We start from the raw sequence: 57671 nt of genomic DNA, 5'->3' as shown, positions 1-57671 counted from the left end.
TAGCCGGGCGTGCCGATCTCCGAGCCGGGCGGGCCCAGCAGGATCTGGGTGGTCGCCGCCTGCACCTCGTCGTTCAGATCGCCCAGGACCATCACGTCCCGGGTACGGCCCTCGTCGGCCAGCAGGTCGTCGGCGAGGGCCCGCAGCGCGGTCGCCTCAGCGGTGCGCCGGTACAGGGCGTACGCGCCGAAGCGGGCCCGCTCGCCCTCGTCATGGGGCTGGAAGCGGCCGTTCGGATACGACAGCAGCTTCGACTTCAGATGGGCGACGGCCGCCCGCAACGGCATGCCCCCGATGTCGGCCTCCACCGCCAGGAAACCGCGGCCCGCCACGGAGATCTCCAGGCCCGAGTCGTCCACCTGCACCGGAGCCAGCTTCGGCGGGAACGCGTTCGTGTCGGCGAGCACCTCGAACGGCACGCGGCCGAGGAAACCGACCCGGATACCCCGGCTGTCCGGGAGCCGCGAGGTCGCGACGCTCCAGCCGCTGCCCAGCAGATCGACCAGATCGCGCAGCGCCTCGGTGTCCCCGACCTCCTGGACGGCGAGCAACGTCGGATCGAGTTCCGTGATCACGGCGGCGAGGGCGGCGAGTTTCGCCTCGTACGCCGCCTCGTCCTTCGGGCCGGACGGGCCGCCCGGGCGGTAGAGGTTCTCCAGGTTCCAGGTGGCGACGAGCATGCCGGCTCCCCCTCAAGTCCCAGCAGGTTCCGCGAGTTGCAGCGGTGATGTGTCCAGCGTGCCCGCGCCGCCGCCCCCGGCGACAGGGCTGCGCCGGGATGCGCGGTTCACGTCGCCCACCGGCACGACCGCGCCGTACGGTGGCCGCATGACGCCTTCTCCCGCTGCTCCCGCGGATCTCGTCATCACCGGCTGCACCGCTCTCCTCCACACCGACGCGGACACCGGCGCCGGTGAACGGATCGAGTTCGCCGAGAACGCCTCGATCGCCGTACGGGGAGGGATCATCGAGGCGATCGGCGTCGGCGTCGATCTCCCGGACGCCCGCGAACGCATCGACGCGCGCGGGCAGTTGGCCATGCCGGGGCTCATCAACTGCCATACGCACGCCCCGATGGTCGCGCTGCGCGGGATCGCCGAGGACCTTCCCACCGAGGAGTGGTTCAACGACGTCGTGTGGCCGATCGAGTCCAACCTCACCGACATCGACGTGGAGCTGGGCGCGCGGCTCGCCTGTGCCGAGATGATCCGCGGTGGTGTCACCTGCTTCGCCGACCACTACTTCTCGATGGACACCGTCGCCGCGGTGGTCGAGGAGTGCGGGATCCGGGCGCACCTCGGGGAGGCGTACTTCTCCTCGCAGGGGCCCCAAGGGCGCGAGAAGTCGCTGGAGTTCGCGCTACGGCATCGGGGCGGCGCCGGTGGCCGCATCACCACCGCTCTCGCCCCGCACGCCCCGTACACAGTCGACGACGCAGACCTCGCCGCCACCGCCGACCTCGCCCGTGAACACGGCCTGCCCGTGCACATCCACGCCGCCGAGAACCGCGACCAGACCGAAACCAGCCTCGCCCGGCACGGTCTCACCCCGATCGAGGTCCTGGCCCGCACCGGCATCCTGGCCGGCGACCTCGACGTCCTCATCGCGCACGGCACCGGCATCATCGAGCGCGACCTGCCCGTACTGGAGCGCACGAACGGACGTACGGCCGTGGCGACCGCGCCCCGCGGATACCTAAGGTTCGCCTGGCCCACCACCACTCCGGTGCGCGCCCTGCGCGAGATCGGCGTCCCCGTCGGACTCGCCACCGACGGCGCCGCCTCCAACAGCTCGCTCGACGTGTGGGAGTCCATGGCGCTGACCTCGCTGGTCCAGAAGTCGGCCGAGGGCGATCCCCGCTGGCTGACCTCCCGGCAGGCACTGCACCACGCCACGCTGCAGAGCGCGCGGGCGGTGGGCCTCGGCGAGCGGATCGGCAGCCTGGCGCCGGGCAGGAAGGCCGACATCATCCTCGTGGACCTCACCGGGCCGCACACCCAGCCCGTGCACGACCTCGCCGCCACCCTCGTCCACAGTGCCCGCTCCTCGGACGTCCGTACGACGATCGTCGACGGCCGCGTCCTCATGCGCGACCGCGAGCTGCTGACCCTCGATGTGCCGGGAGTCGTCCGGGAGCTGACGGAGCGGCTGCCCGCGCTCGTCGACCGGAGCCACGGCAGGCGGATCCAGGAGTACGACGTCTGAATACCTTCCGCCGACGCCGATGAGTTTCGCGTGCCCCGCCGGTCCACCCCTGAGAACGGACCGTTCCACGACAGGGCATGGAGGGGCGATGACACTTCCGCGGATCGTTTCGCGCGACGAGTGGCGGGCGGCACGCGAGGCGTTGCTGGTCAAGGAGGAGGTCGTCACGCGCGCGCGTGACGCGCTGGGCGCCGAGCGGCGCGAGCTGCCCATGGTCGAGGTCGACGCGGAATACGTGTTCGAGGGCGGCGACGGCAAGGCGACCCTGCGCGACCTCTTCGAGGGCCGCCGTCGGCTCCTCGTCCACCACTTCATGTTCGCCCCCGAGTCGACCGAGGGCTGCCCCGGCTGCTCGGAGTTCCTCGACAACGTCGGTCACCTCGCGCACCTGTGGGCACGCGACGCCTCGTTCGCGGTCGTGTCCCGGGCGCCGTACACGCGGATCCTGCCGTTCAAGGCGCGCATGGGGTGGACGGTGCCGTGGTATTCGTCGTACGGCAACGACTTCGACCATGACTTCCCGGTGACGCCCGACAGCGCGGGGGAGACCGTCGAGCGGTCCGGCGTGAGCTGTTTCCTGCGGGACCGTGACCAGGTCTTCCACACGTACTCGGCGTACGGACGCGGCCTCGACGGTCTAGGCTCGGCGACCAGCTTCCTGGACCTCATGCCCCCGGGAGCGCCCTTGGCAACGCCCTTGGGCGGCGAAGGCGTGCGCCATCACGACGCGTACGAGTACTGATACGGAAAGTGACAAAAGGGGCGTAGGGGATGTAACAGGATGAGCTCATCCTCACATCCAGCGGTGAATGAGTGTCAACTACGTCTCAGTACGGTCACTGGGCGAGGCCCTTTCCCCATGATGAGCGTTTAACTCTATGAGATCAGCGCTACATGGAGGTGCAGGGTGAACGGGCGAAAGGTGCTCGAACGCTTTCCCGCCGGGGGGCCGCGTGGCTCCTGGCCCGCGGAGGAGTTCGCGCAGGCGCGGCGCCTGGAGGGTCTGGCCGCGGAGGTCGTCATGGACCTCGCGACGGACACGTTCCTCGTTGTGGTCCCGGGCGGAGCGGTGGGGGAGTGACGCCGTCGCCGGGCCCCTCCTGGGAGGGGTTCAGGCGCTGATCGGCCTCGACCACGCCGGAATCGTCCCCGTCACCTGACACAGGGCGAGATAGAGGGGTATCGGCGGGGTGTACGGGAGGGTGTCGTGCGGGCGGTGCAGGAGGGGTGGGATGCGCGGGGCGCCGAGGATCACCGCTCCCGTGGAGTAGTGCGCCGGGGTGGGCCACTCCAGGGCGTAGTCGGAGTCGGCGGGGACGAGCCACCACCAGTGGCCCGTGTCCGCGTACACACAGCCCACGCGTGGTAGCCGGGGGAGTATCTGGGGGCCGAAGCGGGCGGGCACCGCTACCGCGTCACAGCCCAGGGGGGCGGTCATGCCGTCCGGTATCGGAAGGTGCAGGGAGTTTCCCGGGTGGGGTGGACTGTGCAGGCCGCGCTTCACGCGCACCAGTGTGTCCATGGTGACGACCCGGCCCCCCGTGGACGTACCCCTTACACCCATTCGGCCTCTGTCCCCGTCCCCGTTGTCGCGTGCCCCTGAAACCGGTGGCGCCCGTGGTGTCCGTGGTGCGCCTGAGTGTCGTCGGCGGGTTCCGGTTCCGGCTCGCCGGCCGTGCCGGGGCGGGGCGGTGGCGCGCCCCAGCCGAGGTCGCCGCGGACCGCTGTGCCGTCGTGGGCGTCGGCGCCCACGACGGTCGTCCGGGCGAGTTCCGCCCAGACCAGCAGGCCGGGGCCGTGTTCCTGGGCCCCCCAGGCCCTGCACATGGCCTCGACGAGGAGCAGCCCCCTCCCCTGCTCGTCATCGGGGCGCTGCGGCGACTGATGGGGCACACCGGGCGCACAGCCCTCGTCACGCACCGCTATGCGCACCAGGTCGTCTCCGTCGTGCAGCTCGCAGACTATGTGGCTGCTCGCGGTGTGCACGATGGCGTTGGTGACCAGCTCGGTGACGACCAGGGCCGCTGTGTCGCAGGTGTCCTCGCAGACCGACCAGCCCGTGAGCCGGGCCCGCGTCAGGCGGCGGGCCTGTGCGGGCGAGCCCGGGTGGGCGGCCAGCTCGAAGCGGAACCGGCGCTCGTCCGCCGTGCCGGGGCGCAGCGAGGCTGCGGACCCGGGACCGGAGCGGTCCGCGGCGGCGTCTGTTCCTAAGGGCGGGGACGGAATCACGCTTGCCACTATCTCCCCGCCGTGAACACTTGGCAAGTGTCACTCTGAAAAATGCAGAGTGCGGTGTGACGGAGTGGAACGGCGTGGCACACTGCTCGCAACAGCACGCGGAGCGGCGCCAGTTGGGACTTTCGGCAGGTTTTCGAATAAACCTTCGAATGAATTCCCGGTGGCGCCGCCGGGCTGTCAGGAGTCTTCACCGGCGTCCGCCGGTGCTCGATGGAGGTGGAGCGTGAGCGAACCGCGGTCCGCGCCGACGGTCGGACAGGTCGTCCTCGGCCGGCGCCTGCTGGACCTGCGGGAGCGCGCGGGCCTGCGGCGCGAGGAGGCCGCGCGCATCCTCCGGGTCGCCCCCGCCACCGTCCGCCGTATGGAGATGGCCGAGGTCACGCTCAAGATCCCGTATCTCCAGCTCCTCCTGAAGTCGTACGGCGTCTCGGACGAGGAGTCCGAGGCGTTCGTCCAGCTGGCCGAGGACGCCAACCTGCCCGGGTGGTGGCAGCGGTTCCACGACGTGCTGCCCGGCTGGTTCTCCATGCACGTCAGCCTGGAGGGCGCGGCGAGCCTCATCCGCCAGTACGAGCCCCACTTCGTCCCCGGACTGCTGCAGACCGAGGAGTACGCCCTCGGCGTCCTGAAATCGGGCGCCATCGGCCAGACCAGACCCGAGGACATCGAACGCCATGTCGCGCTGCGCATGGAACGTCAGGGGCTGCTCACCCGTGACGGCGCGCCCCGGCTGTGGGTCGTGATGGACGAGACCGTTCTGCGCCGCCCGGTGGGTGGCCCGGAGGTGATGCGTGCGCAGATCGACAGACTGCTCGACGCCACGGACCTGCCCAATGTGACGCTCCAGGTCGCCCCCTTCTCCTCGGGGCCGCACCCGGGCACGTACGGGCCGTTCGTGCTGTTCCGTTTCGCCGTGCCGGAACTCCCGGACATGGTCTACAGCGAGTACCTGACCGGCGCGATCTATCTGGATTCGCGCACCGAGGTGGCCACCCACCTGGAGGTCATGGACCGCATGGCGGCTCAGTCCGCTACAGCACATCGCACGAAGGAGATCCTCCGGGATCTCCGCAAGGAGCTCTGAATCTCTGCATGGATCGCATGACGTCCAAGGCCCGCATACGCCACGAGCGAATCAATGAGCTGACCACTGAACGGGTCACCGACCGGGCGAGCGCCCGCATCTACAACGGCATGCCCGCCGGTGAACTGGGCAGCGAGGGCTGGCACAAGCCGTGGAGCGGCGGCAACGGCGGCAACTGCCTGGAGGCGATGAAGCTCGCCGACGGCCGGATCGCCGTGCGTCAGTCCACCGACCCGGACGGTCCGGCGCTGATCTACACCACGGCCGAGATGCTCGCCTTCATCGAGGGCGCCAAGGCCGGTGAGGCCGACTTCCTGCTCTCCTGAGGTCCGGTTCCGGCCGTTTGTATGGCGTCGGTTCCGTTGTGTTCAGTCGATTCCCCTAATTTGGTTAATTTGGTGCTCAGTTGATCACTTGCCACGCCAGACACCGAGAAGAATTACGGAGTTCGTCATGACCGGGCAGCACCCCATCGAGATGGACACCGGCAAGCCGCATCCCGCGCGGATGTACGACTGGTATCTGGGTGGCAAGGACAACTACCCGGTCGACGAGGCGATGGGGCGGCAGATGCTCGCCCTCGACCCGCGTGTCCCGGTGATGGCGAAGGTCAACCGCGCCTTCATGCAGCGCGCCACACGTTGGCTGACCGGGCACGGCATCCGCCAGTTCCTGGACGTCGGCACCGGCATCCCGACCGAGCCGAACCTCCACCAGATCGCCCAGGAGAGCGCGCCCGACGCCCGGGTCGTCTACTGCGACAACGACCCCATCGTGCTCGCCCACGCGGCGGCTCTGCTGCGCGGTACGGAGGAGGGTGTCACCGAGTACCTCCAGGCCGATGTGTGCGACCCGGACGCCATCATCGAGGGCGCGAAGAAGATCCTGGACTTCGACCGGCCCGTGGCGCTCTCCCTCGTCGCCCTGCTGCACTTCGTCTCCGACGAGGACGGCGCGCACGAGCTGGTCGGCCGTCTGCTCGCTGCCCTGCCCGCCGGCAGCTACCTGATGATGACCCACGCGACCGCCGACTTCTCCCCGGAGGAGTCGGCTGCCGCGACGGCGAAGCTCAGGGCCGCGGGCGTCACCCTCGCCCTGCGCTCCCGCGCCGAGTTCGCCCACTTCTTCGACGGCCTCGACCTGGTCGAGCCCGGCGTCGAGGTGGTCGACAAGTGGCATCCGGAGCTGGGCGAGCCGATCCCGGGCCAGGAGGACGGCGTGATTCCGGGGTACGGGGCGCTGGGCCGCACGTCCTGACCCGGACGCACGGGTCGGCGGTCACGGCCCAGGGATGTCCGGCTCGGCGAGCTGGGCCGCGCTCAGGGCCCCGGTGCGCGGATCGACGCCGGTGGTGATGCCGGCGACCGCCGACGCCGGGAGCCGGCGGGGAGGGCACCACCCCGCGCCACAACCGCCCCTGGGAGCCCGAGGGCTGGGAGTGGTGGACACCCTGCGACCGTGCGGGTCTCCGCCGGCGGTCGGCGCCGGTGTCTCCTCGTCTCCCGCGGGACACGGCCAGGGTGCCGAGCGCGTCGGCCGTTCGCGTCGCACGCGCTCCCTCATCCCGGGGGAAGTGCCTGGCAGAGCGCCTCCAGAGCCGCACCGTAGGCATGCTCGGAGGGTGCCGCGTACCCCACGACGAGCCCGTCGAGCGTGATCGCTCCCAGGCCTTCGGGCGGTGCCGTTCCCGGCTCGTGGAACTCTGGGTGCCGGAAGTCGGGATGCCGGAACTCCGCGAGCCCGTCGAGGGCGATTCCCCGCCAGGCCGCCGCCTTCACCGCCGACCGTTCCGTCCCGGGCGGCAGCCGCAGCACCGCGTGCAGGCCGGCCGCGACCCCGGTGACCTCGACATGGGGCGCGTGCGCGGCTAGGGCGGCGACGAGCCGGTCACGGCGGCGCCGGTACCGCTGCCGCATCCGCCGCACATGACGGTCGTACGACCCCGCCCCGAGGAAGTCGGCGAGCGCCAGCTGATCGAGCGCGCTCGTCCACGCCTCCCGCTCACCCTTCAGCGCGAGCACCGGCTGCACGTACCGCTCCGGAAGGACCATCCAGCCCAGCCGCAGCGCGGGGGACAGGCTCTTGCTGACCGAGCCGAGGTGGATCACCCGCTCCGGGTCCAGCCCCTGTACGGCGCCGACGGGCCGGCGGTCGTAACGGAACTCCCCGTCGTAGTCGTCCTCCAGGATCAGCCCGCCACGCGCGCGTGCCCAGTCGATCACTGCCGCACGGCGCACGGGGTGCAGCGGGCCGCCGGTCGGGAACTGGTGCGCGGGCGTGAGCAGTACGGCCCGCTCCCGGTCGAGCAGACCGACCTGTGCGCCGTCCTCGTCGAGGGGCAGCGGCACGGTCCGTACCCCGGCCGCGGCCAACAGTTCCCGGTGGAAGCCGAGTCCGTACGCCTCCACGGCCAACGGCCCGCGCAGTACGGCGTCCGTGCCGCCGCTGCCGCTCGTGCCGCCGAAGAGCAGCCGCAGGGCGTGTGCGAAGCCCGAGCAGATGACGATGCGCGCGGGCTCGGTACGTACGCCACGCGCGCGTGCCAGGTACTCGGCGAGGGCCTCCCGCAGTTCGACCCGTCCGGCCGGATCGCCGGGCCCGAAGGCCTCGTTCGGCGCCTGTTGGACCGCCCGCCGGTACGAGGCCAGCCAGGCGGAACGCGGGAACCCCGACGCGTCCGGCTTGCCCTGGCGCAGGTCGTGCCGTGGCCCACGCGCGCGTGGAGGTGGCTTGACGGCGACACGGGACGCCGCCCTGAGGGGTTCGGCGCGCTCCGCCACCCGGGTGCCCGAGCCCTGGCGGGCGGTCAGCCAGCCCTCGGCGACGAGTTCGGCGTACGCGTCGGCCACCGTGTTGCGGGCCACGCCGAGATCGGCGGCGAGGGAGCGGTACGGCGGCAACAGAGTGCCGGGCGCGAGCCGGCCGCTGCGGACGGCGTCCCGCAGGGCACGGAGCAGCGCGGCCCGCCGCCCGCCCGGCCCCGTCGACTCCAGTTCCAGATGGAGGTCGGCGCCGATGCGCTCAGCGGAATTGGCCCATGTTTCTTCCACAGAAATGAACCTTACCGCTGGTCTTTCCGGCCCGTAGATTCATGGTCATGACGACGAACACGAACACCGTGAGCCCCACGACCGCCCACTTCGAGGGGGCCGCCGAAACCCCCCGTCTGAACCTCGCGAAGACGGCCCCCAAGGTCTTCCGCGCCCTCGTCGGCTTCGACGCCGCGGCTCGCGAGGGTCTCGACCCGGCGCTGGTCGAACTGATCCAGATCCGCGCCTCGCACCTCAACCACTGCGCGTACTGCCTCCACATGCACACGAACGACGCGCGCAAGGCGGGCGAGAGCGAGGACCGGCTGCACCTGGTCGCGGTGTGGCGCGAGGCCCGCCACTTCTACACCCCCAGGGAACAGGCGGCGCTCGCCCTCACGGAGGCGGTCACCCTGGTGGCCGACGCGGGCGTCCCGGACGACGTCTACACCGAGGCCGCGGCCCACTTCGACGACCGGGAACTGGCCCAGGTCCTGGCCCTGATCCTCACGATCAACACCTGGAACCGGGTGGCCCTGGCGACCCGCAAGGTGGCCGGCACGGACGAGCGCTGACCCACGTCCGGCACGGACGGAGACAGGGACAGGGACAGGGCGCGGGCGATCACACGGTCATCGGCCGGTCGTACGGCCCTATGGGCGCCGGCAACTGCGTGGCGCCCATCAGCCGACGGTCCACGGCCGCCGCGACCGCCCGCCCCTCCGCTATCGCCCACACGATCAGCGACTGCCCGCGGGCCGCGTCCCCCGCCGCGTACACACCCGGCACGTTCGTCGCGAAGTCCGCGTCGCGGGCGATCGTGCCGCGCGGGTCCAGGGCGAGCCCGAGCTGGTCGATCAGACCGTCCTCCCGGCCGGGCCCGGAGAAGCCGAGGGCGAGCAGCACCAGGTCGGCGGGGAGCGTTCGCCCGGATCCGGGCAGCGGCCGCCGCTCCGAGTCCACCTCGACGAGGTGCAGGGCCCGTACGTGCCCGTCGGCGTCGCCCGAGAAGTGGAGCGTGGACGCCGCGAAGAGCCGCGCGTCGGCGTCGGCGGCGGGCGCCGACTCCAGGTCACGAGCCTCCTCGTGCGCGGCCGACAGCCGGTAGATCTTCGGGTACGTCGGCCAGGGATCGGCGTCCTCGTCGCGCTCCGCGCCGGGCTGGGCGTAGATGTCCAACTGGGTGACGGAGGCGGCCCCTTCACGCACCGCGGTGCCGAGACAGTCGGCGCCCGTGTCGCCGCCGCCGACGATGACGACATGCTTCCCGGCGGCGGACATCGGCGACTCCTCCAGATCCCCCTGGCACACGCGGTTTGCCAGCGGCAGATACTCCATCGCCTGATGAACACCGGCCAACTCCCGCCCGGGAAGCGGCAGATCACGCCACGCCGTGGCCCCAACGGCCAGCACCACTGCGTCGTAACGCGACCGCAGCTCGGCGGCCCCGACATCCCGCCCGACGGCTGTCGACGTACGGAACTTGGTTCCCTCGGCCCGCATCTGCTCGACGCGCCGCTCCAGATGGTGCTTCTCCATCTTGAACCCGGGAATGCCGTACCTCATCAGCCCGCCGGGCCGGTCGTCCTTCTCGTACACGGCGACGGTGTGTCCGGCACGCGTCAGCTGCTGGGCCGCGGCGAGCCCGGTGGGCCCCGACCCGATCACCGCGACCGTACGCCCAGACAGCCGGTCCGGCGGTCTCGGCGGTGCCAAGCCGTCGGACCAGGCCCGGTCGGCGATGGCGACCTCGACGTTCTTGATGGTCACCGCAGGCTGGTTGATGGCCAGCACACAGCCCGCCTCGCACGGCGCCGGGCACAACCTCCCGGTGAACTCGGGGAAGTTGTTCGTGGCGTGCAGCCGGTCGCTCGCCGCGCGCCAGTCCTCCCGGGAGACCAGGTCGTTCCACTCGGGGATCAGGTTCCCCAGGGGACAGGCCTCGTGGCAGAACGGGACACCGCAGTCCATGCAGCGACCGGCCTGCTCGCCGATGATGGGGAGCAGCGCCCCCGGGACGTACACCTCGTCCCAGTCACGGACCCGCTCCTCGACTGGCCTGCGCGGCCAGTTCTGGCGTGCTGTGGTGAGAAAACCCTTGGGATCGCCCATGACCGTGTCCTCGCCGTCTTCCCTGCGTACGCATGACGGGGCCGTGCGTCATCGGGCGGCACTCTCCTTCGGCCACGATACGACTCATCGACCATGCACGCCGAGCGGGACGGCGGCCCAGATGTCGGCTCAGGCGACGGCCAGGACGTACAGCACGGAGGCGGCCCCCGAGGCGACCGTGCGTATGTGGTTCCACAGGGTCCACTCGCGCACGTACACGGGCCAGTACGCGGCGGCCTCCGCCGTCCCCGGCTCCAGCTCCGCCAGCGCGTTGTTGCGCGGCACGTTCGCGCCCATGGTGAGCCCGAACGAGCCGAACAGATACAGCGCGCTGCCCACCAGCAGCTCCACCGCACCCTCGTCCGGCCACACCACGAACGTGACCACGACGGTCACCAGACACAGGGCGGCCGACCCGATGAACACGAGCATGAAGGGCGGATTCACCGCGGTGACGTTGATCGCCCGCATCGCGGCGACACCCTGCGCGGGCGGCAGCGCCGCGAGCCCTCTCATCACGAACGTCGAGAACCCGCAGAAGACCCCGGCCACCAGCCCGGTACCGAGCACACCCAGCACCACGAGTACGAAGTACGCCCCATCGATCATGCCGACTCCCCGGTCGATCATCTCCAGCGGTCCCCACCAGTGAACCTCCTGCCACTGACAATGCCCATGGCCGAACGCCACGGCGCCGTACGCGAGCGTCCAGCGGAGGCGGAGGCGGAGGCACAGGGCGCGACCGGGCCACAGGGCCCGCCGTCACGCTCACACCGACTCGGCCCCGGCGTCGTCCCTCGTTTCCGCCCCCGCACCCGATTCCGTCCCCAGCCCCGTCGCCCATTCCCGGAGCCTCGCTTCGACGGCGCCCGCGATCCGCCGTCGAGCCTCGTGCCGCGCGACCCCGCTCATCAGCAACTGGTCGTACGACGTGTCCACATGCCGTACGGCCGCCACGACCGCCGAGATCACCGCCCCCTCGGACAACGCCCGCCCCGCCGCACTTCGCCCCACACGCCCACTGCCACGCACCGAGGCGTGCGCGGCGATCGCCTCGGCCCGATCCGTCGGGCACCCCGGAAACAGCCGGTGGATCTCCCTCGCGAACGCCTCCGTGAACCGCAGATCCTCCGCGGCCCGCCGGCGCCCGTCCCGTGTCCGACGACGCCGCCGCGCCTCGGCGTCCGCCAGACACCGCTCCTCGGCCCGGGAGAGCCCCGCCTCCTCGACCAGAACGCCCTGCCGCTCGTACCGCCCCTGCCGCCGGTTGAACCGCACGACCACGGCCGACAGCCCGCTCTCCTCCCGTGACCTGCGCGTCAACGCGGTGTCGCCCCTGGGCAGGAACACCAGATGCCCGAGATCGGCGCAGTCAAGACACCGAGGGGCCCCCTCCTCCAGCACGAGCAATGCCAACGGCCCCCGTCGGCACTCGGCACAGTGCCGCCGCCTGAGCGGCTGCACGACGAGAAGTCCGGCGTGGAGCGGGGGAGTCGCGCGGTCTGTCACAGATGCTTGATTCCCATCGGCGACCAGGAATCCCCGGACAGACCTCACCTCCTCGCCACCGACGGCCACCCGGCATCATGGGCCGTGTGCGACTGGAACCGATCACCTGGGACCGGCTCGGCGACCTCCTCGCCGAACGTGTGCTCGACCTGAAGCCGGACGACGGCAGCCCCTGGCCACGCATCGCCTTCGACGGAGCCCCGGCCGCCCGCCCGGGAGACCTCGCTGAACGTGTGGCCGAGGCGCTGCGCATACGTGGCCGCCCCTCGCTCGCCATCGGCACCGCCGGCTTCCTGCGCCCCGCCTCTCTCCGGCTGGAATACGGCCACGAGGACGTGGAGGCCTACTACAACGGCTGGTTCGACACCGGCGCCCTCTGGCGCGAGGTCTTCGGCCCCCTCGAACCCGGTGGCGACGGCCGAGTCCTGCCCGACCTCCGCGATCCGCTCACCGACCGCTCCACCCGCAGTCCATACGTCCAGCTCCCGCCCGGCGGAATCCTTCTGCTGCACGGCCCCTTCCTGCTGCGCCACTGGTTCCCGTTCGACAGAGCCGTCCACGTCCTCCTCTCCCCGGCGGCCCTGCGCCGTCGTACCCCCGAGGCCGAGCACTGGACCCTCCCCGCCTTCGAGCGCTACGAGAGCGAGACGGACCCCGCCACCACGGCCGACGTCCTGATACGCGCGGACGACCCGCGTCACCCGGCCTGGAACGGCTGACCCGGTTCTGGGCGCGGCGCCCGAAAACCGCGCACTTCCGGGTGCGCATCCCCGGGAGCGCGGCAAGAATGTAGGGCGCCGGGACTAGCGGTGCCCTCCGCGCCGCGCCGGCCGTCCGGCACCGGGAGGTACTTCATGACCACCGCCGGAGACATCATGCATCGCGGCGCCCAGTGGATTCCCGCACACGAGACACTCGACCGGGCCGCCCAGATGATGCGCGAGCTCAACGTGGGCGCCCTGCCCATCAGCGACGAGAACGAACGCCTCTGCGGCATCCTCACGGACCGCGACATCGTCGTCGGCTGTGTGGCCATGGGCCACGATCCGGCAAAGGTCACCGCGGGCGAGATGGCCCAGGGCACCCCGCGCTGGATCGACGCGAACGCCGATGTCAGCGAAGTGCTCGAAGAGATGAAGGACCACCAGATCCGCCGGCTCCCGGTGATCGAGAACAAGCGCCTGGTCGGCATGATCAGCGAGGCCGATCTGGCCCAGCACCTCACCGACGACCAGATCGCGTCCTGGGCCGAGAGCGTCTACGCCAGGACCACCATGCGCTGACACATCGCCCCGTCACACACCCTCGTGGCGAGGGTGTGTGACCGGTCGGCGGTGTCAGAGCCAGCCGTTGCGCCGGAAGCTCCGGTACAGCGTCAGACAGACGACGGATATCAGACCGATGACCATCGGATACCCGAACTGCCAACGCAACTCGGGCATGTGATCGAAGTTCATGCCGTAGACCCCGCAGACCATCGTCGGTACGGCGATCACCGCCGCCCACGCCGTGATCCTTCGCATGTCCTCGTTCTGCGCGACCGTGACCTGCGCGAGGTGTGCCTGCAGGATCGAGTTGAGCAGTTCGTCGAAGGCCGCGATCTGTTCCGTGGCCCGGATCTGATGGTCGGAGACGTCCCTGAAGTAGGCCTGTATCTCCGGGTCGATCACCCGTATCGGCCGCGTCGCCAGTTCCTGAAGCGGTCGGTGCAGTGGAGCCACGGCCCGCTTCAGCTCCAGGAGTTCTCGCTTGAGCTGGTAGATCCGGCCGGGGTCGGCCCGCGCGCCGTCGGTCGCGAAGACATCCGTCTCGACCTGGTCGATGTCCGCCTGCACCGCGTCCGTGACGTGCAGGTAGTCGTCGACCACATGGTCCGCTATCGCGTGCAGCACGGCCGCCGGGCCCTTGGCGAGCTGCTGGGGGTCGGCTTCCAGACCCTCGCGCAGCGGGCCCAGCGAGCCGTGGCGTCCATGTCGTACCGTGATCACGAACTCCCGGCCGACGAAGACCATGATCTCGCCGGTGTTCACCACCTCGCTCGTCGCTGTCAGTTCGGTGTGCTCGACATAGCAGACCGTCTTGAACACCGCGAACAGGGTTTCGCCGTACCGCTCCAGTTTTGGGCGCTGGTGGGCGTCGACCGCGTCCTCGACCGCGAGCGGGTGCAGGTCGAAGAGTTGGGCGATGCCCGCGAACTCATGGTCAGTCGGCTCGTGAAGACCGAGCCAGACGAAGCCCTCGTCGCTCTTGCGGACCCGCCGCACGGCATCGACCAGATCCCGGCCGGCCGGGATCCTGACGCCGTCCTCGTAGGCCACGCAGTTCACGACCGCGGAGCCCAGCGGTGACCGGGCGTGGTGACTCAGGTCGACACGCGGGCGCCGTCGTGCCAGCCGTGCCACCTTGCGGAGGCCGCCGACCCTGCTGAGGCCGGTGACCTTCCGCAGATTCCCTGCCATGGACATCTGGACCCCCTCGCGTGGATCTCCTCGTGCCGCACCGTCCGCACCATGCGTCCGGCTCGCCAGTTTGCCAGCCCCTCGTGAACGTCGGGGGAGCCTGTGGGAACGGAAGGTTCCGCTTCGCTTTCGCCGGTCGGCGCGATCGTCGGACATCTCGTCGTGCGGGAGCGTCGACCCGGCCGAACAAAGCGGATGACTGGGATGATCTCGACATGACGCGAACCGACGGGTATCTCCTCGACAACCGGCAGACCGAGGCGGGACAACGCTTCGACGCATTCGCCGCCCTCTTCGATCCCACGACCTTCCGGCACTTCGAAGGGTTCGGCGTGGGAGCCGGCTGGCGCTGCTGGGAGGTCGGTGTCGGCGGCACCTCGGTGGTCTCCTGGCTGGCCAAGAAGGTGGGCCCGACCGGGAAGGTCGTCGCGACCGACCTCGACACCTCCTGGGTGGCCCCTGCAGCCCGCCCGCCGGTCGAGGTACGCGTCCACGACGTCGGCGTCGACGAGCCGCCGGGGGAGGGGTTCGACCTGGTGCACGCCCGGCTCGTCCTCGTCCATGTGCCGGACCGGGAAAAGGCGCTGCGCTCGATGATCAAGTCGCTGCGTCCCGGCGGACGGCTCCTGGTCGAGGACGCCGATCCCGCTCTGCAACCCCTGCTCTGCCCCGATGAGCACGGCCCCGAGCAGCAGCTCGCCAACCGGCTGCGCCACAGCTTTCGCCAACTCCTCGCGGACAGTGGCGCCGACCTGGCGTACGGCCGCAAACTCCCGCGGCTGCTGCGCGAGGCCGGCCTGCGCAACGTACAGGCCGACGCGTACTTCCCCGTCACCTCGCCCGCCTGCGCCGCGCTGGAGGCCGCGACGATCCGTCAGATCAGGGAGCGGCTCGTCGCCGGGGGGCACACCACGGACCAGGAGATCGACCGGCACCTGGCCAACGTCGCCGCAGGCGCGATGGACCTGGCGACGGCACCGATGATCTCGGCCTGGGGACGCAAGGGTTAGCCAACGGCGACGGCGGTCGGGGCCACTGCTCACCGTCCCCTCAACCGAGAACCGGCGGCCTCCCACCCACCCGCTCCACCGCTCGCGCGCCCGCCCGGCACCCCTCCGCCGCCGCGTCCTCGGGGGCGGCGCCCGTCAGCAGGGCGGCGAGGAACGCGCCGGTGAAAGCGTCGCCGGCGCCCGTCGTGTCCCGGGGTGTCGCGGGCACGGCCGGGACACGGGCGCGCACGGTCCCCGACCGGGCCACCAGCGCGCCTTCGGCACCCTGCTTCGCGACCACCAGCGGGACGTGGCGGCTCAGCTTGGCCGCCGCGTCCGCCGGGTCGGGCAACCCGGTGAGCAGACAGGCCTCGTCACGGCTCGGCAGCAGGACATCCACTCCGGATACGAGATCCAGGAAGCGGTCGACACCCAGTTCGACGAGGAACCCCGCCGACGCCGGGTCCAGGCTCACCGGTACACCACGCGCGCGTGCCGCCTCCATGGCCACCGCCACGAACGCCCGGCTCGGCGCCGAGAACAGCAGGTAGCCCGAGAGATGCAGTCGTGCAACGCCGTCGAGCAGTACGTCCGACCAGTCGTCGGGGTCCAGCCCCAGCGAGGCGCCGCTCTGGGTCACCAATGTGCGCTCCGCCGCCGCGTCCGCGTCCACCAGGCAGATCACCGTCCCGGTCGGAGCATCGGGATCGACGACGAGGCGTGGCCGTACCCCGCAGGCGGTCAGCGCGCGCTCGTGCCACTCCGCCGAGTCCGCGCCCACCCGTCCGAGCAGCCGTACCTCCGCGCGGCCCCAATAGGCTGCCCAGCAGGCCACGTTGGCGCCCGCACCGCCCGGCAGGGTCCGGATCGCGGCGGTCGTGTCGGTCCCCGGCGCGAGCGGACCCCGGTGCCGGGCGACGATGTCCGTGATGACGTCCCCGACGACGAGCAGCGCCCCGCCCGGCTCCGTCACGCCCCGGCCCAGGCCGCCGCGATCCGTCCCGCGAGCCGTACGTTGCCGCGGACCGCTGCCAGGTTGGCGCTCAGCGAGGCGCCGTCGGTGTGCCGCACCAGGTAGTCGAGCAGGAACGGTGTCACCGCCTGCCCGCTCACGCCCTGCTCCTCGCACGCGTGGAGCGCGTCGGCGAGCACGCGCGCGTGGAGCCCGGGATCCAGTTGCTGCTGCTCGGGCACCGGATTGGCGACGATGAACGCCGACTCGGGGGAATCGAGTGCGTCCTGGGCCCGCATCACGTCCGCGACCTGATCCGGCGTGTGCAGCGTCCAGTCCACCGGATGCCCGGAGTCGGAAAGGTAGAAGCCGGGAAAGTTGCCGGTGCCGAAACCGGCCACGGCGACCCCGAGGGTCTCCAGCCGCTGCAGGGTGGCCGGCACATCCAGGATGGACTTCACGCCCGCGCAGACGACCGTGATCCTGGTGCGCGCCAGCAGGCCCAGATCGGCGGACTCGTCCTGCGTCACCGTCCACTCCCGGTGCACCCCGCCGAGCCCACCCGTGGCGAACACCCGTACGCCCGCGCGGGCGGCCAGCAGCGCGGTCGCCGACACCGTGGTCGCTCCGCTCGCCCCGGTGGCCACCGCGAGCGGCAGATCGCGGTGACCCAGCTTGCGGATCCCGTCCTCGTTCGCGACCCGTTCCAACTGCTCCTTGTCCAGGCCGACATGGGGGCGCCCGTCCAGCACGGCGATCGTGGCCGGCACGGCGCCCTCCTGCCGTACGACGTCCTCGAGTTCCAGCGCCACCTGCAGATTGCGGGGGCGCGGCAGCCCGTGCGCGATGATCGTGGACTCCAGGGCCACCACGGGTCGACGCGCGTCGACCGCTTCCCGCACTTCTTCGGACACCACCAGCATCACGTGCCTGCTTCCTGTCGTTCGGTCTTCCCTGATCTTTGGCGGGCGGCGTGCCCGGTCAAACCCCTGCGGCCTGTGGCAGATGCCACCAGCCTCCTACGGTGCCCGGGGGATGGGGGAGACACAGTTCCTACTTCCGGGACCTTGGCGGCAACGCCTTCAAGGTGAACAACGCCATCGCGCCCACGGGTATCAGCAGGCACGCGGCGGCGAGGTTCAGCCACCCGTAGCCCGCCTGGGCCATCACGAGCCCGGCGGCTGCCCCGCAGAGGCCCGCCGAGGTGTTCATGGCGAGGTCCGACAGCCCCTGCGCTGCAGCGCGCGCGGCCTCGGGCACGGAGTCCGTGAGCAGGGCGGATCCGGAGACCAACCCGGCCGACCAGCCCAGCCCGAGAACGAAGAGCCCCGCCGCGGTACGGCCGTGACTGCCGTCGGCTGTGCCCGCGAGGAACGCGGCGCAGGCCAGCAGGCCCACGGCGAGACCGATGCCGGACAGCCGCCCGACCCCGTCGGACAGGCGCCCCATGAGCGGCGAGAACGCGTACATGCCCGCGATGTGGCCGCTGATGACCAGCCCGATCAGATCGATGCTCGCGCCGTGGTGCCCGAGCGCGACCGGGGTCATCGACATGACCGAGACCATGGCCGTGTGGCACACGGTCACCGTCACGAGCGCGAGCCGGGCGCGCGGCGAGGCCGCGACGGCGGCAAGACCCGCCCGCAGGGACCGGCCCTCGGCTGACCGCTCCTCCACCGGGGCGAGGGCGCGGGCCGTGAGCAGCGGATCGGGGCGCAGCAGAACGGCTACCGTCACCGCCGCGACCAGGAAGATCCCGGCCGCCCAGAGGAAGGGACCCGCGAGCGCGGGTATCCCGAGTCCGGAGACACTGCGCCCCGCGGGCGCGGCGATGTTCGGCCCGAGGACCGCCCCTATGGTGGTCGCCCACACGACGTTCGAGATGGCCCGGGCCCGCCGGTCGGCCTCGGCGAGATCGGCGGCGGCGAACCGCGCCCCCAGATTCGCCGACGAGGCCGCACCGAACCCGGCCATGCCGCACAGCAGCAGCGGAAAACTGTCGATGACCGCCGCGACCACCACGACGCCCGCCCCCAGGGCGCCGACGAGATACCCCAGGATCAGCCCGGGGCGCCGCCCGCGCGCGGTCATCAGCGCCGCAAGAGGCAGCGACGCCACCGCCGTGCCCGTGACCATCGCGGTGGGCGCGAGCCCGGACAGCGACTCGGTACCGCTGATCCGCTGGGCCAGTACGGAGGCGAGCGCGACACCGGTGGCCACCCCGAGCCCACCGAGGATCTGGCTCGCGACCAGCACACCGGAGACCCGGCGCCGCAGCACGGCCAACTGCTCGCCCGCCACGGGCACGCCGGCACTCCGCTCGACGGCGGTCATCGCAGCCCACCCGCGTGCGCGAAAGACGTGGTCACCGGCGCGGTCCCCCCTGCTTCCGTACAGCGTTCCCCTACGGAACCTCTTCCCGTACGGGACTGTCCCCTCGTACCGAAGTCTCCCCACTGATGAAACCCTCGGGTCCCGTGGCTGAACCCTCAGAAGAGCGGCTCGGGCAGCACTCCTTCGAGTGCGAGCAGCTTCCTCTTGGTCTCCAGGCCGCCCCCGAACCCGCCGAGGCCGCCGTCGCTCTCCACGACCCGATGGCACGGCACCACGACCGGCAGCGGATTGGCGCCCATGGCCGCGCCGACCGCCTGAGCCCCGCCGGGCCGGCCCACCCGCCGGGCCAGGTCGCCGTACCCGACGACCGCGCCGTACGGCACGCCCGACGCGAGTTCGCGCAGCACCTGACGGTTGAATCCGGAGATCAGAGACCAGTCGAGCGGCAGTTCGAAATCGTGCAGCTCGCCCGCGAAGTACGCCGCGAACTGGCGTATCGCCTCGGCCAGGAGCGGGGACCCCGGCGCCTCGACCGGCTCCGCGCCCAGCCGGGAGGCGAGCCCCGCGACAGTTTTCTCGCGCACCGAATCCGTGACATGGAACACCACGTTCACCAGGCCGTCGTGCGTCGCGGCCAGCAGCATCGGGCCGATGTCGGTGCCGACAACCGCCCACACGACCCGCTGCCGGTTCTCCGGCTCCTGCCGCTCGCCCCGCCCATGGCTGTCCATGCGCCCCACCGTACGACCCGCCACTGACAACGCCCGGCGCGCGGTCCGAGCGGGCAGGGAAGGTCCACGAGTGACAGCGGAGGGACAACGGAACGACAGTGGAAAAAGAGATGCGGCACAGACACGGATTGAACGGAGTTGCCCGAGTCCACACACTCCTGCCGCACAAGTGGGGCAAGGTCGTGTTTCTTTGCCGGAAAATCGTTCGACCCTTCCGGAGCCAGTCATACTCTCTGCCACAACCCTGACCGCTGGCCGGTTCTGGGGCAGGGGAGCATTTCGGGGAATTCCGGGACGCGACAGGGCGGAAGGGCAGCCGCGCATGCAGGGCACGGTCGACGGATTCAGCTACGGACTCGTCACACCGCTGGTGGCCTACCTCATGGCCTGCCTGGGCGGGGCGCTGGGCCTGCGCTGCACCACCAGATCGATGCTGGTCGCCCAGTCGTGGCGACCAGGCTGGCTGGCGCTCGGCTCGGCCGCGATCGGCTCCGGCATTTGGACCATGCACTTCGTCGCGATGATGGGGTTCACCGTCAAGGAGACCCCGATCAACTACGACATGGGGCTGACCTTCGCCAGTCTGGGCGTCGCCATCCTCATGGTCGGCGTCGGGATCTTCATCGTCGGCTACCGGGGCGTGAGCGGAACGGCACTGTTCACCGGGGGCACCATCACGGGCCTCGGTATCGCCTCGATGCACTACCTGGGCATGGCCGGCATGCGCCTCAACGGGAAACTGGAGTACAACACCTACACCGTCTCCGCCTCGGTCGTGATAGCCGTCGTGGCCGCCACCGCCGCTCTGTGGGCGGCCGGGCAGATCCGCGGCTTCCTGTGGAGCGTGGGCGCCAGCCTCGTCATGGGACTCGCCGTCAGCGGCATGCACTACACGGGCATGGCCGCCCTGCGGGTCCACCTCCACGCCGCGCCGGGGAGTCCGGACGGAGACTCGCCCGCGACCCTGCTCGCCCCCTTGATGATCGGCCCGCTGGCCTTCCTCCTGCTGGCCGGCGTCGTCGTGCTGTTCGACCCGCTGATGGTCATGGGCAAGCCCGGGCGTCGCCCCGCCGACAACAAGCCCGGCATCCCGGCCCACCCGGCCGTCCCGCACCCCGGCCGACGCCTCCCACCGCGCCCCGGCCGGCGGCACGAGCACCGCAGCTCCCGCACCCCGCAGAACCGGTGATCGGGGCCCGTTGATGCTCCTATTGGCTGTCAAGCGGCTTGGAGCCAGTCGCGGTAGGCGTGGGCGAGGTTGTCGTCTCGGCGGGTCCCGCGTTCGAGGGTGGAGATGCTGGCGGGCCAGACTCCGAGGTCATGTTCCGCCCGGCCGGAGCTATGAGAACAGGTCCCGGCGGCCGGACAGAACAACGGGAAGACAGCCCAGCAGGGCGTCAGTCAGTGGGAGAGCCACGACCACCGGAACCTGAGTACCAGCATCAATGTCAGTGGGGGGTCGTACGGTGGATGCATGCGGCCAGTTTCCAAGATCGAACGCACGGTGGCGCCCTTCGAGGTCATCAGCCCCTACCAGCCGAGCGGTGACCAGCCGGCTGCCATCGCCGAGCTGGCTCGGCGCATCGAAGCAGGTGAGAAGGACGTCGTGCTCCTCGGCGCGACCGGCACCGGCAAGTCCGCCACCACCGCGTGGATGATCGAGAAGCTTCAGCGCCCCACTCTCGTCATGGCGCCGAACAAGACCCTGGCCGCCCAGCTGGCGAACGAGTTCAGGGAACTGCTTCCGAACAACGCCGTCGAGTACTTCGTCTCGTACTACGACTACTACCAGCCCGAGGCGTACGTCCCCCAGTCGGACACCTACATCGAGAAGGACTCCTCGATCAACGAGGAGGTCGAACGCCTGCGCCACTCCGCGACCAACTCGCTGCTCACCCGGCGGGACGTCATCGTGGTCGCCTCCGTGTCCTGCATCTACGGCCTCGGTACGCCGCAGGAGTACGTGGACCGGATGGTCCCCCTCAAGGTCGGCGCGGAGATCGACCGGGACCAGTTGCTGCGCCGCTTCGTCGACATCCAGTACACGCGCAACGACCTGGCCTTCACCCGCGGCACGTTCCGCGTGCGCGGCGACACCATCGAGATCTTCCCGGTCTACGAGGAACTGGCCGTACGCATCGAGATGTTCGGCGACGAGATCGAGGCACTCTCCACCCTCCACCCACTCACCGGCGAGATCATCAGCGAAGACGAGCACATGTACGTCTTCCCGGCCACGCACTACGTGGCAGGGCCGGAGCGCACGGCGCGGGCCGTCAACGACATCGAGAAGGAGCTCGGCGAGCGTCTCGCCGAACTGGAGAAGCAGAACAAGCTCCTGGAGGCCCAGCGCCTGAGGATGCGGACGACGTACGACCTCGAGATGCTCCGCCAGATCGGCTCCTGCTCCGGAGTCGAGAACTACTCGATGCACTTCGACGGCCGCCTCCCGGGCTCCCCGCCGCACACCCTGATCGACTACTTTCCGGACGACTTCCTGCTCGTCATCGACGAGTCGCACAACACGGTCCCGCAGATCGGCGCCATGTACGAGGGCGACGCGTCCCGCAAGCGCACGCTCGTCGACCACGGCTTCCGGCTGCCCTCCGCGCTGGACAACCGCCCCCTGAAGTGGGAGGAGTTCCAAAAGCGCATCGGACAGACCGTCTACCTGTCGGCGACCCCCGGCAAGTACGAGCTGTCCCGTGGCGACGGCTTCGTCGAGCAGATCATCCGCCCCACCGGCCTCATCGACCCCGAGGTCGTCATCAAGCCCACCGAGGGCCAGATCGACGACCTGGTGCACGAGATCCGCACGCGCGCCGAGAAGGACGAGCGTGTCCTGGTCACCACGCTCACCAAGAAGATGGCCGAGGACCTCACCGACTACTTCCTGGAACTCGGCATCCAGGTCCGCTATCTGCACAGCGACGTCGACACCCTGCGGCGGATCGAGCTGCTGCGTGAACTGCGTGCCGGCGAGTTCGACGTCCTGGTCGGCATCAACCTCCTGCGGGAGGGGCTCGACCTCCCAGAGGTGTCCCTGGTGTCGATCCTCGACGCCGACAAGGAGGGCTTCCTGCGCTCCGGCACCTCCCTGATCCAGACCATCGGCCGCGCGGCGCGCAATGTGTCCGGCCAGGTCCATATGTACGCGGACAGGATCACCCCGGCGATGGAGAAGGCCATCGAGGAGACCAACCGGCGCCGGGAGAAGCAGGTCGCGTACAACACGGAGAGGGGCATCGACCCGCAGCCGCTCCGCAAGAAGATCAACGACATCGTCGCGCAGATCGCCCGCGAGGACGTCGACACGGAACAGCTCCTCGGCTCGGGTTACCGCAAGTCGAAGGACGGCAAGGCCCCGGTGCCCGCGCTCGGCAAGTCAGCCAGGGGAGCCCGGGCCGGCAAGGGCAAGGCCGGGGAGACGGTGCCGACGGACCGCCCCGCGGCCGAACTCGCCGACCAGATCGAGGAGATGACAGCACGGATGCGCGCTGCCGCGGCCGACCTGCAGTTCGAGGTCGCCGCCCGGCTACGCGACGAGGTGTCGGAGATGAAGAAGGAGTTGCGGCAGATGAAGGAGGCCGGCATCGCCTGACTGCCGCACGAGGCACTCGGGGTGCCGGCCGTCGCACCGGACGGGCATCCCGACCGGTGTCCGTGAGCTGCGTCGTACGCGCAGTGTTGCAACACCGACACAAAGTGCGCCCGAGGCTTCGGCACTGTCAGTGCCCCTGCGTAGGGTTCAGGTCATCCGCGGACCCCGCGGAAACAGGGGACGGCTCGAGAGGGGAACAGCGCGTGGTGGACGTATCCAAGGGCGGCACGCCCAGTGGCAGCGTCAATCTGACCAAGGGTCAGGCCATCAACCTGCAGAAGAACGACGGGGGCACCCTGACCGCGGTGCGGATGGGCCTCGGCTGGCAGGCGGCTCCCCGGCGTGGCCTGTTCGGCTCGCGTACGAGGGAGATCGACCTCGACGCCTCTGCCGTGTTGTTCGCCGACAAGCAGCCCGTCGACGTCGTGTTCTTCCGTCATCTGGTGAGCGACGACGGTTCCGTGCGCCACACCGGGGACAACCTCGTCGGCGGTGTCGGCCAGGGAGGCGACGACGAGGCGATCCTCGTCGACCTGCCGCGTGTGCCGGTCCACATCGACCAGATCGTCTTCACCGTGAACTCGTTCACGGGCCAGACCTTCCAGGAGGTGCAGAACGCGTTCTGCCGTCTGGTCGACGAGACCAACGGTGACGAACTCGCCCGCTACACACTGGACGGCGGCGGCCAGTACACGGCTCAGATCATGGCGAAGGTGCACCGCGCGGGCACGGGCTGGCAGATGACCGCCCTTGGCACGCCTGCCAACGGCCGCACCTTCCAGGACCTGATGCCGGCGATCCTGCCGCACCTGTAGCCGGGCCCGGGCAGCCCACGGAACAACAGAACGACACGGGGGGACGAAGGCGATGACGGCCGAGCTGGTCCGGGGGCAGAACCATCCGCTCTCCCAGGTCCGCCTAGAAGTGCGGATCTCGGCCGGCACGCCGATCGTGGCCGGGGCCACGATCGGCGACGAGCAGGGCAAGGTCCACGGCGTCGAGTGGGTGGCTCACCCCGGTGCGCCCACGCTTCCGGGCCTGGAGGTCTCCAAGCAGGCGGCGGCCGACCACCGGCTCGCCGTGGACCTGGGTGCCATGCCGGAGTCCGTGCACCGGATCAGCGTGCTGCTCGCCCTGCCGTCAGGTGTGGGCGGGCCCGTCCGCTTCGGCGCCGTAGCCGCACCCGTCGTCGCCGTCACCGGCCTCGACGGCACCGAGGTCGTCAGTTACACGATCACGGGCCTGGAGGCCGAGTCGGCCGTGGTCGCCCTGGAGCTCTACCGCAGGCAGGATGCCTGGAAGGTGCGCGCCATCGGCCAGGGGTACTCCGGCGGCCTCGTCGAACTCCTTACCGACCAGGGCCTCCCCGAGGCTCGCCGGCTCGCGGACGTCATCGACGCGGCGGTGGCCCAGGCCCACTCCCGCTCGGTCGCGCCCCCGCCGTCCCGCACGCAGGACGGCGACCGCACCCGCCGGACCGCGTCGTCTCCCGCACCCGTGCAATCCGCGTCTCCGTACGCGGCTCAGGGACCGCAGGACACCCCGACTCCCGGCGCACCGGAGCAGTCCGGCCCGGTGGTCCAGGGCGGCCAGGGCGCTGGTTCTGCCCAACCCGCGTCACCGTACGAAGTCCAGAACCCGCAACCCACCCCGGGGCAGGCCGACCCCGCTGCCGCCCCGCAGTCGTCCGCCCCCGTCGCCGCATCACCGATCAACTACAGCCATCCCAGCCGCCGTACGGCCGCTCCGCCACCGGCCCCGCCGACCGCACCCCCGGCCCAGTCGGGACAGGCGGCGCGGCCGGTCGCGGGGGACGCCACCGGGTGGTCGATGGACGAGCGGCTCTACAACCAGGTCTGGGGCATGTTCGAGGACCTGGCGCGCAGTGTCGCCGCATACCGAAGCGCCGTGGACTTCGCCGACTCCCGCCTTGAGAAGGAGATCGACCAGGCGCTGGCCGATCCCCGCAGCCGGGTGGGCGACCGGGGGGACGCCGCCCGGGAAGCGGCCCGCGCCAAGCAGGCCCAGCTCGTCGACCAGGCCCGAGCCGCCCTCGACCGAGACCTCTCCCAGCTCACCGCCGAGGCCGAGGTCGTCGAGCCCGCGCTGCCCCTGTCGTACGCGAGCTGGGACAACCCTGTCTGGCACGGCTACCGCGTTCCGATGGAGATGCCCATGGCGCTGCGGCTGGGCGACCTGAGGCTGCCCGAGAGCGCCCAGCTGAGCATCCCGATGCTCGTCCGGCTGCCGTTGGAGCGCGGCCTGTGGATCGACAGCGGTGGTCAGTCGCTCGACGGCTCGCTCCTCGACTCCGACGAGCTGCGCCGGCTCGCCATGGACACGGCGGTCACGCACGCCGCCCGGCTGCTCGCCGTCCATCCGGCGGGCGAATTCGCCGTACACGTCATCGACCCGGCGGGTTCGGGCGCTGCGGCCCTCGCGCCGTTGGTGCGGAGCGGCGTGCTCGCGGGTCCGCCCGCTGCCGGAGCGGCCGGTGTCGCGGACGTCCTGGGCCGGCTGACCCAGCGCGTCGACCTCGTGCAGATGGCGGTGCGTGGCGGCGCGGCCGACTCGCTGCCGCCCGACTTCGACACCGCTCAGCAGCTGTTGATCGTCAATGACTTCCCGCACGGCTTCGACGACCGGGCGGTGACCCAGCTGCGCTATCTCGCGGACGAGGGCCCGGCCGTCGGCGTCCACCTGATGATGGTCGCGGACCGAGAGGACGCAGCGGCCTACGGACCGTTGCTCGACCCGCTCTGGCGTTCGCTCATGCGACTCACCCCGGTCCCCGACGACCACCTTGCCGACCCGTGGGTCGGCCATGCGTGGACGTACGAGCCGTCGGTCGTGCCGCGTGGCAGCCAGGTGCTCCAGCAGGTGCTCAGCCAGGTCGCGGCGGCCCGCCGCTCATGGAACCGCTGACGCCTACAGGCGCTTCACCAAGTATCTGCAAAGTCTCCTGACCTGCGGACTTTGATTTTCTTTTACTAATCTCTTTACCTTTCCTTGGTGATTGGGGTACTGTTTTCCCAACGGAGGGGAGTACTCCCTACCTGCTGCGGCGTACCCGTCAATACGGATCAATCCAGATCCCGGGGCGTCGGCCCGCAGACATCCGGGCGCGTGAAGGAGCCCGACTGTCGTGGGTGGAAGAGACCTCCGGTAGCGACGACGCTGAAATTTGCCGTTACTACTGCCGGAGGCGCAGTGAATGTTTCCGTGGCCCTGTGGGTCCTGACCATCGTGGGTCTCGCCGCTCTGATCGCGGTGGACTTCTTCATCGGGCGCAAGCCTCATGACGTATCAATCAAGGAAGCCGGTATCTGGACGGTTGTCTGGATAGCGCTGGCCGGGCTCTTCGGCCTGGGGCTGCTCGTCTTCAGTGGCGGTGAGCCCGCCGGTGAGTTCTTCGCGGGCTTCATCACCGAGAAGTCATTGAGCGTCGACAACCTCTTCGTCTTCGTCCTGATCATGGCGAAGTTCGCAGTGCCCTCGCAGTACCAGCAGCGGGTGCTCCTCGTCGGTGTCCTCATAGCGCTCGTCCTGCGGGCGATATTCATCGCCGCCGGCGCCGCGATCCTCGCGAGCTTCGCGTGGGTGTTCTACATCTTCGGTGCCTTCCTCATCTGGACCGCCTGGAAGCTGATCCAGGAGGCCCGCACCGACGACGAGGACGAGGAGTTCGAGGAGAACAAGCTGCTCAAGGCTGTCGAGAAGCGATTCGGTGTGGCCGATCGCTACCACGGCACCAAGCTGTGGATCGAGGAGAACGGCAAGCGGATCATGACGCCGATGCTGGTCGTGATGCTCGCGATCGGTACCACGGACGTCCTGTTCGCCCTCGACTCGATCCCGGCGATCTTCGGCCTGACCCAGGACCCGTACATCGTCTTCACCGCCAACGCCTTCGCCCTGATGGGACTGCGTCAGCTGTACTTCCTCATCGGCGGCCTGCTGAGGAAGCTGGTCCACCTCTCGTACGGACTGTCGGTCATCCTCGGCTTCATCGGCGTCAAGCTGGTGCTGCACGCGCTGCACGAGTCCGGCGTCCACGTACCGGAGATCTCCATACCGGTCTCCCTCGGCGTGATCTGTGGGGTCCTGGTCATCACCACGATCACCAGCCTGATCGCCTCCAGGAAGCAGGAGGCGGCCGAGGCGGCGCAGAAGGAGAGCGAAGGCGCTCCGAAGGACAGCATCGGCGCCTGACCACGTCGGACGTAGGAACAACCACCATCGGGAGCGGGGCGCGGCGAATTGCCGAGCACCGTTCCCGGTGCTTCGTTGGGTGGTGAGCGTCCCTTGCCGGGGACGCCACGGCCGGGTGGAGGAATCGTGGACACAGCGACGAAGTTCGTTCAGATCATCGACATCGAGACCGATCGGATGGAGGAGATGCGGGCGCTGGTCCAAGAGACCGACAAGCGCCTCGCCGGCCGAGTCGGCGGACCCACGCACCGCCTCGTTCTGCAGGACAGGAACCAGCCCAACAGGTTCCTGGTGATGATCGAGTTCGAGTCGTACGACGAGGCCATGCGCAACAGCGACGACCCCGAGACGAGCAGGATGGCGGAGCAACTGGCCTCGCTGTGTACGAGGCCGCCGTCCTTCACCAACTGCGACGTACGGGAGACGGCCGAGCTGAAGTAGCGGCAGCGGGACACGACGCCGGGTTCCGCAGCGGCAGGCGGGACCCGTGCCGCGTGGCGCTCCTGGCCCGCCGAACCGGTGAGGGAGACGGGGGCAAGGGGCTCGGGGTACGGGAGTATGCGTCCGGCATTTCGGGGCACCAGCCGAAGCCGGGGAAGATCGCGAAGGGTAGGGGCATTGCAGTGTGGAGGACCGTCTGCGGGGCCGGCGTGAGGGAGCGTGCGCGGATCGGCGTGGGTGTGCGTGGCCCGAGCCCGTCTGCGAGGATCGCTGAATGATCGTCACGTTGCGGTCGCTCGTGACGCGGTGGACGGCCGTCGTGCCGGTGGCCGCGGTCGTCCTGCTGGTGTTCACGTGGGGACGAGATCTTCCCGGCGCGGTCGTCGCGCTGGTGACGCTGGTCCTCGCGGGAGCGGTGCTGGCCGCTGTGCATCACGCCGAGGTGATCGCCCACCGGGTCGGTGAACCCTTCGGCTCTCTGGTGCTGGCCGTCGCCGTCACGATCATCGAGGTCGCCCTGATCGTCACGCTGATGGCGGACGGCGGGGACAAGAGTTCCACCCTGGCCAGGGACACCGTCTTCGCGGCCGTGATGATCACCTGCAACGGCATCGTCGGACTGAGTCTCCTCACCGCCTCGATCCGTCACGGGACTGCCGTCTTCAACCCGGAGGGCACCGGCGCCGCCCTCGCGACGGTCGCGACGCTGGCCACGCTCAGCCTGGTGCTGCCGACGTTCACCACGAGCAAGCCGGGCCCCGAGTTCTCCACGGCCCAGCTCACTTTCGCCGCGCTCGCCTCGCTGGTCCTGTACGGACTGTTCGTGGCGACCCAGACCGTGCGGCACCGTGACTACTTCCTGCCGGTCACCCGGCAGGGCGAGGTCATCACCGCGGACGCTCACGCGGAGCTCCCGACCGCCCGCGACGTCCGGATCAGCCTGGGGCTGCTGGGCCTGGCGCTGATCGGCGTGGTCGGCCTCGCGAAGGGGGTGTCGCCCACCATCGAGTCCGGGGTGCAGGCAGCCGACCTGCCGCACGCCGTCGTAGGTGTGATCATCGCCCTGCTCGTGCTGCTTCCCGAGACCATCGCCGCGCTGCGCTCCGCGCGGCGTGACCGGGTGCAGACCAGCCTGAACCTCGCCCTCGGATCCGCGATGGCCAGCATCGGCCTGACCATCCCCGCCGTGGCCCTGGCGTCCATCTGGCTGTCCGGGCCACTGGTCCTCGGCCTCGGCTCCACCCACATGGTGTTGCTCGCCCTGACCGTCGTGGTCGGTTCGCTGACGGTGGTGCCCGGGCGGGCCACGCCGCTCCAGGGAGGCGTACATCTGGTGCTGTTCGCCGCCTACCTGGAGCTGGCGATCAACCCCTGACCACCGCCGCAGGTCACTCCGTGGCCGGTACGGCGGCGAGACGGGGCATCGGCCGGGTCTCCGGCAGCAACGCGAAGCACCCCAGGCTGAACAGCGCGATGCCCGTCAGATAGACGCCCACGCCCCACGGGACCCGGCCCCCGTGCCCGGCGAGCGCCGTCGCCACGATCGGTGTGAGCGCGCCGCCGATAACCCCGCCGAGGTTGTAGCCGACCGCGGCGCCCGTGCACCGTACGCGGGGCTCGTACAGCTCCGGCAGATACGCCGCGACCACCGCGAACATCGTGACGAACGCGATCATCGCCACCAGGAAGCCGAGGAACATCAGCAGCGGTTCGCCGGTCGACAGCAGTGCGACCATCGGACACATCCACAGGGCGGCGGCCCCGCAGCCGGTCAGACACAGCGGCCGGCGACCGTAGCGGTCCCCCAGGAGCGCCATCACGGGTGTCAGGGCGCCCTTGACCACCACCGCGGCCATGATGCAGGCCAGCATGACGGTACGGCTGACGCCGAGCCGTTCGGTCCCGTAGGCGAGGGACCAGGTCGTCACCGCGTAGAACACCGCGTATCCGACCGCGAGCGCGCCCGCCGTCAGCAGGACCAGCCGCCAGTGGTCGCGCACCACCTCGGCGAGCGGCACGCGCGCGTGGTCGTCGATCTCCAGGAAACTCGGGCTCTCGGCGAGCGACGAACGCAACCACAGCCCTGCCAGGGCGAGCACGCCGGCAGCCCAGAACGGCACCCGCCACCCCCACGAGGCGAACTGCGCCTCCGTGAGGGACGCCGACAGCGCCAGCATCACGCCGTTGGCGAGCAGGAAGCCCACCGCGGGGCCGGTCTGCGGGAAGCTCGACCACAGAGCGCGCCGTTCGGCGGGCGCGTGCTCCGCGGTCAGCAGGACCGCCCCGCCCCACTCTCCGCCGAGCCCGAGCCCCTGGAGGAAACGCAGCACCAGGAGGAGGACGGGAGCGGCGGTGCCGATCGACTCGTACGTCGGAACGCAGCCGACCGCGACCGTCGACGCCCCGGTCAGCAGTAGTGAGGCGACGAGGACCGGCCGCCGCCCGCGCCGGTCCCCGATGTGCCCGAACAGCACCGACCCCAGCGGCCGGGCGACGAACCCCACACCGAACGTCCCGAAGGCGGCCAGCGTCCCGGCCACCGGTGAGAACGTCGGGAAGAACAGTGGCCCCAGAACCAGTGCGGCGGCGGTGCCGTAGACGAAGAAGTCGTAGAACTCGATGGCCGTCCCCGCGAGCGAGGCGGCGGCCAGCCGCACCATGGAAGGCGCCCTTGCCGTGTGTACGTCGCGCATGCCGCGTCAACCACCCACAGCGATCGCACGTTACGGGGGCGCGTGGGGCCGATCGGGATCAGTACGTCACGGTGATGCGCCGGTCGGGACCGTCCACCCGGATCGACCCTCCATAAGGGAGGACGAGTTGCGGATCCGTGTGCCCGAAGTCCACGTCGAAGACGGTCATCAGGCCGGGAGCGTAGGCGCGCAGCGCGCGCTGGACCGCCTCCCGCTGCTCGGCGGCGTAACGGGCGCCCTCGTCGGGGCTGTTGGGGCGCTCGAAGGACCAGGTCTTCGCGCGCCCCATCAGCAGCGCGGAGAAACGCTGGAGCAGTCCGCGCTCGCCCATGTTGCGCAGCGTGCGGAAGACCTCCTCGCCGCTCGGCAGCTCCTCCGAGGTCTCCAGGAGCAGCACTCCGCCGTCGTACTCCGTCGGATCGTGGGAGATCTCGCGGTCGGCCATCAGCAGCCAGCCGAGGATCTCCAGACAGCCACCCCAACTGCGGCCCTCCACCACGCGGTCGGCGTTCAGCCAGGTCCAGCCGGCGCCGGGACGAGTCTCCGGTTCGGCGTCGAAGGTCGAGGGATCCGCCCAGTCGCGGTTGACGTCGTTCCAGCGCTCGGCGGGCCGCAGTTCGTACTCGCCCGAGGTGAACAGGGCGGCCCGCAGGGACTCGCAGTCAGCGGGTCCATGGCCACGGGACGCCCGAGCGCCGTCATCACGGTCGCGCCGTGGTAACCAACGATCCCGGTGTTGTAGAGGTAGGCCAGCAGGTTCGTGTTGTCGCTCATCCCGAAGAACGGCTTCGGGTTCGCCCGGATCAACTTCCGGTCCAGAAACGGCAGCACGGTGATCTGGTCGTCGCCGCCGATCGTCGCGATGACCGCCTTGATGTCCGGGTCGGCGAACGCGGCGTGGATGTCGTCGGCGCGCTCCTGGGGCGTCGAGCCCATCTTCCGGGTCGCCGGATACTCGACCGGTTCGAGCTCGAACTCCTTGCGCAGCCGCTCCAGCCCCAGTTCGTGGGGGCGCGGGAAGAGCCCGGGCAGTCCGGCGCCCGGCGAGATGACGGCTATGCGGTCGCCGGGCGAGGGCTTGGGGGGATAGGCGGGGGTCGTCATGCCGGGAGCGTACGGGCGACCGCACTGTCGGCGCACCGTGATAAACCGGGGCTGAGCAGCGGTCCTCGACGGGCCGCCACCCCCGAACGGACCGGAGGAACCGTGCCCCGCACCCGCACCCTTGCCAACGCCCCGATCATGATCCTGAACGGCCCCAACCTGAACCTCCTGGGCCAGCGTCAGCCGGAGATCTACGGATCCGACACGCTCGCCGACGTGGAGGCCCTGTGCGCCAAGGCGGCGGCCGGGCACGGCGGCACGGTGGACTTCCGCCAGTCCAACCACGAGGGCGAGCTGGTCGACTGGATCCAGGAGGCACGCCTCAGCCACGTCGGCATCGTGATCAACCCCGGCGCCTACTCCCACACGTCCGTCGCGATCCTGGACGCGCTCAACACCTGCGACGGCATGCCGGTGCTGGAGGTCCACATCTCCAACATCCACCAGCGCGAGACGTTCCGGCACCACTCGTACGTCTCACTGCGCGCCGACGGTGTCATCGCGGGATGCGGCGTCCAGGGGTACGTGTTCGGGGTGGAGCGGGTCGCCGCGCTGGTGGGAGCGGCGACAGCGGAGGCGTGACGTACGGCCGCCCCTACAACCGCCCCGCCTCCACGATCCGGCGCAGGAACTGTCGGGTGCGCTCCTGCTGCGGATCTCCGAACACCTGCTCGGCCGTGCCGCGTTCCAGGACCACGCCGCCCTCGAGGAAGCAGATCTGGTCCGCGACATCGCGGGCGAAGCCCATCTCGTGGGTGGCCAGGACCATGGTCATGCCGTCGCCCTTCAGGTCCCGGACGACGGCGAGGACCTCGCCCACGAGCTCCGGGTCGAGGGCCGCGGTGATCTCGTCGAGGAGCAGCAGCCGGGGGCGTACGGCCAGTGCGCGGACGATCGCGGCCCGCTGCTGCTGGCCGCCGCTCAGCCGGTCCGGATACTCGCCCGCCTTCGCGCCGAGCCCGAGCCGCTCGAGCAGCTCACGGGCGTACCGTTCCGCCTCCGCACGGTCCACGCCGTGCACCCGGCGCGGGGCGAGGGTGATGTTCTCCAGGACGGTCATGTGCGGGAAGAGGTTGTACGCCTGGAAGACCACGCCGATCCGGCGGCGCACGGCGTCCTGGTCGGTCCGCGGGTCGGTGATCTCCTCGCCGTCCAGCCAGATCGCGCCGTCGTCGATGTCCTCCAGCAGGTTCGCGCACCGCAGCAGTGTGGACTTGCCGGAGCCGGACGCGCCGATCAGAGCGGTCACCGTGTGCGGGGCGACCTCCAGATCGACGTCCCGCAGGACGACCGTGTCACCGAAGGTCTTGCGCACGGATTCCATACGGAGCACGGGGGAGGAGGTCGACGAGTTGTCCGGGATGCCGCTCACAGTGTTCCTCCCTGCGCCCGCTGCCGGTCCATCCGCGCCGTCACCCAGTCCGTGAAGCGGGTCATCGGGATGGTCAGCGCGACGAAGACCATCCCCGCGACGATGTACGGCGTGTAGTTGAGGCTGCGGCCCACGATGATGTCGGCCGCGCGTACGGCGTCGACCGCGCCGCCGATCGAGACGAGCCCGGTGTCCTTCTGCAGCGACACCAGGTCGTTCAGCAGCGGCGGCACCTGACGTCGTACGGCCTGGGGCAGCACGACGTACCGCAGGGCCTGCCGGTTGGTCAGCCCGAGCGAGCGCGCCGCCGCCCGCTGCGACGGGTGCACGGACTCGATGCCGGCGCGGAACACCTCGGCGACGTACGCCGAGTACGTCAGCGTCAGCGCCGTACCACCGAGAAGCACCGGGTCCACGGTGATGCCCTGGAGCCGCAGCGCCGGGACACCCAGGACGACGATCATCAGGTTGATGATCAGCGGGAGGCCGCGGAAGAAGTCCGTGTACGCGGCGGCCAGCGCGCGCAGCGGGAAGAACACGGGGCCGCGCAGCGTGCGCGCGATGGCGATCAGCATGCCCAGGACGAGCACCGCGACACCGCAGATCAGCAGCAGCCGGACGTTGAGCCACAGCCCTTCGAGGACCTTGGGGAGCGCCTCGCGCGCGTACTGCCCGTTGAAGAACGTCTCCTTGGTGCGCGGCCAGCCCGGGGCGCTGACGACGACCAGATAGAGGACGACCCCGGTGACCAGGGTGGACAGCGCGGCGATCGACGTGGCGCGGCGCGCACGGGTGCGCTTGTACCGCTCACGGTCGAGCCGCCGCCGCGAGGGGACGTAACCGTCGCCCCGGTCCGCCATGTCGCCCGGGTCCTCCTGCCCGGACTCCTCCTTCACTGCGGTCACTTGAGCACCGGAGCGTCGACGGCGTCCGACAGCCACTGCTTCTCGATCGAGGCGAGCGTGCCGTCCTTGCGCAGGGCGTCCACCGCGGTCGTCACGCACGAGGTGAGCGCGCTGCCCTTGTCGAGCACGAGACCGAACTGCTCCGGCGTACCGCCCTGGTTCTCGAACTGCCCGACGATCTTCGCGTCGGTCACCTCGGCGGCGGTGATGTAGAAGGCGGTCGGCAGGTCGACGACGATGGCGTCCACCTGGCCGTTCTGCAGTGCGGACTTGGCCTGGTCGTTCTTGGCGTACGCGGCCGGCTGCTGGGTCGGCTTCACCACGTCGTCGATGTAGTCGAGGCTGGTGGTGCCGACCTGGGCGCCCAGCTTGAGGCCCTTGAGGTCCGCGATGCTCGTTGCCTTCGCGGCCTTGGAGGTCTTCAGCGCGATGACGGCCTGGCGCACGTCGTAGTAGCCGGACGAGAAGTCCACGGCCTTCTTGCGCTCGGCGCTGATCGACACCTGGTTGATGTCGAAGTCGAAGGTCTTCGCCCCGGGCGCGAACGCCTTGTTGAAGGGCACGCTCTGCCACACGACGTTCGCCTTGTCGTAGCCGAGCTGCTGCGCCACCGCGTACGCGACCGCCGATTCGAAGCCCTCACCGTTGGCGGGCTTGCCGTCCTTGAACCAGGGCTCGTACGCCGGCTCGTCGGTGGCGATCGTCAGCTTGCCCGAGGTCTGGGTGGCCAGCTTGCCCTTGGCGCAGGCGGCCGCACCGGCCGTCCCGGTGGGTGTGGTGGCGCTCTTCTCCTCCGGCTGCGGGGCGCAGCCGACAGCGGTGGCGAGCAGGGCGACAGTGGCGGCGGAGAGCGCGCGGCGCAGCATGTAAGGGGCAAGGTGCATGGCGGGAGAGTGGCAGCGGACCGTGCCATTTGTCCAGGTCACACGCGGAATTGTCCGCATGATGGGAACGTGTGTTGCGTTCTTGTGAACGCCGGGGCCGCCGACCGAGGGCGGGGATCGACAGGTCGGCGGCCCGTGCCGCTCAGGAGCCGTCATCCTGGGCGGGGCTGCTTTCAGTGGACTACGCCAGGGCGCACGCCGGGAGCGCGTGCGTACTCCCGGCGCGTGTGTTCGTTTCACACGGGGCGTGCGGCCATCAACTGCACTCCCCTGCTGGGGAGTTCACCACCTCGGGTGCGTGGTTCCCGCCGGTCGGCTCACCAGCCCCGTGCGTGCCACTCCGGCAGCTGGGGCCGCTCCGCACCCAGGGTGGTGTCGTTGCCGTGTCCGGGATAGACCCAGCTCTCGTCCGGGAGCGGGCCGAAGATCTTCGTCTCCACGTCGTGGATCAGGCTGGCGAAGGCCTCCGGGTCCTTGCGCGTGTTGCCCACACCACCGGGGAAGAGACAGTCCCCGGTGAACACGTGCGGATGGCCGTGCGGGTCGTCGTAGACGAGCGCGATCGAGCCAGGCGTGTGCCCGACCAGATGGCGCGCGGTGAGTTCCACGCGCCCGACACGGATCGTGTCCCCGTCGTCGACCGCCACATCCGTCGGTACGGGGATGCCCTCGGCATCGTCCCGTCCCGCGTACGTACGGGCACCGGTGGCCTCCACGACCTCCGCGAGCGCCTGCCAGTGGTCCCCGTGCTGGTGCGTGGTGACGACCGACGCGATGCCGTCGTCACCGATCAGTGTGATCAGCGTGTGGGCGTCGTTCGCCGCGTCGATCAGCAACTGCTCGTCCGTGGCCCGGCAGCGCAGCAGATAGGCGTTGTTGTTCATCGGGCCCACCGCGACCTTGGTGATCATCAGGTCGGGCAACTCGTGCACATCGGCAGGGCCGCCGACCTTCACCGCTCCGCTGTACGTCATGGCGTTCAGCCTATAGCGGCGCCGACGACACTAGAGCGGGGGCAGCGTGGGCAGGACGCCTCCCGGGACGTCGAGTTCCGCTCCGGCGCGGCGGCCGGAGAGCCACCCCAGCAGCTCGGGCGCCGGTCCGGTGACCGTGACCTCGGGCCCGGTCGCCTCGCTTCCCGTGCTCCACGTGCGCGTGCCGTCCGTGATCACGGTGTGCGGCACCTCGGGATGGCCGCTGAACCGGTCGGCCAGGAACGTGATCTCCCGCTCCGTGAACTCCGCCGGGAGGTCTTCGAGCTCGTACCCGATCCCCAGGTCCACGTGGTGCAGCTCGACCTCGGCCCAGCGACGGAACGGCAACCTGGAGGCGATGTCGGTGACCCCGTTGCGCAGCTCCAGCGTGCGCGACCAGTCCGCGGGCGCTGCCCCCGCCTCCTGGAAGCGGGCCGCGCTGTCGCGCACGTCCGAGAGCTGTACGTCGAGAGGGCGTGGGGCGTCCCGCTCGATGCCGGCGTCCCGGGCCTCCCCGGAGACGTACATGGGGCGTCCTTCGAGGGCGTTCACGAGGGCGTCCGCGTTGCGGGCGATGTGGGCGAGGACGTGGCCGCGGGTCCAGCCCGGCAACCGTGACGGTTCGGCCACCGAATCGTTGTTCAATTTCGCGGCTGCGGTGAGCAGCCGTTCCGTCGCTTCGCGTACAGATGCCAGGTCGCGCTCATGATCGGCCATGGAGTCGACGATAGCCCCGCCACACGTTCGGGTGAAGCCGGTGGACCAGGCCCGCAAATCGAATGTGCGTGCTATATGGTCGAGTGCGGCGTCGGGCATGCTGGATGGCCGGGGATTGTTACCGCCCCAGGAATCCGACCGGCGTTGTCAGTGGCTCCCCCTAGTCTGAGAAAGCACGGGGGCCCCGCCCCTGTCACTTCTCCCAAGAAAGGTGCGGACCGGCGTGGCCGACCGTCTCATCGTCCGTGGCGCGCGCGAGCACAATCTCAAGAATGTCTCGCTCGACCTCCCGCGCGACTCGCTCATCGTCTTCACGGGCCTTTCCGGGTCGGGCAAGTCCTCCCTGGCCTTCGATACGATCTTCGCCGAGGGCCAGCGCCGCTACGTCGAGTCGCTCTCGTCGTACGCCCGCCAGTTCCTCGGCCAGATGGACAAGCCGGACGTCGACTTCATCGAGGGCCTCTCACCGGCCGTCTCGATCGACCAGAAGTCGACCTCGCGCAACCCGCGCTCTACCGTGGGCACCATCACCGAGGTCTACGACTATCTGCGTCTCCTCTTCGCGCGCATCGGCAAGCCGCACTGCCCCGAGTGCCGTCGCCCCATCTCGCGTCAGTCGCCGCAGGCCATCGTCGACAGGGTCCTGGAGCTGCCGGAGGGCAGCCGCTTCCAGGTGCTGTCGCCGCTGGTGCGCGAGCGCAAGGGCGAGTTCGTCGACCTGTTCGCGGACCTCCAGACCAAGGGCTACTCCCGCGCGCGGGTGGACGGCGAGACGATCCAGCTGTCCGAGCCGCCCACGCTGAAGAAGCAGGAGAAGCACACCATCGAGGTGGTCGTCGACCGCCTCACGGTCAAGGAGACCGCCAAGAGGCGCCTGACCGACTCCGTGGAGACCGCCCTCGGCCTCTCCGGCGGCATGGTCGTGCTCGACTTCATCGACCTCCCCGAGGACGACCCCGAGCGCGAGCGCATGTTCTCGGAGCACCTGTACTGCCCGTACGACGACCTGTCCTTCGAGGAGCTGGAGCCCCGCTCCTTCTCCTTCAACTCGCCCTTCGGCGCCTGCCCCGACTGCTCGGGCATCGGCACGCGCATGGAGGTCGACGCCGAGCTGATCGTCCCGGACGAGGACAAGTCCCTCGACGAGGGTGCCATCCACCCCTGGTCGCACGGTCACACCAAGGACTACTTCAGCCGCCTCATCACCGCTCTCGCGGACGCGTTGGGATTCCGCACGGACATCCCCTTCGCGGGTCTCCCGCAGCGTGCCAGGAAGGCGCTCCTGCACGGCCACAAGACCCAGATCGAGGTGCGGTACCGCAACCGGTACGGCCGGGAGCGCGTGTACACCACGCCCTTCGAGGGCGCCGTCCCGTTCGTCAAGCGGCGGCACAGCGAGTCGGAGAGCGACGCCAGCCGGGAGCGCTTCGAGGGCTACATGCGCGAGGTGCCCTGCCCCACCTGCCAGGGCACCCGCCTCAAGCCGATCGTCCTCGCGGTCACGGTCATGGAGAGGTCCATCGCCGAGGTCGCCGCGATGTCGATCAGCGACTGCGCGGACTTCCTGGCCGAGCTGAAGCTCGACGCCCGCGACAAGAAGATCGCCGAGCGGGTGCTCAAGGAGGTCAACGAACGGCTGAAGTTCCTGGTCGACGTCGGCCTCGACTACCTCTCGCTGAATCGCGCGGCCGGCACTCTGTCCGGCGGCGAGGCCCAGCGGATCCGCCTCGCGACCCAGATCGGCTCCGGACTCGTCGGCGTCCTCTACGTCCTCGACGAACCCTCCATCGGCCTGCACCAGCGCGACAACCACCGGCTGATCGAGACCCTGGTCCGGCTGCGGGACATGGGAAACACGCTCATCGTCGTCGAGCACGACGAGGACACCATCAAGGTCGCCGACTGGATCGTCGACATCGGCCCCGGCGCGGGCGAGCACGGCGGCAAGGTCGTGCACAGCGGCTCCCTCAAGGAACTGCTCGCCAACGAGGAGTCGATGACCGGGCAGTACCTGTCCGGCAAGAAGGCCATCCCGCTGCCCGACATCCGGCGCCCGCTGGACCCCTCCCGCCGGCTCACCGTGCACGGGGCCCGCGAGAACAACCTGCAGGACATCGACGTGTCGTTCCCGCTGGGGGTGCTCACGGCCGTCACCGGGGTGTCCGGCTCCGGCAAGTCGACGCTGGTCAACGACATCCTGTACACGCACCTCGCGCGCGAACTGAACGGTGCCCGCAGCGTGCCCGGCCGCCACACGCGCGTGGACGGCGACGACCTCGTCGACAAGGTCGTGCACGTCGACCAGTCGCCCATCGGCCGCACCCCGCGGTCGAACCCGGCGACGTACACCGGTGTGTTCGACCACGTCCGCAGGCTGTTCGCGGAGACTACCGAGGCGAAGGTGCGGGGCTATCTGCCCGGACGCTTCTCCTTCAACGTCAAGGGCGGACGCTGCGAGAACTGCGCGGGCGACGGCACCATCAAGATCGAGATGAACTTCCTCCCGGACGTGTATGTCCCGTGCGAGGTCTGCCACGGCGCCCGCTACAACCGGGAGACCCTGGAGGTCCACTACAAGGGCAAGTCCATCGCCGACATCCTGAACATGCCGATCGAGGAAGCCTGCCACTTCTTCGAGGCCGTCCCGGCGATCGCCCGTCACCTCAACACGCTGCACGACGTCGGCCTCGGCTACGTCAGGCTCGGCCAGTCCGCGACGACCCTGTCCGGCGGCGAGGCCCAGCGGGTGAAGCTCGCCAGCGAACTCCAGAAGCGCTCCACCGGCCGCACGGTCTACGTGCTGGACGAGCCGACCACCGGTCTGCACTTCGAGGACATCAGCAAGCTCCTCAAGGTCCTCTCCGGCCTGGTCGACAAGGGCAACACGGTCATCGTCATCGAGCACAACCTCGATGTCATCAAGACCGCCGACTGGGTCGTCGACATGGGCCCCGAGGGAGGCGCCGGCGGTGGTCTCGTCGTCGCCGAGGGCACGCCCGAGGAGGTCGCCGGGGTCGCCACCAGCCACACCGGCAAGTTCCTGCGCGAGGTCCTCGGTGCCGAGCGGGTCAGCGACGCCACCTCGGTGAAGGCCCCGCGCAAGACGGCCGCCAAGAAGGCGGTGGCGGCCAGGTCGACGGCGACGAAGACAGCCGGGGCCACGAAGAAGGCCGCACCGGCGAAGAAGACGACGACTCGGGCCCGCAAGGCCTGAGCTGTCGACAAGCTCGGCAACCACGGCGAACAGAGCAGACACGGCGGCCCGCGGGAACTCCCTGCGGGCCGCCGCACGTTCACCGACCCCCAGCTTCGGCGAACTGCCTCTACAGAGCGCCCAGTTCGACGGCGTACGGGGGTTCCGCTCCCGCTCGTGAGCAGGTGATCGCCGCCGCACGGGCCGCGAGGCGGAGCAGATCGGTCCATCCGTCGGCGCCCAGGTCGGCCAGGGCCGCCGGGGACAACGCGTCCCGGGCCGACAGGCCGTGCAGCAGCGCCGCGTTCACGGTGTCGCCCGCGCCGATCGTGTCCACGACGTCGACCTCCTCGCCGGGTACGGAGTGTTCCGCGCCGTCACGGGTGAAGACGGTCAGCCCGTCGCCGCCTCGGGTGACCACGACGGCACAGGGACCGGCGGCCAGCCACTCGCGCGGAGTCCCGCCGAGCCACTTCGCGTCCTCCTCCGAGAGCTTGAGCAGCGACACCGAGGGCAGCCAACTGGTGAAACGGGCCCGGTAAGCGTCCGCGTCGGGGATCAACACCGCCCTGATGTTCGGATCGAGCGCGGTGAACACGCCCTGTGCGGCAGCGGTCCGCAGCAGTTCCTCGTACGCGCTCGCGCCCGGCTCCAGCACCAGCGAGCAGGTGCCGAAGGACACCGCCCGGGCCGTGTCGGGTAGGCGGGCGGGTGCCGTGAACAGCCGGTCGGCGGTGCCCTCGACATAGAAGGAGTAGGCGGCGGAGCCGTCCACACCGATCGAGGCGACGGCGAGCGTCGTCGGCTCGCTGCCGCGCTGTACGAACGACACGTCGACGCCTGCCTCGCGCAGCCCGTCGAGCAGCGCCTCACCGAAGGCGTCGGACGAGATGCGGGAACAGAACGCTGTGGGGGAGCCGAGGCGGCCGAGAGCGACCGCCGTGTTGTAGGGCCCGCCACCGAGCGCCGGTCGCAGATCCGCGAGGGCGCCCGCCGCACGCGGTACCAGGTCGATGAGTGCCTCACCGGCGACGACGATCATGAGACGGGTCCTTTCTCGGCCTGGCGGGGGTTCTCGGGGTGCTCCCGGTCGCTGCATCCGCACGACTCGCGATGGACGAACGTGCACGGGAGCCGCACGGTTCGCGTAGGGAGGTCCGGGTCGGCCAGGCGGTCCAGGAGCAGACGTACGGCCTGGGCGCCGATGTCCTTGCCCGGCTGCGAGATCGCGGTGAGCCGGGGCGAGAACAGGTCGGCCCAGGCGAAGTCGTCGAAGCAGCACAGCGCCAGGTCGTCCGGCACGGTCACGCCCAGCTCGCGCAGGGCGCGAAGGGTGCCGAGGGTCATCACGTTGTTGGCGGTGACGAGGGCGGTCGGTGGCGCCGCGAGGGAGAGCAGGGCGGCGGTGGCCCGCTCGGCACCCTCCGACTCGGAGTCGCCATGTGCCACCAGGCGTTCGTCGTAGGCCAGCCCGGCGGACGCGAGGCCGATGTGGTACCCGGCGATCCGTTCCGCCGTCGTGCTGAGGCCGGGGCGGCCCGCGACCAGGCCGATGCGCTTGTGGCCGAGTGCGGTGAGGTGAGCCATCAGCCGGGCCATGGGTTCGGCGTTCTCGGCGCACACCTGGTCGAAGCGCGGGGTGCTGTCCGAAGGGGTGTCGAGCAGCCTGTCCAGGAACACTGTTGGAACGTCGTGCCGAGTCAGGTAGGCCACCAGGGCGCCCGGATCCGCCGAGGGGGCGACGATCATGCCGTCCACGCGTCGTTCGTGCAGCAGCTGTACGACCTTGCGCTCGTGCCCGGGGTCGTCGTGCGGGCCGGCGAACAGGAGGCTGTAGCCGTGTTCCAGCGCACCGGCCTCGACGCCCTGGAGGATCTCCGTGAAGTACGGGTTGCTGATCGCCGACACGGCGAGTCCGATGGACCGCGTCCGCGCGGTGACCAGGGAACGGGCCAGCGTGTTCGGGGTATAGCCCAGCACCTCGATGGCGTCGAGGACGGCCTGCCGGGTCGCGGGGCGCACGACACGGGTGTCGTTCAGTACGTGGGAGACGGTCGCCACGGACACGCCCGCGTGCCGCGCCACATCGGCCATCGTCGCCATGCAGTCCCGCCTTCCCGTCCCGACCGGGCTTCGATGGCGGCAAGGTATCGCATGCGCGGGCAGACGTAAACGCTTGCGCAAGCGTTTACGCAAGCGCTTGCGTCACTCCCAGTCCCAGCCGATGCCCAGGATCCCCGGTCGCAGCCTCGGTTCGACGAGGTGGACCGAGCGGTGGCGGGCACTCACCGTCAGGTCCTGGCGGCCACTTCTGGGTGCCGCGGCCGAATGCTGGGCGAACCGGTGGCAGCGCACCGGCAGGGACCCGTCGTCGAAGCGGACCTGGAGCGCGTACTGGCCGCCCGCCACGCCGAATCCACGCACGTACTCACGGGAAACGCCCGCGGTGCCGTCCTCCACGGCGTAACGGAAGAGGAACGTATCGCCTGCTCGCAGCCGCGTGTCGAAGAGGAGTTCGGCGACGAGCACCCCGGTGTCGTGGTGCCGGCGTATCCGCCCCGTGCGGCAGTTCTCCATGGCGTGGACCGACATACGGTCCGGCGCGCAGCCGGGGTCGCCGTGGTGCACGGCGACGAAACGGTCGGTGCCGTCCCGGTGGGCGCGCACGATGTGGTGGGCCTCGCGGGTGAGAAGTTCACGGTGCGTGCCGATCCGTACCCGTTCGTGCAGACCGAGGGTGTGCAGACCGCCGTCGAGCGGCGCCTCCAGCTCCGTCAGCAGCTCCTCCAGGGCTCCGGAGGCCTCCACCAGGGAGCGGTACGAACGCCCGGCGGGACATTGCGTGCCGGCGCGTTCGTCGTCCTGGGAGAGCAGCTGGATCAACGATTCGTCCGGTAGCTGGAGGATCTCCTCCAGCGCCCTCACGGCCCGCAGCGACTCGGGCCGCTGCGGGCGGCGGGCACCCTGCTGCCAGTAACTCAGGCTGGTGACGCCGACCTTGACCCCGTACCGCCACAGATGGTGCTGGACGCGCTGCAGCGGCAGCCCGCGCGCGGTGATCGCGGCCCGCAGGGCCACATGGAAGGGGCCGTTTCGCAGAGCCGTCTCCAGTTCCGCGGTGGCGTCCTCCGCGACGACGTCGTCCGCGTGCGGTGTGCCTCGGCGCATGCAGGGGCCCTTCTGTGAATGATCGCGACGGCTGGTCGGACCGCGCGCGTGGGTCGAACCGTGTCGGCCCGGCGGGCGTACACGGTGTTGTCGTCCTCGTCCCCGTGTCCTTGTGTCCGCACGTGCGTACGCGGCCGTTCACCGCCCCGAGTTCTCCCGCATTGAAGCGTGTTGACCAAGGCGCGACAACACCTGAGGCGCAACACGCGCAACCGCCGAGGCTCTCGCTTCCCTGTTCACCCCTCTTTGGGGACCGGGGGCGTCGGTCCCCGGGATCACCGCGCTGTCACACCCCGCCAGTAGGGTGTGAGACATGGCCGACCCCTCCAGCTACCGCCCCAAGCCGGGACAGATCCCGGACTCTCCCGGGGTGTACAGATTCCGCGACGAGCACCGCCGGGTGATCTACGTCGGGAAGGCGAAAAGCCTGCGCCAGCGCCTGGCCAACTACTTCCAGGATCTGGCCGGCCTCCACCCGCGCACCCGCACGATGGTGACCACGGCCGCCTCCGTGGAGTGGACGGTGGTGTCCACGGAGGTCGAGGCGCTTCAGCTGGAGTACTCCTGGATCAAGGAGTACGACCCCCGTTTCAACGTCAAGTACCGCGACGACAAGAGCTACCCGTATCTCGCGGTGACGATGAACGAGGAGTACCCGCGCGTTCAGGTGATGCGCGGTCAGAAGCGCAAGGGCGTCCGCTACTTCGGGCCGTACGGGCACGCGTGGGCGATCCGCGACACCGTGGACCTGCTCCTGCGCGTCTTCCCGGTGCGCACGTGCTCGGCCGGCGTCTTCAAGAACGCCGCCCGCACCGGCCGCCCCTGCCTCCTCGGCTACATCGGCAAGTGCTCGGCGCCCTGCGTCGGGCGGGTCTCGGCCGAGGAACACCGCGACCTGGCCGACGAGTTCAGCGACTTCATGGCCGGCCGCACGGGGACGTACATCCGCCGCCTCGAACAGCGGATGACGGAAGCGGCCGAGGAGATGGAGTACGAAAGGGCGGCCCGTCTGCGTGACGACGTCGAGGCACTGCGGAAGGCCATGGAGAAGAGCGCGGTCGTGCTCGCCGACGCGACCGACGCCGATCTGATCGCGGTCGCCGAGGACGAGCTGGAAGCGGCCGTGCAGATCTTCCACGTACGCGGTGGGCGGGTGCGCGGCCAGCGGGGCTGGGTGACCGACAAGGTCGAGGAGATCACCACCGGGGCACTGGTCGAGCACGCCCTCCAGCAGCTCTACGGGGAGGAGAAGGGCGACTCCGTGCCCAAGGAGGTCCTCGTCCCCGCGCTGCCCGATCCCGTGGAGCCCGTCCAGGAGTGGCTGGCCGAGCGGCGCGGATCCGGCGTGTCCCTGCGCATCCCGCAGCGCGGCGACAAGAAGGCCCTGATGGAGACCGTGCAGCGCAACGCGCAGCATTCGCTCGTGCTGCACAAGACCAAGCGCGCCTCCGACCTGACGACCCGCTCGCGTGCCCTGGAGGAGATCGCCGAAGCTCTCGATCTGGACAGTGCCCCGCTGCGGATCGAGTGCTACGACATCTCCCACCTCCAGGGCGACGACGTGGTGGCCTCGATGGTCGTCTTCGAGGACGGCCTGCAGCGCAAGAGCGAGTACCGCCGCTTCCAGATCAAGGGCTTCGAGGGGCAGGACGACGTCCGGTCCATGCACGAGGTCATCGGCCGTCGCTTCAAGCGCTACATCGCCGAGAAGGAGAAGACCGGGGAGTGGGCGGACGGCCAGGAACCCGGCCAGGAAGCCGGCCCTGGCACCGGTCAGGAAATCGGTCGGGAACCCGGCGAGGAGCTGAAGGACGACGAGGGGCGGCCCAAGCGGTTCGCCTACCCGCCGCAGCTCGTCGTCGTCGACGGCGGGCAGCCGCAGGTCGCCGCCGCCCAGCGGGCGCTGGACGAGCTGGGCATCGACGACATCGCCGTCTGCGGCCTCGCCAAGCGCCTGGAGGAGGTCTGGGTGCCCGGCGAGGACGACCCGGTGATCCTGCCCCGCACCAGTGAGGGCCTGTATCTGCTCCAGCGTGTCCGTGACGAGGCCCACCGCTTCGCGATCACCTACCAGCGCGTCAAACGGGCCAAACGCTTCCGGGCGAGCCCGCTGGACGACGTGCCCGGACTCGGCGAAACCCGGAAACAGGCGCTGATCAAGCATTTCGGCTCGGTGAAGAAGCTGCGGTCCGCCACAATCGACCAGATCCGCGAGGTTCCCGGTATAGGCCTCAAGACGGCCGAGACGATCGCCGTGGCCCTCGCACAGGCGGCCCCGGCCGCACCCGCCGTGAACACGGCGACCGGAGAGATCATGGATTACACAGCAGACACGCCAGACGCGTCGGACACAGCAGACACGCAGGACGGGGCACCCGGTACGAGGGCGGATGTCCCGGGGGAGCCCGTAGCCGCGGGCGCCCCGGACGAGCGACGGGGGCAGGAGACATGACCGAGCACGACGAGGCACCGAAGGCCGAGCACACAGCGGTGGGTCAGGCAGGTCACAGGGAAGCGGGCGATGATCGCTCGCGACACGCCGAGGGCCCGGCACCGGGCGACGCGGCGCTCCAGGAACCACCGGGCCAGGAAGACGGAGAGCAAGTGGGTACGGGCATCGAGACAGCCGGGGTCGCCGAAGTGGCCATCCCCGAGCTGGTGATCATCTCCGGCATGTCCGGAGCCGGCCGTTCGACGGCAGCCAAGTGTCTGGAGGACCTCGGCTGGTTCGTCGTCGACAACCTGCCGCCCGCGCTGATCCCCACCATGGTGGAGCTCGGCGCCCGTTCCCAGGGCAACGTCGCCAGGATCGCGGTCGTCGTCGACGTACGCGGCAGGCGTTTCTTCGACAACCTCCGCGAGTCGCTCGCCGATCTGGCGGCGAAGGGCGTCACCCGGCGGATCGTCTTCCTGGAGTCGTCGGACGACGCCCTGGTGCGCCGTTTCGAGTCGGTGCGCCGGCCGCACCCCCTCCAGGGGGACGGCCGCATCGTCGACGGCATCGACGCCGAGCGCGAACTGCTGCGCGAACTGCGCGGCGACGCCGACCTGGTGATCGACACCTCCAGCCTCAACGTGCACGAACTGCGCGCCAAGATGGACGCCCAGTTCGCCGGCGACGAGGAGCCCGAGCTGCGGGCCACGGTGATGTCCTTCGGCTTCAAGTACGGCCTCCCGGTCGACGCCGACCTGGTCGTGGACATGCGGTTCCTGCCCAACCCGCACTGGGTCCCGGAACTGCGCCCCTACACCGGCCTCAACGAGGAGGTGTCGGCGTACGTCTTCAACCAGCCCGGCGCCAAGGAGTTCATCGACCGGTACACCGAGCTCCTCCAGCTCATCGCCGCCGGATACCGCCGCGAAGGCAAGCGCTATGTGACGATCGCGGTCGGCTGCACGGGCGGCAAGCACCGTTCGGTCGCCACTTCCGAGAAGCTCGCCGCCCGCCTCGCCTCGCAGGGCGTGGAGACCGTGATCGTGCACCGGGACATGGGACGGGAATGACGGGACGTACACCGCGGCTGAGCAGGCTGCGCCGGGTCGCCGGCGAGGGCCGCGCGGGCCGGCCCGTCGAGGCCCGGGGCGCCAAGCCGCGCCGCCGGGGCGCCCAGCCCAAGGTCGTCGCCCTGGGCGGCGGCATGGGCCTGTCCGCCTCGCTCGCCGCACTGCGCCGGATCACCGGCGACCTGACCGCCGTCGTCACCGTGGCCGACGACGGGGGCTCCAGCGGGCGCCTGCGTGACGAGCTGGGCGTCCTGCCCCCCGGTGACCTGCGCAAGGCCCTGGCCGCCCTGTGCGGCGACGACGAGTGGGGCCAGACCTGGGCCCGCGTCATCCAGCACCGCTTCCAGTCCAAGGGCGACCTGCACGAACACGCGGTCGGCAACCTGCTGATCGTCGCCCTGTGGGAGCAGCTCGGCGACCACGTCCAGGCACTCGACCTGGTCGGCAGGCTCCTGGGCGCGCACGGCCGTGTCCTGCCGATGTCCGCCGTACCCCTGGAACTGCAGGCCCTGGTCAAGGGCCACGACCCGGAGCGGCCCGACGACGTCGACACCGTACGGGGACAGGCGACCGTCGCGTTGACGCCCGGTGAGGTGCAGAGCGTGCATCTCGTGCCGAACGACCCGCCCGCCGTCCCGGAAGCCGTCGCGGCGGTCCTGGACGCCGACTGGGTGGTTCTCGGGCCGGGCTCCTGGTTCTCCTCCGTGATCCCGCACCTGCTGGTGCCCGAACTGCTCGACGCGCTCACCGAGACGAAGGCCCGACGGGTACTCTCGCTGAACCTCGCGCCGCAACCCGGAGAAACCGATGGCTTCTCCCCGCAGCGTCATTTGGAGGTTTTGGGACGACACGCCCCTAAACTCGCCCTGGACGTGGTGCTGGCCGACGAGGCCGCCGTGCCCGATCGCGACTTGCTGACCGATGCCGCCAAACGGTTCGGTGCCGCGGTCGAGCTGGCGCCGGTGGCCCGGACCGACGGATCTCCTCGGCACGATACGGAGCTGTTGGCCGCCGCGTACGACCGTATTTTTCGGATGCATGGAAGGATCGGCCCATGGCGATGACGGCAGCGGTGAAGGACGAGATTTCCCGGCTCCCCGTCACCCGTACCTGCTGCAGGAAGGCGGAGGTCTCTGCCATTCTGCGGTTCGCCGGCGGCCTCCACCTGGTGAGCGGGCGCATCGTGATCGAGGCGGAGCTGGACACCGCGATGGCGGCCCGTCGGCTCAAGCGGGACATTCTTGAGATTTTCGGCCACAGCTCGGAACTGATCGTGATGGCGCCCGGCGGACTTCGCCGCGGCTCCCGTTACGTGGTCCGGGTGGTCGCGGGCGGCGACCAGCTGGCCCGCCAGACAGGGCTCGTGGACGGCCGTGGACGGCCGATCAGAGGGCTGCCCCCGCAGGTGGTCTCCGGGGCGACCTGTGACGCGGAGGCGGCCTGGAGAGGCGCCTTCCTGGCCCACGGCTCGCTCACCGAGCCGGGACGTTCCTCGTCCCTGGAGGTGACCTGCCCGGGCCCCGAGGCCGCGCTCGCCCTTGTCGGCGCCGCCCGGCGTCTCTCGATCGCGGCCAAGGCCCGCGAGGTGCGGGGCGTCGACCGGGTCGTCGTCCGGGACGGGGACGCGATCGGCGCCCTCCTCACCCGGCTCGGCGCACACGAGTCCGTGCTGGCCTGGGAGGAGCGGCGGATGCGCCGCGAGGTCCGCGCCACCGCGAACCGCCTAGCCAACTTCGACGACGCCAACCTGCGCCGTTCCGCGCGCGCCGCGGTCGCCGCCGGCGCCCGGGTCCAGCGCGCGCTGGAGATCCTCGCCGACGAGGTCCCCGAGCACCTCGCGGCGGCCGGCCGGCTGCGCATGGACCACAAGCAGGCCTCCCTGGAGGAGCTGGGCGCCCTGGCCGACCCGCCGCTGACCAAGGACGCCGTCGCGGGCCGGATCCGCCGGTTGCTCGCCATGGCCGACAAGCGGGCCCAGGACCTCGGTATCCCGGGGACGGAGTCCAACCTCACCGAGGAAATGGCCGACGCGGGCTGACGGAGCCTCAACTCGCCGGTACCGGTACCCGCTTCGGGTGCCGGTATCGGCGTTTGTCAGTTGTTGGTGCCCCCTTGACTGGATCATGAACTGTCATGAGCCTGGCATCTGGTCCGCCACTGCGGTGGACCATCGCTAGGGGGGTACATGAGACGCAGAGCGAGAACGATCCTCGCCGCCGGCGCACTCCTGCTGGGCGGCGCGGGACTCGCGCCCGTCGCCGTGGCCGCGGAGGACGCCGGTACGCCGGGCGCCGACGAGGTCAAGGTCTTCCGCGCCGAGGTCACGAAGGCGCAGATACCCCTGCTCCTCGCGACCGGTCAGGACGGTCACGAACTCGGGGAGCAGGCACCGGAGAAGGGCACGGCCACGGTCGAGGTCTACCTCACCGACAAGCAGGCCGACCAACTGGAGGACAAGGGCGTCCGCCTCAAGGAGCACACGCTCACCGCGAAGGCACGCGCACGCGTGGCCGCCGCCGGCGACGGTGTCTACCGGCCGTACAGCGGAGCGGGGAACCTCAAGGAGGAGATCCTCCGGACCGCGCAGGAGAACCCGGCCCTGACCAAGGTCGTCTCCATCGGCAAGACCCTTCAGGGGCAGGACATCCTCGCGCTCAAACTGACCAAGGGCGCGAAGAAGGGCAAGGACGGCGCCAAGCCGTCCGTCCTGTACATGTCCAACCAGCACGCGCGTGAATGGATCACGCCGGAGATGACCCGGCGTCTGATGCACTACTACTTGGACAACTACTCCAAGGACCGGCGCATCAAGAAGATCGTCGACTCGACCGAACTGTGGTTCGTCCTCTCCGCGAACCCCGACGGCTACGACTTCACCCACCGGGCCGACGGCGACCGCCAGTGGCGCAAGAACATGCGGGACGTCAACGGCGACGGCGCCACCACCATCGGCGACGGCGTCGACCTCAACCGAAACTTCGCCTACAAGTGGGGCTACGACGACGAGGGCTCGTCCCCGTTCCCCACCAGCCAGACCTACCGAGGTGCCGGACCCAACTCGGAGCCCGAGACCAAGGCCCTGGACGCCTTCGAGAAGCGCGTCGGCTTCGAGTACGGCATCAACTACCACTCCGCCGCCGAGCTCCTCCTCTACGGGGTCGGCTGGCAGGTGGCTTCGCCCAGCCCCGACGACGTCCTCTACAAGTCGCTCGCCGGTACCCCGGAGAACTCCGCGATCCCCGGCTACCACCCCCAGCTCTCCTCCGAGCTGTACACCACCAACGGCGAGGCGGACGGCCACGCGGCCAACGTCAACGGCACGGCGATGTTCACCCCGGAGATGTCGACCTGCCAGACCGTGTCGAACCTCTACCCGGACGACGCCTGGAACGCGGCCGACTGCGCCTCGGTCTTCACCTTCCCGGACGACGAGAAGCTGATCCAGCAGGAGTTCACCAAGAACATCCCGTTCGCCCTGTCCGTCGCCGAGTCCGCGGCCAAGCCCGACCAGCCGAAGTCCTCGGTCGGCGTCGACGCCCCGGACTTCACCCCGGCCCCGTTCACCACCTCGTACTCGCGTGGCGCCGACCAGGAGATCTCGGTCGTCGTACGCAAGTCCGTGCGCGACAAGGAACTCAGGTACCGCGTCAACGGCGGCCGTACGGAGGACATGGCGCTCAAGGCGTGGAAGGGCGGCGAGACCTTCGGCGGTGACGACAACCTGTACTTCGACGAGTACCGCGCCAAGGTCGCCGACGGCGATCCGGGCGACAAGGTCGAGGTCTGGTTCACCGGCGAGACGAAAGCCGGAAAGCCCACCAAGAGCACGCGGTTCACGTACACGGTCGCCGAACGGCCGCGCGCCGACACGCTCGTCGTCGCCGAGGAGGGCGCGACCGCCGCGCAGACCCAGGTCTACGTCGACGCGCTGAAGGCCAACGGCAGGAAGCCGCTCGTCTGGGACGTCGCCACCCTGGGCGCACCCGACGCGCTGGGTGTGCTCGGTCACTTCAAGACGGTCGTCCACTACACCGGTGCCGTACGGCCCGGCAACGCCACTCAGCTCCAACTGCGCGCCTACCTCAACGCCGGCGGCAAGCTGGTCGAGGCCGGCGAGAGCGCGGGAGGCTCCGTCGACCTCGGCGGGGGCACCCTGTCGAACGACTTCAGCCAGTACTACCTGGGCGCCTACACCCGTACGACCACACCCTCGGCCAAGGCCTTCAACGGCTCCGGGAAGCTCACCGGCTTCACGGGCGCCCTCGGTGACGCGCCGGGCAACCCGCTGAACGCGGCCGGCTCTTTCAGTGTCACCTCGGACACCCTGCCCGTGGCGACGTACCCGCAGTTCGCCAGTGCGGGCGCGGGCGGATATCCCGGAACCGCAAACCCGTTCGGCCCGTACGCGGGCTCCTTCATGGCGGCCGTCAAGCACACCGACTACGCCTGGAACCGTCTCACCCGCACCATCGACCTCACCGGGGTGAGCGCGGCAGCCGCGCCCACCTTCCGTACCCAGCTCCTGTGGGACACGGAGGAGGGCTACGACCACGCCGTGCTCGAAGCCCACACGGCCGGGGCCGACGACTGGACCACGCTCCCGGAGAAGGGCGGCGCCACCAGCACCACGGTGCCGGCCGAGTGCGAGGCCGGGTACTTCATCCAGGGCCACCCCGCGCTCACCCGCTATCTGACCCTCGGCTCGGGCGGCTGCACGCCCACCGGGACCAGCGGCTCCTGGAACAGCTTCACCGGGGCCTCCGCGGGCTGGCAGGAAGTCAACTTCGACCTCTCGGCCTACGCGGGCAGAACGGTGGAGATCTCGCTCAGCTACATCACCGACCCCGGTTCCGGCGGTCGCGGCGTCCTCGCCGACAACGCCACCGTCGTGACCGGCGGCACGGCGGGCGCGGTCGAGGGCTTCGAGACGTCCCTGGGCGCCTGGAGCACCCCCGGACCGCCCGCGGGCAGCCCGGCGGTCATCAGCGACTGGGGACGCTCGGGCGAGCTGTTCAAGACGTACGGAGCGGTCACCACCGATGACACCGTGCTGCTGGGCTTCGGCCTGGAGCACGTCACCACGGCGGCTGACCGGAAGGCACTCCTCGGCAAGGCACTGGCCGCGCTGAAGAACTGATCAGGCCCTGTTCATCGGGTGATCGCACCGATTTCGATCAGGTGATCGCGGTGCAGAACCTGGGCGGTCCGTACCCCTACTGGCGGGTACGGGCCGCCCTGCCGTGTATGGGGCATCTCGATGTCACCACCCGGGCCTCAGAGAGGTAGGGTCGTAGGCGGTCGGGGACATCCCATACAACTCGCCGGCACGAAAGCCGGCGTACCTAACGAGGAGATCGGTTCGTGACGATCCGCGTAGGCATCAACGGCTTTGGCCGCATCGGTCGTAACTACTTCCGCGCGCTGCTGGAGCAGGGTGCTGACATCGAGATCGTGGCTGTCAACGACCTGGGTGACACCGCGACCACAGCTCATCTTCTGAAGTACGACACGATCCTGGGTCGTCTCAAGGCTGAGGTGACGCACACCGCCGACACGATCACCGTCGACGGTCACACCATCAAGGTGCTCTCCGAGCGCGACCCGGCCGACATCCCCTGGGGTGAGCTGGGCGTCGACATCGTCATCGAGTCGACCGGCATCTTCACCAAGAAGGCCGACGCCGCGAAGCACATCGCCGGCGGCGCCAAGAAGGTCCTCATCTCGGCTCCGGCCTCGGACGAGGACATCACGATCGTCCTCGGCGTCAACGAGGACAAGTACGACGCGGCGAACCACCACATCATCTCCAACGCCTCCTGCACCACCAACTGTGTGGCGCCGATGGCCAAGGTTCTCCTGGAGAACTTCGGCGTCGTCTCGGGCCTGATGACCACGGTCCACGCCTACACCAGCGACCAGCGTCTCCAGGACTTCCCGCACAAGGACCTGCGCCGCGCCCGCGCCGCCGCCGAGAACATCATCCCGGCGAGCACCGGTGCGGCCAAGGCCCTCGGCGTGGTCATCCCGGAGCTGGCGGGCAAGCTCAACGGCATGGCGATGCGTGTGCCGGTCCCGACGGGATCCGTCACCGACCTGGTCGTCGAGACGGAGCGCGTGGTGACCAAGGAAGAGGTCAACGCCGCGTTCCAGAAGGCCGCCCAGGGCGAGCTGAAGGGCTACCTGGACTACACCGAGGACGCGATCGTCTCCTCGGACATCGTCGGCTGGCCGGCCTCCTGCACCTTCGACTCCTCCCTGACCATGGTGCAGGGCAACAGCGTGAAGATCATCGGCTGGTACGACAACGAGTGGGGCTACTCCAACCGCCTCGTCGACCTCACGGTCTTCGTCGGCAACCAGCTCTGAGTACCGGAGCAGGCACTTCGATGTGAGCACAGGGCTCGGGCAACGCAACGCGGCGTTGCCCGGGCCCTGTGGCACGTACTGATCGATCCGGCCCTCCCGGACAAAAGAGCCCTCCCTAGGAGTCCCCTTCATGAAGACGATCGACGAACTCCTCGCTGAAGGAGTCGACGGCAAGCGGGTCTTCGTCCGCGCCGACCTGAACGTGCCGCTGGCCGACGGCGTCATCACCGACGACGGCCGCATCCGGGCCGTCCTGCCCACCGTCAAGGCCCTCGCGGACGCCGGTGCCAAGGTCGTCGTCGCCTCCCACCTGGGCCGCCCCAAGGGCGCCCCGGACCCCGTCTTCTCCCTGCTGCCCGCCGCCGAGCGCCTCGGTGAACTCCTGGACGCCCCCGTGGCCTTCGCCCAGGACACCGTCGGCCCCGCCGCCCACGACGCGGTGAACGGCCTCCAGCCCGGCCAGGTCGCGGTCCTGGAGAACCTGCGCTTCAACGCCGGTGAGACGTCGAAGGACGACACCGAGCGCGGTGAGTTCGCCGATCAGCTCGCCGCCCTGGCCGATGTCTACGTGGGCGACGGCTTCGGCGCCGTGCACCGCGGACACGCCTCGGTTCTCGACCTGCCGGCCCGTCTGCCGCACTACGCCGGCTACCTCATCGCCACCGAGGTCGGCGTACTGAAGAAGCTCACCGAGGACGTCAAGCGGCCGTACGTCGTCGTGCTGGGCGGGGCCAAGGTCTCCGACAAGCTCGCCGTCATCGACCAGCTGCTCGGCAAGGCCGACCGCATCCTCATCGGCGGCGGCATGGTGTTCACCTTCCTCAAGGCCAAGGGCTACGAGATCGGTGCCTCCCTCGTCCAGGAGGACCAGCTCCCGGTCGTCAACGAGTACATCGAGCGCGCGGAGAAGAACGGCGTCGAGCTGATCCTCCCGGTCGACGTGCTGGTCGGCTCCGGGTTCCCGGACCTGAAGACCAAGGCTCCCGCGAACCCCACCACCGTCGCCGCGGACGCGATGCCCGCCGGCCAGATGGGCCTCGACATCGGTCCGGAGTCCAGCACGCTGTACGCCTCGAAGCTCGCCGACGCCGCCACCGTCTTCTGGAACGGTCCCATGGGCGTCTTCGAACACCCCGACTACGCCGAGGGCACCAAGGCGGTCGCCCAGGCTCTCCTCGACTCCCCGGCGTTCACGGTCGTCGGCGGCGGAGACTCCGCCGCCGCCGTGCGCATCCTGGGCTTCGACGAGAACGCATTCGGCCACATCTCGACCGGTGGCGGCGCCTCCCTCGAATACCTCGAGGGCAAGACGCTCCCCGGTCTCGCCGCACTGGAAGGCTGACCCGCACATGACCACTCGTACGCCGCTGATGGCGGGCAACTGGAAGATGAACCTCAACCACCTCGAGGCCATCGCCCACGTCCAGAAGCTCGCCTTCGCCCTCGCGGACAAGGACTACGACGCCTGTGAGGTCGCGGTTCTGCCGCCCTTCACCGACCTGCGTTCGGTACAGACCCTGGTCGACGGCGACAAGCTCAAGATCAAGTACGGCGCCCAGGACATCTCCGCGCACGACACGGGCGCCTACACGGGCGAGATCTCCGGCCCGATGCTGGCCAAGCTCAAGTGCACCTACGTGGCGATCGGTCACTCGGAGCGCCGCCAGTACCACAACGAGACCGACGAGCTCGTCAACGCCAAGGTGAAGGCCGCCTACAAGCACGGCCTCACCCCGATCCTGTGCGTCGGCGAGGAGCTGGAGGTCCGCGAGGCGGGCAACCACGTCTCCCACACGCTCGCGCAGGTCGAGGGCGGCCTCAAGGACCTCCCGGCCGAGCAGGCCGAGACCATCGTGATCGCGTACGAGCCCGTCTGGGCCATCGGCACCGGCAAGGTCTGCGGTTCCGACGACGCCCAGGAGGTCTGCGGGGCGATCCGCGCGAAGCTCGCCGAGCTCTACTCCCAGGACGTGGCCGACGCCGTACGCATTCAGTACGGCGGTTCGGTGAAGTCCGGGAACGTCGCCGAGATCATGGCGAAGCCCGACATCGACGGCGCGCTGGTCGGCGGTGCCGCGCTGGACGCCGAAGAGTTCGTCAAGATCGTTCGGTTCCGCGACCAGTGAGTATGCGCTAGCGGAGATCCGTCGTACCCTGGCGGGGCCGAAACTAGTATTTGGTGCGCCGAGCGTTCCGAATGAGAGTTCCGGCCCCGTAGTCCATCAGAATCCGAGGAAGTTGGTCCAGCCGTGGTTTTGGGGTTCTCGATCGCCCTGATCGTCTTCAGCCTGCTGCTGATGCTGCTCGTGCTGATGCACAAGGGGAAGGGCGGCGGCCTCTCCGACATGTTCGGTGGCGGCATGCAGTCGTCCGTCGGCGGCTCCTCGGTCGCCGAGCGCAACCTGGACCGCATCACCGTGGTGCTCGGTCTGCTGTGGTTCGCGTGCATTGTGGTGCTCGGCATCCTGATGAAGGTGAACAACTGATCAGCGGCTGACACCGGTCGTCAAATATCGGTACGACAGCACATTACGCACGCACATTCCGCACGTAAGGCCCCATGTTCGGTACGCCCCGCCAAGGGCGGCCTATCATGGGGCTTGCGTCTTGGTGCAGGGCCTGTAACTCCAAGCACTGGACGCGCGTTGGGCCTTACGTAGACTGAGGCGCTCGCAACGAAGCGAAAACGTCGACTCGCTTCGCGGCACCATTACGCAGGGAGTTACGACCGTGGCAAGTGGCAACGCGATCCGAGGAAGCCGGGTCGGGGCGGGGCCGATGGGCGAGGCCGAGCGTGGCGAGTCCGCGCCACGGCTGCGCATCTCCTTCTGGTGCTCCAACGGACACGAGACGGTGCCCAGCTTCGCCAGCGACGCGCAGGTTCCCGAAACCTGGGACTGCCCGCGCTGCGGCTTTCCGGCCGGACAGGACCGGGACAACCCACCGGCCCCGCCGCGAACCGAGCCGTACAAGACGCACCTGGCGTATGTACGGGAACGGCGCAGCGATGCGGACGGCGAGGCGATCCTCGCCGAGGCGCTCGCCAAACTCCGGGGCGAGATCTAGAAGTTGACGGCCGGTCAGACACCGAGAGGTGCCTGACCGGAGCCGTTTTACGGGGCGTCACCCACCGGCTCCCCGACCGATTGTCAGTGGTGCCCTCTACGGTTTGTGAATCGGCGAACCGCGAGGGGGAATGGTGACGACGGTCGAGTTGGCGGGAGCGCGTGTGCCCGCGTGGCGCGGGGGATTCGGACGGCTGTGGAGCGCCGCCGTACTCTCCAGCTTCGGCGACGCACTGCGCACGGCCGCGTTGCCCCTGCTCGCCACGACACTCACCGACAAGCCTCTGCTCATCGCCTCCGTGACGGCCTGCGGCTATCTGCCCTGGCTCGTCTTCGGCCTGCTCGGCGGGGCCGTCGCGGACCGGGTCGACCAGCGCCGCGCCATGTGGACGGTGGATGCGCTACGAGGGCTGCTGGTCGCCTGCTTCGCCGTGGCCGTCGGCCTCGGGCACGCCACGATCGGCCTGCTCATCGCACTCGCCTTCGCGTTGACGACCCTTCAGACCCTCTTCGACAACGCCTCGACGGCCCTGTTGCCGACCCTGGTCGACAAGGAGGCGCTCGGCGGCGCGAACGCCCGTCTGATGACCGGTCAGCGCGTCGCGGGCGGTCTGCTGGCCGGTCCGGTGGTTCCGGTACTGATCGCGCTGGGCGCGGCTGTTCCCTTCGCGGCCGACGCCGTCACCTTCCTGATCGGGGCGGCCCTGGTCGCCTCGCTGCGGCCCGACGTGTCCGCGCGGGCGCCGAGACCGGCGGGCAGCACCCTGCGCGCGGAGATCACGGCCGGCCTGCGCGCCCTGTGGCACGACGGGCCGTTGCGTGGCCTGTGCGCAGCCACGGCACTGTGCAACGTGGGCATGGGTGCTCTCATCGCCACCCTCGTCCTGCTGGTGACCGACTGGCTGGACGCGGGCAACGGAGGGTACGCGGCGGCGATGACCGCGTACGCGGTCGGCAGCCTCGCCGGCGGTGCGCTGAACGGCAGGCTCGTCGGCCGGCTCGGGCGGTTACGGGCGGTGCTGCTCGCCGGTACGGTGCAGATCGGCGCGCTGGTCGTCATGGGCTCGGTGCGCAGGCTGGCCGCGCTGGTGGCCGCCTTGGCGGTGTTCGGGCTCATGGGAATGGTGTGGAACGTCAACGCGACGACCCTGATGCAGAGCCGCAGCCCGGCCGAAATGCTGGGCCGGGTCAGCTCGGCCTTCCGTACGCTGGCGGTCGCCGGAGCGCCGCTGGGCGCGCTGCTGGGCGGAGCCGTCGCGACGGCGTGGGGACTCAACACACCGGCACTGCTGGCCGCCGCTTTCTTCGTTCTTTCGGTCATCGCGCTGATACCGGCGCTTCGGTCGGACGTATCTGTCGGCGAAGACATATCTGTTGTTGGGCCGGGTGACGGTACGACGGCAGTTCGACCAGCAAGCTGATCAATTAGGTTGGGGCCGGCAGCGGGGGCCCAGGCAGGAAAGAGGCGGAAGTCCGAGATGAACGCAGACAGCCGTAGCAGGCTCAACCAGACGCCCGAGTGGACGGCCCTGGCCAAGCACCGTGAGGAGCTGGCGGACGCCCATCTGCGGGACCTGTTCGCGACCGATCCCGGGCGCGGTGCCGGGTACACCCTCCAGGTCGGTGATCTGCACATCGACTACTCCAAGCACCTCGTCACCGACGAGACGCTGCGGCTGCTGCGCGAGCTGGCCGCCACGACGGATGTGTTCGGGCTGCGGGACGCCATGTTCCGCGGTGACCGGATCAACATCACCGAGGACCGTGCGGTGCTGCACACCGCGCTGCGGGCGCCGCGGGACGCGGTGGTCGAGGTCGACGGTGAGAACG

51 protein-coding genes and 2 pseudogenes (1 of these 53 running past the window's edge) are annotated in these 57671 nt (G+C 69.9%); 31 read left to right on the top strand and 22 right to left on the bottom strand.

Translation table 11 applies throughout. The annotated features are described in order from the left end of the window. Positions 1 to 680 carry the 5' portion of an endonuclease/exonuclease/phosphatase family protein gene (locus G3I56_RS38445; RefSeq protein ID WP_164417402.1) on the bottom strand. It extends 271 nt beyond the left edge of the window, so the window shows 680 of its 951 coding nt (coding positions 1–680); its start codon is at positions 678 to 680; its stop codon lies off the left edge, out of view. A gap of 148 nt (positions 681 to 828) precedes the next feature. On the opposite strand from G3I56_RS38445, the gene G3I56_RS38440 reads away from it, so the two are divergent. The 3 genes from G3I56_RS38440 to G3I56_RS43435 all read left to right on the top strand — a co-directional run bounded on the left by G3I56_RS38440 (position 829) and on the right by G3I56_RS43435 (position 3286). Then, positions 829 to 2205 carry an amidohydrolase gene (locus G3I56_RS38440; protein ID WP_164417399.1) on the top strand — a complete coding sequence of 459 codons (1377 nt, stop codon included), beginning with the start codon at positions 829 to 831 and terminating at the stop codon, positions 2203 to 2205. An 88-nt stretch (positions 2206 to 2293) separates the two neighbouring features. Beyond that, the gene (locus G3I56_RS38435) at positions 2294 to 2947 is read left to right on the top strand and encodes a DUF899 domain-containing protein (protein ID WP_164417396.1); all 654 of its coding nucleotides are present in this window, start codon (positions 2294 to 2296) and stop codon (positions 2945 to 2947) included. 165 nt (positions 2948 to 3112) lie between these two features. Further along, positions 3113 to 3286 (top strand): hypothetical protein, encoded by a 174-nt coding sequence (locus G3I56_RS43435; protein WP_343240179.1) that lies wholly within the window; start codon positions 3113 to 3115, stop codon positions 3284 to 3286. 30 nt (positions 3287 to 3316) lie between these two features. Here the strand turns inward: G3I56_RS43435 and G3I56_RS38430 are convergent, their stop codons facing one another. Both G3I56_RS38430 and G3I56_RS38425 read right to left on the bottom strand, forming a co-directional pair. Next, positions 3317 to 3769, bottom strand: coding sequence for a hypothetical protein (locus G3I56_RS38430; RefSeq protein WP_164417393.1), 453 nt, complete (start codon positions 3767 to 3769; stop codon positions 3317 to 3319). After that, a complete protein-coding gene (locus tag G3I56_RS38425) occupies positions 3760 to 4443 on the bottom strand; it encodes an ATP-binding protein (protein ID WP_164417391.1) in 684 nt (227 codons plus the stop codon). The genes G3I56_RS38430 and G3I56_RS38425 overlap by 10 nt, the downstream gene beginning before the upstream one ends. A gap of 223 nt (positions 4444 to 4666) precedes the next feature. Here G3I56_RS38425 and G3I56_RS38420 point away from each other — a divergent pair, with 223 nt between their 5' ends. From G3I56_RS38420 to G3I56_RS38410, 3 genes are all read left to right on the top strand, one after another. After that, the gene (locus G3I56_RS38420; RefSeq protein ID WP_164417388.1) at positions 4667 to 5527 is read left to right on the top strand and encodes a helix-turn-helix transcriptional regulator; all 861 of its coding nucleotides are present in this window, start codon (positions 4667 to 4669) and stop codon (positions 5525 to 5527) included. A 110-nt stretch (positions 5528 to 5637) separates the two neighbouring features. Then, positions 5638 to 5853 carry a DUF397 domain-containing protein gene (locus tag G3I56_RS38415; RefSeq protein WP_055525969.1) on the top strand — a complete coding sequence of 72 codons (216 nt, stop codon included), beginning with the start codon at positions 5638 to 5640 and terminating at the stop codon, positions 5851 to 5853. Between the two features lie 127 nt (positions 5854 to 5980). Further along, a complete protein-coding gene (locus G3I56_RS38410; protein WP_164417385.1) occupies positions 5981 to 6784 on the top strand; it encodes an SAM-dependent methyltransferase in 804 nt (267 codons plus the stop codon). Between the two features lie 302 nt (positions 6785 to 7086). Here the strand turns inward: G3I56_RS38410 and G3I56_RS38405 are convergent, their stop codons facing one another. After that, positions 7087 to 8577, bottom strand: coding sequence for a PLP-dependent aminotransferase family protein (locus G3I56_RS38405; protein WP_164417382.1), 1491 nt, complete (start codon positions 8575 to 8577; stop codon positions 7087 to 7089). A gap of 47 nt (positions 8578 to 8624) precedes the next feature. Between G3I56_RS38405 and G3I56_RS38400 the strand changes: the two genes are divergently transcribed. Continuing rightward, entirely contained in the window at positions 8625 to 9131 is a 507-nt protein-coding gene (locus G3I56_RS38400) for a carboxymuconolactone decarboxylase family protein (RefSeq protein ID WP_203691642.1), read from the top strand. Positions 9132 to 9180: 49 nt separating this feature from the next. Here the strand turns inward: G3I56_RS38400 and G3I56_RS38395 are convergent, their stop codons facing one another. The 3 genes from G3I56_RS38395 to G3I56_RS38385 all read right to left on the bottom strand — a co-directional run bounded on the left by G3I56_RS38395 (position 9181) and on the right by G3I56_RS38385 (position 12177). After that, positions 9181 to 10668 carry a glutamate synthase subunit beta gene (locus tag G3I56_RS38395; protein ID WP_164417380.1) on the bottom strand — a complete coding sequence of 496 codons (1488 nt, stop codon included), beginning with the start codon at positions 10666 to 10668 and terminating at the stop codon, positions 9181 to 9183. A 129-nt stretch (positions 10669 to 10797) separates the two neighbouring features. After that, positions 10798 to 11277, bottom strand: a complete 480-nt coding sequence (locus tag G3I56_RS38390; RefSeq protein ID WP_164417378.1) for an anthrone oxygenase family protein — start codon at positions 11275 to 11277, stop codon at positions 10798 to 10800. Positions 11278 to 11436: 159 nt separating this feature from the next. Then, on the bottom strand, positions 11437 to 12177 hold the full coding sequence (locus G3I56_RS38385) for a DUF2293 domain-containing protein (RefSeq protein ID WP_164417376.1): 741 nt from the start codon (positions 12175 to 12177) through the stop codon (positions 11437 to 11439). Between the two features lie 77 nt (positions 12178 to 12254). On the opposite strand from G3I56_RS38385, the gene G3I56_RS38380 reads away from it, so the two are divergent. Beyond that, complete coding sequence (locus G3I56_RS38380) at positions 12255 to 12896, top strand: uridine kinase (protein ID WP_203691640.1); 642 nt, start codon at positions 12255 to 12257, stop codon at positions 12894 to 12896. Between the two features lie 135 nt (positions 12897 to 13031). Further along, positions 13032 to 13460, top strand: a complete 429-nt coding sequence (locus G3I56_RS38375) for a CBS domain-containing protein (protein WP_164417370.1) — start codon at positions 13032 to 13034, stop codon at positions 13458 to 13460. 54 nt (positions 13461 to 13514) lie between these two features. Here G3I56_RS38375 and G3I56_RS38370 read toward each other — a convergent pair whose 3' ends face one another. Continuing rightward, positions 13515 to 14642, bottom strand: coding sequence for a magnesium and cobalt transport protein CorA (locus G3I56_RS38370; protein ID WP_164417367.1), 1128 nt, complete (start codon positions 14640 to 14642; stop codon positions 13515 to 13517). Positions 14643 to 14851: 209 nt separating this feature from the next. On the opposite strand from G3I56_RS38370, the gene G3I56_RS38365 reads away from it, so the two are divergent. After that, on the top strand, positions 14852 to 15646 hold the full coding sequence (locus G3I56_RS38365; RefSeq protein WP_164417364.1) for a methyltransferase domain-containing protein: 795 nt from the start codon (positions 14852 to 14854) through the stop codon (positions 15644 to 15646). Between the two features lie 40 nt (positions 15647 to 15686). On the opposite strand, the gene G3I56_RS38360 is transcribed toward G3I56_RS38365, so the two are convergent. The 4 genes from G3I56_RS38360 to G3I56_RS38345 all read right to left on the bottom strand — a co-directional run bounded on the left by G3I56_RS38360 (position 15687) and on the right by G3I56_RS38345 (position 19642). After that, positions 15687 to 16598, bottom strand: coding sequence for a sugar kinase (locus G3I56_RS38360; RefSeq protein WP_164417361.1), 912 nt, complete (start codon positions 16596 to 16598; stop codon positions 15687 to 15689). After that, on the bottom strand, positions 16595 to 17500 hold the full coding sequence (locus G3I56_RS38355) for a pseudouridine-5'-phosphate glycosidase (protein WP_164314852.1): 906 nt from the start codon (positions 17498 to 17500) through the stop codon (positions 16595 to 16597). The genes G3I56_RS38360 and G3I56_RS38355 overlap by 4 nt, the downstream gene beginning before the upstream one ends. Before the next feature lie 130 nt (positions 17501 to 17630). Then, positions 17631 to 18911, bottom strand: coding sequence for an MFS transporter (locus G3I56_RS38350; RefSeq protein ID WP_164417358.1), 1281 nt, complete (start codon positions 18909 to 18911; stop codon positions 17631 to 17633). Positions 18912 to 19066: 155 nt separating this feature from the next. Continuing rightward, entirely contained in the window at positions 19067 to 19642 is a 576-nt protein-coding gene (locus tag G3I56_RS38345; protein WP_164417357.1) for a methylated-DNA--[protein]-cysteine S-methyltransferase, read from the bottom strand. 322 nt (positions 19643 to 19964) lie between these two features. On the opposite strand from G3I56_RS38345, the gene G3I56_RS38340 reads away from it, so the two are divergent. The 7 genes from G3I56_RS38340 to G3I56_RS38310 all read left to right on the top strand — a co-directional run bounded on the left by G3I56_RS38340 (position 19965) and on the right by G3I56_RS38310 (position 29271). Further along, complete coding sequence (locus tag G3I56_RS38340) at positions 19965 to 20831, top strand: MHYT domain-containing protein (protein ID WP_164417355.1); 867 nt, start codon at positions 19965 to 19967, stop codon at positions 20829 to 20831. Positions 20832 to 21116: 285 nt separating this feature from the next. Then, a complete protein-coding gene (gene uvrB / locus G3I56_RS38335; protein ID WP_164417353.1) occupies positions 21117 to 23243 on the top strand; it encodes an excinuclease ABC subunit UvrB in 2127 nt (708 codons plus the stop codon). A gap of 248 nt (positions 23244 to 23491) precedes the next feature. Continuing rightward, positions 23492 to 24058, top strand: a complete 567-nt coding sequence (locus G3I56_RS38330) for a TerD family protein (RefSeq protein ID WP_164316392.1) — start codon at positions 23492 to 23494, stop codon at positions 24056 to 24058. Between the two features lie 52 nt (positions 24059 to 24110). Further along, a complete protein-coding gene (locus G3I56_RS38325) occupies positions 24111 to 26168 on the top strand; it encodes a TerD family protein (protein WP_164417351.1) in 2058 nt (685 codons plus the stop codon). Between the two features lie 285 nt (positions 26169 to 26453). Beyond that, positions 26454 to 27455: a TerC family protein gene (locus G3I56_RS38320; protein ID WP_343240178.1), complete on the top strand. Its 1002-nt coding sequence runs from the start codon at positions 26454 to 26456 to the stop codon at positions 27453 to 27455. Positions 27456 to 27581: 126 nt separating this feature from the next. Beyond that, positions 27582 to 27896: a hypothetical protein gene (locus G3I56_RS38315; protein WP_164417349.1), complete on the top strand. Its 315-nt coding sequence runs from the start codon at positions 27582 to 27584 to the stop codon at positions 27894 to 27896. A 274-nt stretch (positions 27897 to 28170) separates the two neighbouring features. Then, a complete protein-coding gene (locus G3I56_RS38310; RefSeq protein WP_164417347.1) occupies positions 28171 to 29271 on the top strand; it encodes an ionic transporter y4hA in 1101 nt (366 codons plus the stop codon). Positions 29272 to 29284: 13 nt separating this feature from the next. Here the strand turns inward: G3I56_RS38310 and G3I56_RS38305 are convergent, their stop codons facing one another. Together G3I56_RS38305 and G3I56_RS38300 are read right to left on the bottom strand one after the other, a co-directional pair. Beyond that, positions 29285 to 30556 carry an MFS transporter gene (locus G3I56_RS38305; RefSeq protein WP_164417462.1) on the bottom strand — a complete coding sequence of 424 codons (1272 nt, stop codon included), beginning with the start codon at positions 30554 to 30556 and terminating at the stop codon, positions 29285 to 29287. 91 nt (positions 30557 to 30647) lie between these two features. Next, a pseudogene (locus G3I56_RS38300) lies at positions 30648 to 31693 on the bottom strand (S66 peptidase family protein). 138 nt (positions 31694 to 31831) lie between these two features. On the opposite strand from G3I56_RS38300, the gene aroQ reads away from it, so the two are divergent. Further along, the gene (aroQ, locus tag G3I56_RS38295; RefSeq protein WP_164417459.1) at positions 31832 to 32275 is read left to right on the top strand and encodes a type II 3-dehydroquinate dehydratase; all 444 of its coding nucleotides are present in this window, start codon (positions 31832 to 31834) and stop codon (positions 32273 to 32275) included. A gap of 13 nt (positions 32276 to 32288) precedes the next feature. On the opposite strand, the gene G3I56_RS38290 is transcribed toward aroQ, so the two are convergent. The 5 genes from G3I56_RS38290 to G3I56_RS38270 all read right to left on the bottom strand — a co-directional run bounded on the left by G3I56_RS38290 (position 32289) and on the right by G3I56_RS38270 (position 36545). Then, entirely contained in the window at positions 32289 to 33017 is a 729-nt protein-coding gene (locus G3I56_RS38290) for an amino acid ABC transporter ATP-binding protein (protein WP_164417456.1), read from the bottom strand. A gap of 44 nt (positions 33018 to 33061) precedes the next feature. Next, positions 33062 to 33970: an amino acid ABC transporter permease gene (locus G3I56_RS38285; protein WP_164417345.1), complete on the bottom strand. Its 909-nt coding sequence runs from the start codon at positions 33968 to 33970 to the stop codon at positions 33062 to 33064. Further along, a complete protein-coding gene (locus tag G3I56_RS38280) occupies positions 33967 to 34854 on the bottom strand; it encodes an ABC transporter substrate-binding protein (protein ID WP_164417342.1) in 888 nt (295 codons plus the stop codon). The genes G3I56_RS38285 and G3I56_RS38280 overlap by 4 nt, the downstream gene beginning before the upstream one ends. Before the next feature lie 317 nt (positions 34855 to 35171). Beyond that, positions 35172 to 35828, bottom strand: a complete 657-nt coding sequence (locus G3I56_RS38275) for an MBL fold metallo-hydrolase (RefSeq protein WP_164417339.1) — start codon at positions 35826 to 35828, stop codon at positions 35172 to 35174. Positions 35829 to 35858: 30 nt separating this feature from the next. Then, positions 35859 to 36545, bottom strand: a complete 687-nt coding sequence (locus tag G3I56_RS38270; RefSeq protein ID WP_164417336.1) for a maleylpyruvate isomerase family mycothiol-dependent enzyme — start codon at positions 36543 to 36545, stop codon at positions 35859 to 35861. A 223-nt stretch (positions 36546 to 36768) separates the two neighbouring features. Here G3I56_RS38270 and uvrA point away from each other — a divergent pair, with 223 nt between their 5' ends. Further along, positions 36769 to 39759 (top strand): excinuclease ABC subunit UvrA, encoded by a 2991-nt coding sequence (gene uvrA, locus G3I56_RS38265; protein WP_164417334.1) that lies wholly within the window; start codon positions 36769 to 36771, stop codon positions 39757 to 39759. 109 nt (positions 39760 to 39868) lie between these two features. Here uvrA and G3I56_RS38260 read toward each other — a convergent pair whose 3' ends face one another. From G3I56_RS38260 to G3I56_RS38250, 3 genes are all read right to left on the bottom strand, one after another. Then, a complete protein-coding gene (locus G3I56_RS38260; RefSeq protein WP_164417332.1) occupies positions 39869 to 40780 on the bottom strand; it encodes a carbohydrate kinase in 912 nt (303 codons plus the stop codon). Beyond that, on the bottom strand, positions 40777 to 41841 hold the full coding sequence (locus G3I56_RS38255) for a LacI family DNA-binding transcriptional regulator (RefSeq protein ID WP_164417330.1): 1065 nt from the start codon (positions 41839 to 41841) through the stop codon (positions 40777 to 40779). Before G3I56_RS38255 ends, G3I56_RS38260 begins: the two co-directional genes overlap by 4 nt. A gap of 102 nt (positions 41842 to 41943) precedes the next feature. After that, complete coding sequence (locus G3I56_RS38250) at positions 41944 to 42906, bottom strand: hypothetical protein (protein ID WP_164417328.1); 963 nt, start codon at positions 42904 to 42906, stop codon at positions 41944 to 41946. Between the two features lie 313 nt (positions 42907 to 43219). On the opposite strand from G3I56_RS38250, the gene uvrC reads away from it, so the two are divergent. The 12 genes and pseudogenes from uvrC to G3I56_RS38190 all read left to right on the top strand — a co-directional run. Next, positions 43220 to 45358 (top strand): excinuclease ABC subunit UvrC, encoded by a 2139-nt coding sequence (gene uvrC / locus G3I56_RS38245; protein ID WP_164417326.1) that lies wholly within the window; start codon positions 43220 to 43222, stop codon positions 45356 to 45358. Then, positions 45355 to 46410, top strand: a complete 1056-nt coding sequence (rapZ, locus tag G3I56_RS38240) for an RNase adapter RapZ (RefSeq protein WP_164417324.1) — start codon at positions 45355 to 45357, stop codon at positions 46408 to 46410. Before uvrC ends, rapZ begins: the two co-directional genes overlap by 4 nt. Beyond that, positions 46407 to 47474, top strand: a complete 1068-nt coding sequence (yvcK, locus tag G3I56_RS38235) for a uridine diphosphate-N-acetylglucosamine-binding protein YvcK (protein ID WP_164417321.1) — start codon at positions 46407 to 46409, stop codon at positions 47472 to 47474. The genes rapZ and yvcK overlap by 4 nt, the downstream gene beginning before the upstream one ends. Beyond that, positions 47465 to 48448 carry a DNA-binding protein WhiA gene (gene whiA / locus G3I56_RS38230; protein ID WP_053744887.1) on the top strand — a complete coding sequence of 328 codons (984 nt, stop codon included), beginning with the start codon at positions 47465 to 47467 and terminating at the stop codon, positions 48446 to 48448. Before yvcK ends, whiA begins: the two co-directional genes overlap by 10 nt. 147 nt (positions 48449 to 48595) lie before the next feature. Continuing rightward, the gene (locus G3I56_RS38225; protein WP_164417319.1) at positions 48596 to 51547 is read left to right on the top strand and encodes a M14 family metallopeptidase; all 2952 of its coding nucleotides are present in this window, start codon (positions 48596 to 48598) and stop codon (positions 51545 to 51547) included. A 224-nt stretch (positions 51548 to 51771) separates the two neighbouring features. Continuing rightward, complete coding sequence (gene gap, locus G3I56_RS38220; protein WP_164417317.1) at positions 51772 to 52776, top strand: type I glyceraldehyde-3-phosphate dehydrogenase; 1005 nt, start codon at positions 51772 to 51774, stop codon at positions 52774 to 52776. A 130-nt stretch (positions 52777 to 52906) separates the two neighbouring features. Then, on the top strand, positions 52907 to 54118 hold the full coding sequence (locus tag G3I56_RS38215) for a phosphoglycerate kinase (protein WP_164417315.1): 1212 nt from the start codon (positions 52907 to 52909) through the stop codon (positions 54116 to 54118). A gap of 7 nt (positions 54119 to 54125) precedes the next feature. Beyond that, entirely contained in the window at positions 54126 to 54902 is a 777-nt protein-coding gene (gene tpiA, locus G3I56_RS38210) for a triose-phosphate isomerase (protein WP_164417313.1), read from the top strand. A gap of 129 nt (positions 54903 to 55031) precedes the next feature. Continuing rightward, complete coding sequence (gene secG, locus G3I56_RS38205) at positions 55032 to 55262, top strand: preprotein translocase subunit SecG (RefSeq protein WP_055529234.1); 231 nt, start codon at positions 55032 to 55034, stop codon at positions 55260 to 55262. A 244-nt stretch (positions 55263 to 55506) separates the two neighbouring features. After that, a complete protein-coding gene (locus tag G3I56_RS38200) occupies positions 55507 to 55842 on the top strand; it encodes an RNA polymerase-binding protein RbpA (protein ID WP_082412914.1) in 336 nt (111 codons plus the stop codon). Between the two features lie 133 nt (positions 55843 to 55975). Beyond that, the gene (locus G3I56_RS38195; RefSeq protein ID WP_343240180.1) at positions 55976 to 57262 is read left to right on the top strand and encodes an MFS transporter; all 1287 of its coding nucleotides are present in this window, start codon (positions 55976 to 55978) and stop codon (positions 57260 to 57262) included. A 57-nt stretch (positions 57263 to 57319) separates the two neighbouring features. Next, a pseudogene (locus tag G3I56_RS38190) lies at positions 57320 to 57671 on the top strand (glucose-6-phosphate isomerase); the annotation flags it as partial.

The organism is Streptomyces sp. SID12488, assembly GCF_010548275.1.
In the GTDB taxonomy this organism is placed as follows: domain Bacteria; phylum Actinomycetota; class Actinomycetes; order Streptomycetales; family Streptomycetaceae; genus Streptomyces.
This window is presented reverse-complemented; position numbering and strand designations above follow the sequence as displayed.

Coding starts and splice junctions, on each gene's coding strand:
- G3I56_RS38440 (WP_164417399.1), top strand. CDS start 829: ATGACGCCTTCTCCCGCTGCTCCCGCGGATCTCGTCATCACCGGCTGC.
- G3I56_RS38435 (WP_164417396.1), top strand. CDS start 2,294: ATGACACTTCCGCGGATCGTTTCGCGCGACGAGTGGCGGGCGGCACGC.
- G3I56_RS38430 (WP_164417393.1), bottom strand. CDS start 3,769: ATGGGTGTAAGGGGTACGTCCACGGGGGGCCGGGTCGTCACCATGGAC.
- G3I56_RS38415 (WP_055525969.1), top strand. CDS start 5,638: ATGCCCGCCGGTGAACTGGGCAGCGAGGGCTGGCACAAGCCGTGGAGC.
- G3I56_RS38410 (WP_164417385.1), top strand. CDS start 5,981: ATGACCGGGCAGCACCCCATCGAGATGGACACCGGCAAGCCGCATCCC.
- G3I56_RS38400 (WP_203691642.1), top strand. CDS start 8,625: ATGACGACGAACACGAACACCGTGAGCCCCACGACCGCCCACTTCGAG.
- G3I56_RS38395 (WP_164417380.1), bottom strand. CDS start 10,668: ATGGGCGATCCCAAGGGTTTTCTCACCACAGCACGCCAGAACTGGCCG.
- G3I56_RS38390 (WP_164417378.1), bottom strand. CDS start 11,277: ATGATCGATGGGGCGTACTTCGTACTCGTGGTGCTGGGTGTGCTCGGT.
- G3I56_RS38380 (WP_203691640.1), top strand. CDS start 12,255: ATGGGCCGTGTGCGACTGGAACCGATCACCTGGGACCGGCTCGGCGAC.
- G3I56_RS38375 (WP_164417370.1), top strand. CDS start 13,032: ATGACCACCGCCGGAGACATCATGCATCGCGGCGCCCAGTGGATTCCC.
- G3I56_RS38370 (WP_164417367.1), bottom strand. CDS start 14,642: ATGTCCATGGCAGGGAATCTGCGGAAGGTCACCGGCCTCAGCAGGGTC.
- G3I56_RS38365 (WP_164417364.1), top strand. CDS start 14,852: ATGACGCGAACCGACGGGTATCTCCTCGACAACCGGCAGACCGAGGCG.
- G3I56_RS38355 (WP_164314852.1), bottom strand. CDS start 17,500: ATGCTGGTGGTGTCCGAAGAAGTGCGGGAAGCGGTCGACGCGCGTCGA.
- G3I56_RS38350 (WP_164417358.1), bottom strand. CDS start 18,911: ATGACCGCCGTCGAGCGGAGTGCCGGCGTGCCCGTGGCGGGCGAGCAG.
- G3I56_RS38345 (WP_164417357.1), bottom strand. CDS start 19,642: ATGGACAGCCATGGGCGGGGCGAGCGGCAGGAGCCGGAGAACCGGCAG.
- G3I56_RS38340 (WP_164417355.1), top strand. CDS start 19,965: ATGCAGGGCACGGTCGACGGATTCAGCTACGGACTCGTCACACCGCTG.
- uvrB (WP_164417353.1), top strand. CDS start 21,117: ATGCGGCCAGTTTCCAAGATCGAACGCACGGTGGCGCCCTTCGAGGTC.
- G3I56_RS38325 (WP_164417351.1), top strand. CDS start 24,111: ATGACGGCCGAGCTGGTCCGGGGGCAGAACCATCCGCTCTCCCAGGTC.
- G3I56_RS38310 (WP_164417347.1), top strand. CDS start 28,171: ATGATCGTCACGTTGCGGTCGCTCGTGACGCGGTGGACGGCCGTCGTG.
- G3I56_RS38305 (WP_164417462.1), bottom strand. CDS start 30,556: ATGGTGCGGCTGGCCGCCGCCTCGCTCGCGGGGACGGCCATCGAGTTC.
- aroQ (WP_164417459.1), top strand. CDS start 31,832: ATGATCCTGAACGGCCCCAACCTGAACCTCCTGGGCCAGCGTCAGCCG.
- G3I56_RS38290 (WP_164417456.1), bottom strand. CDS start 33,017: ATGGAATCCGTGCGCAAGACCTTCGGTGACACGGTCGTCCTGCGGGAC.
- G3I56_RS38280 (WP_164417342.1), bottom strand. CDS start 34,854: ATGCACCTTGCCCCTTACATGCTGCGCCGCGCGCTCTCCGCCGCCACT.
- G3I56_RS38275 (WP_164417339.1), bottom strand. CDS start 35,828: ATGACGTACAGCGGAGCGGTGAAGGTCGGCGGCCCTGCCGATGTGCAC.
- G3I56_RS38270 (WP_164417336.1), bottom strand. CDS start 36,545: ATGGCCGATCATGAGCGCGACCTGGCATCTGTACGCGAAGCGACGGAA.
- G3I56_RS38260 (WP_164417332.1), bottom strand. CDS start 40,780: ATGATCGTCGTCGCCGGTGAGGCACTCATCGACCTGGTACCGCGTGCG.
- G3I56_RS38255 (WP_164417330.1), bottom strand. CDS start 41,841: ATGGCGACGATGGCCGATGTGGCGCGGCACGCGGGCGTGTCCGTGGCG.
- G3I56_RS38250 (WP_164417328.1), bottom strand. CDS start 42,906: ATGCGCCGAGGCACACCGCACGCGGACGACGTCGTCGCGGAGGACGCC.
- uvrC (WP_164417326.1), top strand. CDS start 43,220: ATGGCCGACCCCTCCAGCTACCGCCCCAAGCCGGGACAGATCCCGGAC.
- rapZ (WP_164417324.1), top strand. CDS start 45,355: ATGACCGAGCACGACGAGGCACCGAAGGCCGAGCACACAGCGGTGGGT.
- yvcK (WP_164417321.1), top strand. CDS start 46,407: ATGACGGGACGTACACCGCGGCTGAGCAGGCTGCGCCGGGTCGCCGGC.
- whiA (WP_053744887.1), top strand. CDS start 47,465: ATGGCGATGACGGCAGCGGTGAAGGACGAGATTTCCCGGCTCCCCGTC.
- G3I56_RS38225 (WP_164417319.1), top strand. CDS start 48,596: ATGAGACGCAGAGCGAGAACGATCCTCGCCGCCGGCGCACTCCTGCTG.
- G3I56_RS38215 (WP_164417315.1), top strand. CDS start 52,907: ATGAAGACGATCGACGAACTCCTCGCTGAAGGAGTCGACGGCAAGCGG.
- tpiA (WP_164417313.1), top strand. CDS start 54,126: ATGACCACTCGTACGCCGCTGATGGCGGGCAACTGGAAGATGAACCTC.